The organism is Maribacter confluentis (assembly GCF_030505015.1).
GTDB lineage: Bacteria > Bacteroidota > Bacteroidia > Flavobacteriales > Flavobacteriaceae > Maribacter > Maribacter sedimenticola.
In genome coordinates, this window is record NZ_JAUKUC010000001.1 from 115,344 (window position 1) to 173,014 (window position 57,671).

The 57,671-nt window shown below is 37.3% G+C and carries 54 protein-coding genes (2 of these 54 cut by a window edge); 34 read left to right on the forward strand and 20 right to left on the reverse strand.

Annotation, left to right across the window (positions count from 1 at the left end; genetic code table 11):
* The 3 genes from Q2T41_RS00610 to Q2T41_RS00620 all read right to left on the reverse strand — a co-directional run.
* On the reverse strand, positions 1-495 hold the 5' portion of the coding sequence (locus Q2T41_RS00610; protein ID WP_379921833.1) for a YiaD family glycine zipper/OmpA-like lipoprotein. It extends 189 nt beyond the left edge of the window; the window shows 495 of its 684 coding nt (coding positions 1-495); it begins with the start codon at positions 493-495; its stop codon lies beyond the left edge, outside the window.
* Positions 496-514: 19 nt separating this feature from the next.
* A complete protein-coding gene (locus tag Q2T41_RS00615) occupies positions 515-1,012 on the reverse strand; it encodes a lipocalin family protein (protein WP_304434229.1) in 498 nt (165 codons plus the stop codon).
* 152 nt (positions 1,013-1,164) lie between these two features.
* Positions 1,165-3,141: an alpha-ketoacid dehydrogenase subunit alpha/beta gene (locus tag Q2T41_RS00620; RefSeq protein WP_304434231.1), complete on the reverse strand. Its 1,977-nt coding sequence runs from the start codon at positions 3,139-3,141 to the stop codon at positions 1,165-1,167.
* Positions 3,142-3,262: 121 nt separating this feature from the next.
* On the opposite strand from Q2T41_RS00620, the gene Q2T41_RS00625 reads away from it, so the two are divergent.
* The 6 genes from Q2T41_RS00625 (at position 3,263) to Q2T41_RS00650 (ending at position 9,375) form a co-directional block, all read left to right on the forward strand.
* Positions 3,263-4,213 carry an isopenicillin N synthase family dioxygenase gene (locus Q2T41_RS00625; RefSeq protein WP_304434232.1) on the forward strand — a complete coding sequence of 317 codons (951 nt, stop codon included), beginning with the start codon at positions 3,263-3,265 and terminating at the stop codon, positions 4,211-4,213.
* A 2-nt stretch (positions 4,214-4,215) separates the two neighbouring features.
* Complete coding sequence (locus Q2T41_RS00630; protein WP_304434234.1) at positions 4,216-4,545, forward strand: translation initiation factor; 330 nt, start codon at positions 4,216-4,218, stop codon at positions 4,543-4,545.
* Between the two features lie 108 nt (positions 4,546-4,653).
* Positions 4,654-5,586 carry a DUF1835 domain-containing protein gene (locus Q2T41_RS00635; protein ID WP_089260276.1) on the forward strand — a complete coding sequence of 311 codons (933 nt, stop codon included), beginning with the start codon at positions 4,654-4,656 and terminating at the stop codon, positions 5,584-5,586.
* 1 nt (position 5,587) lies between these two features.
* Positions 5,588-6,454, forward strand: a complete 867-nt coding sequence (locus Q2T41_RS00640) for a nucleoside phosphorylase (protein WP_304434236.1) — start codon at positions 5,588-5,590, stop codon at positions 6,452-6,454.
* Positions 6,455-6,500: 46 nt separating this feature from the next.
* Positions 6,501-8,543 (forward strand): polyphosphate kinase 1, encoded by a 2,043-nt coding sequence (ppk1, locus tag Q2T41_RS00645; protein ID WP_304434238.1) that lies wholly within the window; start codon positions 6,501-6,503, stop codon positions 8,541-8,543.
* Entirely contained in the window at positions 8,530-9,375 is an 846-nt protein-coding gene (locus Q2T41_RS00650; protein ID WP_304434240.1) for a substrate-binding domain-containing protein, read from the forward strand. Before ppk1 ends, Q2T41_RS00650 begins: the two co-directional genes overlap by 14 nt.
* Before the next feature lies 1 nt (position 9,376).
* Here the strand turns inward: Q2T41_RS00650 and Q2T41_RS00655 are convergent, their stop codons facing one another.
* Together Q2T41_RS00655 and Q2T41_RS00660 are read right to left on the reverse strand one after the other, a co-directional pair.
* Complete coding sequence (locus Q2T41_RS00655; RefSeq protein WP_304434242.1) at positions 9,377-9,805, reverse strand: response regulator; 429 nt, start codon at positions 9,803-9,805, stop codon at positions 9,377-9,379.
* 78 nt (positions 9,806-9,883) lie between these two features.
* A complete protein-coding gene (locus Q2T41_RS00660) occupies positions 9,884-10,552 on the reverse strand; it encodes a uracil-DNA glycosylase (protein WP_304434244.1) in 669 nt (222 codons plus the stop codon).
* 199 nt (positions 10,553-10,751) lie between these two features.
* Here Q2T41_RS00660 and Q2T41_RS00665 point away from each other — a divergent pair, with 199 nt between their 5' ends.
* Entirely contained in the window at positions 10,752-12,923 is a 2,172-nt protein-coding gene (locus Q2T41_RS00665) for an endonuclease MutS2 (RefSeq protein ID WP_304434245.1), read from the forward strand.
* Between the two features lie 309 nt (positions 12,924-13,232).
* On the opposite strand, the gene Q2T41_RS00670 is transcribed toward Q2T41_RS00665, so the two are convergent.
* Complete coding sequence (locus Q2T41_RS00670; RefSeq protein WP_304434247.1) at positions 13,233-14,795, reverse strand: thiol-activated cytolysin family protein; 1,563 nt, start codon at positions 14,793-14,795, stop codon at positions 13,233-13,235.
* A gap of 300 nt (positions 14,796-15,095) precedes the next feature.
* Here Q2T41_RS00670 and Q2T41_RS00675 point away from each other — a divergent pair, with 300 nt between their 5' ends.
* The 4 genes from Q2T41_RS00675 to Q2T41_RS00690 all read left to right on the forward strand — a co-directional run bounded on the left by Q2T41_RS00675 (position 15,096) and on the right by Q2T41_RS00690 (position 19,551).
* On the forward strand, positions 15,096-16,976 hold the full coding sequence (locus Q2T41_RS00675) for a DUF2225 domain-containing protein (protein ID WP_304434249.1): 1,881 nt from the start codon (positions 15,096-15,098) through the stop codon (positions 16,974-16,976).
* 33 nt (positions 16,977-17,009) lie between these two features.
* A complete protein-coding gene (locus Q2T41_RS00680) occupies positions 17,010-17,414 on the forward strand; it encodes a thiol-disulfide oxidoreductase DCC family protein (protein ID WP_304434251.1) in 405 nt (134 codons plus the stop codon).
* Positions 17,415-17,605: 191 nt separating this feature from the next.
* The gene (locus tag Q2T41_RS00685) at positions 17,606-18,646 is read left to right on the forward strand and encodes a DUF748 domain-containing protein (RefSeq protein ID WP_367186803.1); all 1,041 of its coding nucleotides are present in this window, start codon (positions 17,606-17,608) and stop codon (positions 18,644-18,646) included.
* Positions 18,647-18,753: 107 nt separating this feature from the next.
* Positions 18,754-19,551, forward strand: coding sequence for a DUF1206 domain-containing protein (locus tag Q2T41_RS00690; RefSeq protein ID WP_304434255.1), 798 nt, complete (start codon positions 18,754-18,756; stop codon positions 19,549-19,551).
* A 21-nt stretch (positions 19,552-19,572) separates the two neighbouring features.
* On the opposite strand, the gene Q2T41_RS00695 is transcribed toward Q2T41_RS00690, so the two are convergent.
* On the reverse strand, positions 19,573-20,874 hold the full coding sequence (locus tag Q2T41_RS00695) for a dicarboxylate/amino acid:cation symporter (RefSeq protein ID WP_304434258.1): 1,302 nt from the start codon (positions 20,872-20,874) through the stop codon (positions 19,573-19,575).
* Positions 20,875-20,935: 61 nt separating this feature from the next.
* Positions 20,936-22,000, reverse strand: a complete 1,065-nt coding sequence (aroC, locus tag Q2T41_RS00700) for a chorismate synthase (protein ID WP_304434260.1) — start codon at positions 21,998-22,000, stop codon at positions 20,936-20,938.
* Between the two features lie 227 nt (positions 22,001-22,227).
* Here aroC and Q2T41_RS00705 point away from each other — a divergent pair, with 227 nt between their 5' ends.
* Positions 22,228-23,073 carry a UDP-2,3-diacylglucosamine diphosphatase gene (locus Q2T41_RS00705; RefSeq protein WP_304434262.1) on the forward strand — a complete coding sequence of 282 codons (846 nt, stop codon included), beginning with the start codon at positions 22,228-22,230 and terminating at the stop codon, positions 23,071-23,073.
* Between the two features lie 7 nt (positions 23,074-23,080).
* On the opposite strand, the gene Q2T41_RS00710 is transcribed toward Q2T41_RS00705, so the two are convergent.
* Positions 23,081-25,999 (reverse strand): FAD-binding and (Fe-S)-binding domain-containing protein, encoded by a 2,919-nt coding sequence (locus Q2T41_RS00710; protein ID WP_304434264.1) that lies wholly within the window; start codon positions 25,997-25,999, stop codon positions 23,081-23,083.
* Between the two features lie 90 nt (positions 26,000-26,089).
* On the opposite strand from Q2T41_RS00710, the gene Q2T41_RS00715 reads away from it, so the two are divergent.
* Entirely contained in the window at positions 26,090-26,584 is a 495-nt protein-coding gene (locus Q2T41_RS00715; protein ID WP_089260608.1) for a hypothetical protein, read from the forward strand.
* Positions 26,585-26,684: 100 nt separating this feature from the next.
* Positions 26,685-27,803, forward strand: a complete 1,119-nt coding sequence (locus Q2T41_RS00720) for a redoxin domain-containing protein (protein WP_304434266.1) — start codon at positions 26,685-26,687, stop codon at positions 27,801-27,803.
* Positions 27,804-27,880: 77 nt separating this feature from the next.
* Here the strand turns inward: Q2T41_RS00720 and Q2T41_RS00725 are convergent, their stop codons facing one another.
* Both Q2T41_RS00725 and Q2T41_RS00730 read right to left on the reverse strand, forming a co-directional pair.
* Complete coding sequence (locus Q2T41_RS00725; RefSeq protein WP_304434268.1) at positions 27,881-29,542, reverse strand: LVIVD repeat-containing protein; 1,662 nt, start codon at positions 29,540-29,542, stop codon at positions 27,881-27,883.
* A gap of 125 nt (positions 29,543-29,667) precedes the next feature.
* On the reverse strand, positions 29,668-30,318 hold the full coding sequence (locus Q2T41_RS00730; protein WP_089260260.1) for a rhomboid family intramembrane serine protease: 651 nt from the start codon (positions 30,316-30,318) through the stop codon (positions 29,668-29,670).
* Between the two features lie 57 nt (positions 30,319-30,375).
* On the opposite strand from Q2T41_RS00730, the gene Q2T41_RS00735 reads away from it, so the two are divergent.
* A complete protein-coding gene (locus tag Q2T41_RS00735; RefSeq protein WP_304434270.1) occupies positions 30,376-31,272 on the forward strand; it encodes a lysophospholipid acyltransferase family protein in 897 nt (298 codons plus the stop codon).
* Positions 31,273-31,328: 56 nt separating this feature from the next.
* On the opposite strand, the gene glmM is transcribed toward Q2T41_RS00735, so the two are convergent.
* Positions 31,329-32,717, reverse strand: coding sequence for a phosphoglucosamine mutase (gene glmM, locus Q2T41_RS00740; RefSeq protein ID WP_304434272.1), 1,389 nt, complete (start codon positions 32,715-32,717; stop codon positions 31,329-31,331).
* A gap of 94 nt (positions 32,718-32,811) precedes the next feature.
* Here glmM and Q2T41_RS00745 point away from each other — a divergent pair, with 94 nt between their 5' ends.
* From Q2T41_RS00745 to Q2T41_RS00760, 4 genes are all read left to right on the forward strand, one after another.
* Positions 32,812-33,408: an acyl carrier protein phosphodiesterase gene (locus Q2T41_RS00745; protein ID WP_304434274.1), complete on the forward strand. Its 597-nt coding sequence runs from the start codon at positions 32,812-32,814 to the stop codon at positions 33,406-33,408.
* 56 nt (positions 33,409-33,464) lie between these two features.
* Entirely contained in the window at positions 33,465-35,156 is a 1,692-nt protein-coding gene (ggt, locus tag Q2T41_RS00750) for a gamma-glutamyltransferase (RefSeq protein WP_304434276.1), read from the forward strand.
* A 74-nt stretch (positions 35,157-35,230) separates the two neighbouring features.
* Positions 35,231-35,932 carry a hypothetical protein gene (locus Q2T41_RS00755; RefSeq protein ID WP_304434278.1) on the forward strand — a complete coding sequence of 234 codons (702 nt, stop codon included), beginning with the start codon at positions 35,231-35,233 and terminating at the stop codon, positions 35,930-35,932.
* 50 nt (positions 35,933-35,982) lie between these two features.
* Positions 35,983-36,408 carry a GNAT family N-acetyltransferase gene (locus Q2T41_RS00760; protein ID WP_304434280.1) on the forward strand — a complete coding sequence of 142 codons (426 nt, stop codon included), beginning with the start codon at positions 35,983-35,985 and terminating at the stop codon, positions 36,406-36,408.
* A 9-nt stretch (positions 36,409-36,417) separates the two neighbouring features.
* Here Q2T41_RS00760 and Q2T41_RS00765 read toward each other — a convergent pair whose 3' ends face one another.
* A complete protein-coding gene (locus tag Q2T41_RS00765; RefSeq protein WP_304434281.1) occupies positions 36,418-37,185 on the reverse strand; it encodes an XRE family transcriptional regulator in 768 nt (255 codons plus the stop codon).
* 138 nt (positions 37,186-37,323) lie between these two features.
* On the opposite strand from Q2T41_RS00765, the gene Q2T41_RS00770 reads away from it, so the two are divergent.
* The 6 genes from Q2T41_RS00770 (at position 37,324) to Q2T41_RS00795 (ending at position 41,975) form a co-directional block, all read left to right on the forward strand.
* Positions 37,324-38,583, forward strand: a complete 1,260-nt coding sequence (locus Q2T41_RS00770) for a putative DNA modification/repair radical SAM protein (RefSeq protein WP_304434283.1) — start codon at positions 37,324-37,326, stop codon at positions 38,581-38,583.
* A gap of 22 nt (positions 38,584-38,605) precedes the next feature.
* Positions 38,606-38,782 carry a hypothetical protein gene (locus Q2T41_RS00775; RefSeq protein ID WP_304434284.1) on the forward strand — a complete coding sequence of 59 codons (177 nt, stop codon included), beginning with the start codon at positions 38,606-38,608 and terminating at the stop codon, positions 38,780-38,782.
* A 9-nt stretch (positions 38,783-38,791) separates the two neighbouring features.
* On the forward strand, positions 38,792-39,568 hold the full coding sequence (locus Q2T41_RS00780; protein ID WP_144800628.1) for a TIGR03915 family putative DNA repair protein: 777 nt from the start codon (positions 38,792-38,794) through the stop codon (positions 39,566-39,568).
* 305 nt (positions 39,569-39,873) lie between these two features.
* Complete coding sequence (locus Q2T41_RS00785) at positions 39,874-41,034, forward strand: DUF3095 family protein (protein WP_304434287.1); 1,161 nt, start codon at positions 39,874-39,876, stop codon at positions 41,032-41,034.
* 53 nt (positions 41,035-41,087) lie between these two features.
* The gene (locus Q2T41_RS00790; protein WP_304434289.1) at positions 41,088-41,558 is read left to right on the forward strand and encodes an OsmC family protein; all 471 of its coding nucleotides are present in this window, start codon (positions 41,088-41,090) and stop codon (positions 41,556-41,558) included.
* 36 nt (positions 41,559-41,594) lie between these two features.
* On the forward strand, positions 41,595-41,975 hold the full coding sequence (locus Q2T41_RS00795; RefSeq protein WP_304434291.1) for a VOC family protein: 381 nt from the start codon (positions 41,595-41,597) through the stop codon (positions 41,973-41,975).
* A gap of 22 nt (positions 41,976-41,997) precedes the next feature.
* Here the strand turns inward: Q2T41_RS00795 and Q2T41_RS00800 are convergent, their stop codons facing one another.
* Positions 41,998-42,528: a DUF8685 domain-containing protein gene (locus tag Q2T41_RS00800; RefSeq protein ID WP_304434293.1), complete on the reverse strand. Its 531-nt coding sequence runs from the start codon at positions 42,526-42,528 to the stop codon at positions 41,998-42,000.
* A gap of 176 nt (positions 42,529-42,704) precedes the next feature.
* On the opposite strand from Q2T41_RS00800, the gene Q2T41_RS00805 reads away from it, so the two are divergent.
* Positions 42,705-43,745 (forward strand): ThuA domain-containing protein, encoded by a 1,041-nt coding sequence (locus tag Q2T41_RS00805; RefSeq protein ID WP_304434294.1) that lies wholly within the window; start codon positions 42,705-42,707, stop codon positions 43,743-43,745.
* A 16-nt stretch (positions 43,746-43,761) separates the two neighbouring features.
* Here the strand turns inward: Q2T41_RS00805 and Q2T41_RS00810 are convergent, their stop codons facing one another.
* Positions 43,762-44,238 (reverse strand): nuclear transport factor 2 family protein, encoded by a 477-nt coding sequence (locus tag Q2T41_RS00810; protein WP_304434296.1) that lies wholly within the window; start codon positions 44,236-44,238, stop codon positions 43,762-43,764.
* Between the two features lie 109 nt (positions 44,239-44,347).
* Here Q2T41_RS00810 and panB point away from each other — a divergent pair, with 109 nt between their 5' ends.
* The 4 genes from panB to Q2T41_RS00830 all read left to right on the forward strand — a co-directional run bounded on the left by panB (position 44,348) and on the right by Q2T41_RS00830 (position 47,024).
* The gene (gene panB / locus Q2T41_RS00815) at positions 44,348-45,166 is read left to right on the forward strand and encodes a 3-methyl-2-oxobutanoate hydroxymethyltransferase (RefSeq protein ID WP_304434298.1); all 819 of its coding nucleotides are present in this window, start codon (positions 44,348-44,350) and stop codon (positions 45,164-45,166) included.
* Between the two features lie 11 nt (positions 45,167-45,177).
* Positions 45,178-45,675 carry a signal peptidase II gene (gene lspA / locus Q2T41_RS00820; protein WP_304434300.1) on the forward strand — a complete coding sequence of 166 codons (498 nt, stop codon included), beginning with the start codon at positions 45,178-45,180 and terminating at the stop codon, positions 45,673-45,675.
* A gap of 69 nt (positions 45,676-45,744) precedes the next feature.
* Positions 45,745-46,443, forward strand: a complete 699-nt coding sequence (locus Q2T41_RS00825) for an RluA family pseudouridine synthase (RefSeq protein WP_304434301.1) — start codon at positions 45,745-45,747, stop codon at positions 46,441-46,443.
* Positions 46,434-47,024 (forward strand): DUF4252 domain-containing protein, encoded by a 591-nt coding sequence (locus Q2T41_RS00830; RefSeq protein WP_304434303.1) that lies wholly within the window; start codon positions 46,434-46,436, stop codon positions 47,022-47,024. Before Q2T41_RS00825 ends, Q2T41_RS00830 begins: the two co-directional genes overlap by 10 nt.
* A gap of 11 nt (positions 47,025-47,035) precedes the next feature.
* On the opposite strand, the gene Q2T41_RS00835 is transcribed toward Q2T41_RS00830, so the two are convergent.
* Both Q2T41_RS00835 and Q2T41_RS00840 read right to left on the reverse strand, forming a co-directional pair.
* On the reverse strand, positions 47,036-47,890 hold the full coding sequence (locus Q2T41_RS00835) for a DMT family transporter (protein ID WP_304434304.1): 855 nt from the start codon (positions 47,888-47,890) through the stop codon (positions 47,036-47,038).
* 13 nt (positions 47,891-47,903) lie between these two features.
* A complete protein-coding gene (locus Q2T41_RS00840) occupies positions 47,904-49,448 on the reverse strand; it encodes a hypothetical protein (protein WP_304434306.1) in 1,545 nt (514 codons plus the stop codon).
* 145 nt (positions 49,449-49,593) lie between these two features.
* Here Q2T41_RS00840 and Q2T41_RS00845 point away from each other — a divergent pair, with 145 nt between their 5' ends.
* On the forward strand, positions 49,594-50,766 hold the full coding sequence (locus Q2T41_RS00845) for a 2-isopropylmalate synthase (RefSeq protein ID WP_304434307.1): 1,173 nt from the start codon (positions 49,594-49,596) through the stop codon (positions 50,764-50,766).
* A gap of 2 nt (positions 50,767-50,768) precedes the next feature.
* A complete protein-coding gene (leuB, locus tag Q2T41_RS00850) occupies positions 50,769-51,887 on the forward strand; it encodes a 3-isopropylmalate dehydrogenase (protein ID WP_089260240.1) in 1,119 nt (372 codons plus the stop codon).
* A gap of 3 nt (positions 51,888-51,890) precedes the next feature.
* Here the strand turns inward: leuB and Q2T41_RS00855 are convergent, their stop codons facing one another.
* Complete coding sequence (locus Q2T41_RS00855) at positions 51,891-53,117, reverse strand: peroxiredoxin family protein (protein WP_304434310.1); 1,227 nt, start codon at positions 53,115-53,117, stop codon at positions 51,891-51,893.
* Positions 53,118-53,240: 123 nt separating this feature from the next.
* Between Q2T41_RS00855 and pheT the strand changes: the two genes are divergently transcribed.
* A complete protein-coding gene (gene pheT, locus Q2T41_RS00860; protein ID WP_304434312.1) occupies positions 53,241-55,670 on the forward strand; it encodes a phenylalanine--tRNA ligase subunit beta in 2,430 nt (809 codons plus the stop codon).
* Here the strand turns inward: pheT and Q2T41_RS00865 are convergent, their stop codons facing one another.
* Positions 55,671-56,246, reverse strand: coding sequence for a fasciclin domain-containing protein (locus Q2T41_RS00865; RefSeq protein ID WP_304434314.1), 576 nt, complete (start codon positions 56,244-56,246; stop codon positions 55,671-55,673).
* A 204-nt stretch (positions 56,247-56,450) separates the two neighbouring features.
* On the opposite strand from Q2T41_RS00865, the gene Q2T41_RS00870 reads away from it, so the two are divergent.
* A complete protein-coding gene (locus Q2T41_RS00870; RefSeq protein ID WP_304434316.1) occupies positions 56,451-57,173 on the forward strand; it encodes a hypothetical protein in 723 nt (240 codons plus the stop codon).
* Positions 57,174-57,182: 9 nt separating this feature from the next.
* On the opposite strand, the gene Q2T41_RS00875 is transcribed toward Q2T41_RS00870, so the two are convergent.
* Positions 57,183-57,671 carry the 3' portion of a hypothetical protein gene (locus tag Q2T41_RS00875; protein ID WP_304434318.1) on the reverse strand. The gene runs 117 nt beyond the window's last position, so the window shows 489 of its 606 coding nt (coding positions 118-606); the start codon falls outside the window, past its right edge — the gene reads right to left on this strand; it ends in the stop codon at positions 57,183-57,185.

A 57,671-nucleotide genomic window follows, 5' to 3' on the forward strand; every position in this document is an offset into this window, starting at 1 on the left:
TGCCCTTTGCTTGGACAGATTCATATTATATTCGTCCGCCCCGGCACTATCGGTATGTCCCTCGACCAAAATATTGGATTTTGGATATTCCTTAAAAATGTTCGCCAATTTATCCAAAGTTGCGGCCGATGTTCCTTGTACGTTAGATTTATTGGTATCAAAATATACCCCTGCATCTTCATTAAAGGTTACATTGATACCTTCTCCAACCCTTTTTACTTCCGCACCAGGTATTTCCTCCTCAATACGTTCTGCCTGACGATCCATTCTGTTACCAATATATCCACCAGCGGCTCCACCAATGGCAGCACCCAATATTGCACCAAGGGCCGTATTATTTCCACTACCTACGTTATTGCCCAACACTCCGCCAATTACGGCACCACCAGTGGCCCCTATAACTGCACCTTTTTGCGTTTTATTTGCATTTTTTACCGTACTACAGCTCATTACCATTGCCAGTGCAAGAATATAGCTGGTCTTACGTAATATCATTGTTTTCATATATTTAATTTTAATTATTAAGTAGGTTATTATTTTTACTGAATTCATAGACCACGTTCACAGGTGAACCGTCTACCATAACGTTGGATTTTAATACCATTGCATAATCTGTAAGGGTATCAATAGTCAATCGATATCCTGCACCGCCCGATATATCCTGATTTTTTTCATTGATGAATTTAAATTGTAGCTGACTGCTATAATTTTCCTCTCTTTCTACCACAGACCATCTAATATAGCGGTCACCGCCATTACACAGTGTTGACGGACTAATAGTATATCTTCCGGTACTATTATTATCACGAAAGAACCACTCGCTACCTTCTAAGCAGATATCCTCCACATCATTGAACAGTACAGCTTTTACATTACCGGTGTTTCCTTCAAAAGCAACATTATCCAAAGTCCAGGTACCGCTCAACAAGTTTCTTTTAGCTCGTGCATCCTTTGAGATGGAACAAGACGACACTAAAAGAACGATACTGACTAGCCAAACTAATTTCTTCATAAATAAATGTATTTAGGTTAAGGTTAAAACGTATATACGTTATGTCTTACTTTTTGGATGGGCAATCTTTATAAATTACCTCAAGACATTGCAAAGATGACTGATTACCCGCATATCTTTTGGCTCTAAAAAAAAAGATGTTAACGTGTATCCTAGTAAGCTATTAATTCTTGAAGTATAACGGCAAATCTGTCTTTTGGCAAATACTGTGCTTCCAAAGCGGCATTAAAAGGAATAGGAGTTTCCAAACTACCTACCCTTTTTATGGGGCCATCCATATATTCAAAGCAATGTTCCATGACCAAGGCGGAAATATCACTAGCAATACCACCAAACAAACTATCTTCCTGAAGAATGATCAGCTTACCTGTTTTCCGTACTGAACTGTATACGGCATCTATATCTAACGGTTGCAGGGTACGCAAATCAAGCACATCTGCTGAATCTATCCCTAATTTATCCAACGTTTCCAATGCCCAATGAACCCCTGCCCCATAGGTAACTACAGTAATGGATGCACCTTCCCTAATCAAACTTGCCTTGCCAAATGGTAGCGTATAGTAATCTACTGGTACTTCTTGATAGCTACTTCTGTACAACCCTTTATGCTCAAAGAACAACACCGGATTTGGGTCTTCAATGGCCGTGGCCAATAAACCCTTTGCATCATAGGGAAAAGCCGGATACACTACTTTAAGTCCCGGGGTCTTTGTAAACCAGGCCTCGTTGGTCTGTGAATGGAACGGACCGGCGGCTACCCCTCCACCACATGGCATACGGATTACTACATCCGCATGTTCCCCCCATCGATAATAACTTTTGGCCAAATAGTTGACAATGGGATTAAAACCCGTACTTGCAAAATCTGCAAATTGCATTTCCATGACCGCTTTCATACCGTTTATGGACAAGCCCATTGCCGCGGAAACTATAGCCGATTCACATATGGGCGTATTACGCACACGTTCCTTTCCAAAATCGTTGATAAAGCCTTCCGTTATCTTAAATACACCTCCATAGTCCGCCACATCCTGACCCATGATAACCAAATTGTCAAACCTTTGCATTGACTGCTTTAATCCTTGAGATATGGCGTCTACCAAGCGGATACTTTTTGTATGTATTGAGGGTTCAATTAATTTAAATTCAAATATTTTATATAGCTCACTTAATTCTTTACTTTCATTAGGTACAATTGCATCTTCATTAAATGCCATTTGCAAATGTGAGTCTATTTTGTCCTGTATATCTTTTTGAAATTCTTCAATAGACTCCTTGTTGACTATATCATGCTTCAGTAAAAATTGCTTAAAATTATCAAGCGGGTCTTTAACGGCCCAAGTATCCATTAATTCTTGTGGAACATATTTGGTTCCACTGGCTTCCTCATGCCCCCGCATACGAAAGGTTTTAAATTCCAATAATACGGGTCTAGGACGATTACGCATATCTTGGGCCAAAGTCCTAACCCTAGTATACACCTCAAGGATATTATTGCCATCTATTATATGGGACTCCATACCATAGCCAATACCCTTATCGGCCAAATTCTCACACTTAAACTGTTCATTGGTAGGCGTGGAAAGTCCGTATCCATTATTTTCAATACAGAACAAAACCGGTAAATCCCACACGGAAGCCACATTCAACGCTTCGTGAAAATCACCTTCGCTCGTGGCCCCTTCTCCCGTAAAAACCGCAGTTACCATTTTTTCATTACGCAGTTTATGGGCAAGGGCAATACCGTCTGCCACACCTAATTGCGGACCCAAATGTGATATCATCCCTATAATCCTATATTCTTGGGTTCCAAAATGAAAACTTCTGTCCCGCCCTTGTGTAAAACCACTGGCTTTACCCTGCCATTGTGCAAACAAGCGGTGCAAAGGAATATTCCTTGTCGTAAAAATACCAAGATTTCTATGCATGGGCAAAATGTACTCATCATCATTTAGTGCACTGGCCACACCTACAGAAATAGCTTCCTGACCTATACCACTGAACCATTTTGATATTTTACCCTGACGTAATAAAATCAACATTTTCTCTTCAATCATTCTGGGCAACAGCATTGATTTAAAGAGTTTTATCTGAATATCCTTATCAACCTTAAATTGTTTATAGTCCATCAACTGGTATTGTAAGTATTATAAAATATAAATGTAACAAAAATGCCTACAGCAACTAACATTTATAACACAGCTTATAAATCGGCAATTATTATTAATTTTACATAAATATCATAAAATTATGAGCTTGGTACCTAGTGTTGATTTATCTGATTTTCTTTCGGAGGACCCAAAAAGAAAACAAAAATTTATAAATGAGATCGGTAAGGCATTTGAAGAAATAGGCTTTGTTGCGCTGAGCGGTCATTTTCTATCGGACGAACTGGTTGATTCCTTGTATGACGAAATTAAAAAATTCTTTAATCTGCCCCAAGATGTTAAAGATTCATACGAAATAGAAGGTATTGGTGGCCAACGAGGTTACACATCCTTTGGAAAGGAACATGCAAAAGGCAGAAAGGAAGGAGACTTAAAGGAGTTTTGGCATTTTGGACAGTATGTGGAGAACGACCCTAAATTGGAAAAGGAATATCCGGACAATGTATTGGTCAAAGAGCTACCCAAATTTAATGAAGTTGGAAAAGAGACCTATAAAATGCTTGAAAAAACCGCAAAATATGTTTTGCGTGCCCTGGCCCTACACTTAGATTTGGATGAATATTATTTTGATGATTTCATTAAAAACGGAAATTCCATATTACGCCCCATTCATTATCCTCCTATTACCACGGAACCTAAAAATGCGGTAAGAGCGGCGGCACATGGTGATATCAATTTAATTACCCTTTTAATGGGGGCACATGGTAAAGGTCTACAAGTAAAGAACCATGAGGGCGAATGGGTAGATGCCATTGCAAAGCCGGACGAATTAATGATCAATGTAGGTGATATGCTTTCTAGATTGACCAATAACCGGTTGCTTTCTACCATACACCAAGTGGTAAACCCACCTAAGGAACTTTGGGGCACTTCTAGATATTCCGTACCATTCTTTATGCATCCGGTTAGCGAAATGTCATTGAACTGTTTAGATAATTGTGTTGATGAAAATCATCCAAAACTTTATTCCGACATTACTGCGGGCGAATTTTTACATGAGCGTTTGATTGAATTAGGATTGATAAAGAAGTAACAATGGACTTACAAGACCAGCTTAAAAATCTTTTTCCCGATCATGAATCCCAAGATATTCCTGTTGAAAAAGAACCACAGGACCATATCTGGTTACAGGATGAGCCCATAATTTGTAAATACGAAAAGCGTAAAGGCAAGCCAATTACCATTTTGGAAGGATATACCGGTGCAACGGAAGATTTTAAAAAATTGGCCAAGGATATCAAAAAAACGTTGAGCGTAGGCGGTAGTTTTAAGGATGACAAAATCATTATCCAGGGAGATTACCGGGTAAAGATCATGGACATTTTAAAAGAGAAAGGCTTTAAGGTAAAACGCGTAGGAGGATAATTTTTATAGTTTAATAGACTTGCAATTAATTTGTTTTCTGTTAAATTATTTTTTAGCATTGTTATAAGTCTTATTTTTAATGTTCACCAAACTAAATCATAATCTGGCATGAGTTCTGTTTTACATATTACCAATGGCGATATTTTTACGCAACGACTCCAAAAATTGAATTTAAAGGGAGATGTCATCACATGGCGCGAAATGCTATGTGAAGGAAAGACATTGCCCACTGTAGGCACCGAAACTTTCTGGAAAACCAGGTTTGAATTCCTTCATAAAAATTACAAGGTTTCAAAATCATGGTTCATCGAAAAAACCTTAAAGGAATATCGCTCATTATGTAGCCATAAACAACAGGATCAAATAGTATTATGGTTTGAATACGATCTTTTCTGCCAAGTAAATATGTTGGCCGTTATCAGTTGGTTGCTTACCCATCGTAAATATGCTGAAATATCTTTGGTATGCTGTGGTAAGGAAGATGAAACGGATAACATGTACAGTCTTACGGAACTCACCGATGATCAGCTACTTGGTCTATACAGAAATAAAAAAATATTAACGCAGGACGATACCGAATTTGCGGATTACGTCTGGCAATTATATTGTAGCAACAATCCTATACGATTGGAGAATCTGACCGATTTTAATGATTACCAGTTTGACTATTTAGGAGATGCCATTAAAACACATCTAAAAAGATTTCCCAGTATCGTAAATGGACTAAACGATATGGAAAACACCATTTTGAGATTGGCTATGGACGAAAAGCCAAAATCAAAAAAAGAATTCATGAACGTTCTCCTCAATAATCAAGGTAACCTTGGTTTTGCCGATACCCAATATGACCGTGCAATTACAAGGTTAAAACCATTGATCAGCAGTTTAAATCCGGTTAGGTTATCTAAAAAGGGAAAGGAAATTTTAGAGGGCAAAACAAGTTACTATTCCTGTATACAGGATAATGATGTTTACTTAGGCGGGGCATTGAAGTACAATTTCCTTTATAATACCAATGCCAATAGAATTCTAAAATTATAGCATGCAATTAAGGCCTGCTGAGCTGATCATCAATGATGACGGCAGTATATACCATTTAAATCTACTTCCAGAAGATATAGCGACCACTATCATAACGGTAGGTGATCCCGATCGTGTACATCAAGTCTCCAACTATTTTGATCGTATAGAACTAAAAAAAGGAAAACGAGAATTTGTTACGCATACCGGTATAAAGAACGGTAAGCGAATTTCCGTTATATCCACGGGTATAGGTACGGACAATATTGATATTGTGCTTAATGAACTGGATGCCTTGGTCAATATTGATTTTTCCACCCGCACCCTTAAATCTAAACATACCCCACTTAATATTATTAGAATCGGTACAAGTGGTGCCATTCAACCCAATATTCCCGTTGACTCTTTTTTAATCAGCGAATACGCCATTGGTTTTGATGGACTCTTACATTTTTATGAGCATAAAAACCTGGGTTATACGAATATTGAGGATGCTTTTATAACATACTGTGATTGGAATGCCAATAAAGCACGACCATATATACTAAAATATGCAGATAATCTAGCAAAATTATTTATTGATAATCGTATACGATTAGGATTTACAGCAACAAATACAGGCTTTTATGGCCCTCAATACCGCCAATTACGTCTTAAGCCCAGCCAAATGGAATTAATGCAAAAACTATCCTCATTTTCCTACCAAAACCTGCAAATTACCAACTTGGAAATGGAAACGTCCGGTATTTATGCCCTTGCCCATTTATTAGGCCATCATGCCGTTTCCTTAAACTGTATTCTGGCAAATAGAGAAACAGGGGAATTCTCCAAAACTCCTTCGGAATCCGTAGATGAGTTAATAAAATTTTGTTTAGGGCGTCTTAGTTAACGCATTTTTAAAAGTATCCTGACGTAGTCTTCTTATTTTTGTGCTTATGAAAAATAAAAATTTGAAGCATAGGGATATTAATTGGCTTTATTTTAATGAACGTGTATTACTTGAAGCAGCCAATAAGTCAACTCCCCTATTGGAAAGACTTAAATTTCTTGCAATTTTTTCTTCGAATTTAGATGAGTATTTTAAGGTAAGGGTTTCCGGTCTTCGCCAAATACGGCAGTTGGACAAGAAGTTGCGAAAGAAACTAATGCTCAAGGCAAATAGTACCTTAAAACATATTTTAAAAACTATAGAACAACAACAAATTACTTTTGGCAAGGTGATAGCGACTACCTTGAACGAGTTGGAAAAGCACCATATATTCTTAAGAAACCCAAGTGAATTCAATGATGAACAAAAAGTTTTCTTAACCAACCTATTCCATACTTCTATACAGCCTTATTGTAAGATCCATAGTACAACAAACAACGTATCGCTTATAGATGGTGCATTATATTTGGTCGTTCATCATAAGAACAACGAGTATAGCCTAGTGCAAATTCCTACCGATCAAGCAGATCGTTTTATAAAATTACCGGGCGACCATCACCAATATTGCTATTTGGATGATGTTGTTCGACTTAATATGGATAAACTATTTACCAATCAGGAAATTACACAGTGCTATTCCATAAAATTGTCTCGGGATGCGGAGTTATATTTAGAAGATGATTATACGGATGCCGCACTGGTAGAAAAAATATACAATTCCCTGAATAAAAGGGAAACCGGGCAAGCTACGCGCTTATTGTACGATAGTAATATGCCCAATAAATTATTGAATGTACTTAAAACCCATTTGAATTTAGGTGAGGCCGACTTATCCCCAGGAGGAACATACCACAACCTTTCCGATTTTTTTAGCTTTCCGAGGCCAAAGGGTACCGAACATTTGCAATACGAGCCAAAGCCTGCCTTACCACATCCAGTTCTATCAACATCTAAGAATGTTTTCGAAACAATAGCTAAAAAAGACCAATTAGTACATTTTCCCTATCAGGATTTCAATGTTATTGAAAAATTTTTGGAAAGCGCGGCAAACGATCCACAGGTAACTGCCATTAAAATGACAATTTATAGAATTGCAGAAAAATCGGCTTTGTCAAATGCATTGCTAAAAGCCTTGGACAATGGAAAAGAAGTTACTTTGTTCGTAGAGGCCCAAGCACGTTTTGATGAGGCAAATAATATTAAATGGGGCAGAATATTCCAAGAAAAAGGAGCCAAGGTAATATTTAGTATTCCACAGGTAAAAGTGCATTCTAAAATTGCTATGGTATTTAGAAAAGAGGATGATAAATTAAGACGGTATGCCTATATAGGTACTGGGAACTTTAATGCAAAGACCGCAACAATCTATTGTGACCATGGACTCTTTACGGCCCATAAAAAAATAACAAAGGACCTGAAACAGGTTTTTGAGGTCTTGGAGCGAAAATTAATCATACCCAAGTTAAAACGTCTTCTAGTTTCACCTTTTACCACGCGCATTACCTTTTTAAATCTTATACAAAACGAGATTGATGCCGCAAAAAGTGGAAAACATGCCGCCATTACCGCCAAAATGAACAGTTTGGAGGATGCCGATATGATTAATGCCCTATATAGGGCGGTCAATGCCGGAGTTAAGGTTAGGCTGATTGTCAGAGGCTTTTGTTGCTATCTAAAGGCTATTGGCGATCCTGATGCCCCAATGAAAGATTCTATTCTTATTACAAGTATCATAGATCGCTATTTGGAACACGGCAGGATCTATCTCTTTGAAAACGGTGGTAATGAACTCATGTATGTGGGCTCCGCAGATTGGATGACCAGAAATTTGGACCGCAGAATTGAGGTGCTTACCCCTATTCTTGACCCAGATATTTTTAGTGAATTAAAACATATTCTAACTTTACAACTTAACGATAACCAAAAGGCTCGAATATTGGATATTGAAAATTCCAATAAAAAAGTGACCGCCCAAGACCACCAGGAACTTGTAAGGTCACAATATGCCATTTATGGCTATCTTAAAAATAAATTAAATGAAAACCGTTAAAATTATAGGTGTACCGGAACATTTCAACCTTCCTTGGCATCTGGCCATAGACGAAGGAGCTTTTAGGGAAAGAGGTATTGATTTAGTGTGGACAGATGTGCCAGAGGGTACCGGCAGAATGTGCAGTTTACTAATGGATAACGAGGCGGACCTAGCCATAATCCTAACGGAAGGAATTGTAAAAAGTATTACTGAAGGAAACACGGCCAAAATCATACAAGAATTTATTGCCTCTCCCTTGCTGTGGGGTATTCATGTGGATACCAACAGTAGTTTCAAGAATTTAAAGGACCTTGAAAACACTACTGCGGCCATAAGCAGGTTTGGTAGCGGAAGTCATTTAATGGCCTATGTACATGCAAAACAAATGGGGTGGGATTTAGAAAACCTGAAATTTAACCTTGTAAACAACCTTGAGGGTGCGGTCCAGAGCCTTTCTACGGGAAATGCAGATTATTTTATGTGGGAACGTTTTACGACAAAGCCATTGGTAGATGGTGGTATTTTCAGGCATTTAGGAGATTGCCCCACGCCATGGCCCTGTTTTGTACTTGCAGGAACGACATCTTTTATCGCCGAAAACGAAAACCTTATTGCCCATATAAGGGAAATTATCAACACCTATACCGTAGAATTTAAACAAATACCCAGTATTGACCGTACATTGGCCCATAGGTATAAACAGAAATTAGAGGACATACAACAATGGCTACAATTAACCCAATGGAGTCAAAAGCAACTATCTGAACATACATTGTTTAAAGTACAGGATACCTTAAATGAATTAAATTTGATCGACCAAATAATTCCTGCCGATCATATTTTGACGTAATTTAAATCTCAGCTAAGCTAAAATGCTTTTGAATAAGCTGTTTAAAGGTATCGTCAGATAAAGGTTTCTGTGAGAAATCCGCTATATGTGGATTGGTTATGGCGCGATCTTTATCCTCTTGGTTGTCACTTATGGTAACAAGAACGATGGTAATCTGGTCTTTTAATTTTTTTGGGACCATTTCTTCATAGGCTTCCATAAATTGCCATCCGTCCATAACAGGCATTCTAAGATCTAGCATGACCATACAAGGTAATTCCAGTTCTTCTTGACCTTTACCTAAAATGAAATCCAATGCTTCTTGGCCGTTTAGGGCAGAATTTAAATTAACATCCAAATCAAGCTTATTGATGAAGATGGAATGAAGAAAGTTGCTTGCCTCATCATCATCCACTAATAAAATGCTGTTTAATCTGTCTAAATTTTTCATAGCGAGTTGTTGTTAGTTAATGTTATACCTATAAAATAGTGTCTTCTTAAAGTTATAAAAAAATTATTAATAAATAACTTACCAAATAATAGATTTATTGCCCATACCTGTCAATATTTTATTACAATGGGAAAAATGCTGATTTCCAAACCAATATCCCCTATTTGCGCTTAAGGGCGACGGATGTCCGGATTCTAGAATATGGTGGGCGTTCATATTAATTAATTTTTTCTTTTTCTTGGCAAAACCGCCCCATAACATAAAAACGATATCTTTTTTCTGACTAGATAGTTTTTTAATGACCGCATCGGTAAAAACTTCCCAACCTTTTCCTTGATGACTGCCCGGATCATGTTCCCTAACGGTCAATGTTGCATTTAGTAATAAAACCCCTTGTGCGGCCCATCGCTCCAAATTTCCACTTAAGGGGTATGGGTTTCCTATATCTGTTTCGACTTCCTTAAAAATATTTATCAAAGAGGGTGGATGTTTTACCCCATCATTTACTGAAAAACAGTATCCGTTAGCCTGATTGGGCCCATGATAGGGGTCTTGCCCTATAATGACTACCTTAACATCGGCAAAACTACTTTTTTCAAAGGCTGCAAAGATGTGTTCTATAGCCGGGTAACAGGTAAACTGCCGATATTCCTGTTCCACAAAGGTTATTAGTTGCCGGAAATATTCTTTTTCAAATTCTTCCTTTAATTCCTGTGTCCAAGTAGGATGCATATTTTTTATAATCATGATGTAAAGTATGTTTACCAGGTTACAAATTTATCTAATTGTCAATGTAATCAACATATGTAACCCAAGTAACATGGCCTCATTTGTTAATAGGAACTACACTACTTAAAATAACCGTAAGTAGGACCAAACAACGCTTGCTTCGTAAATTTCAGATATCGCTCTCAATCCTTACCTTTACCCTATATTAAATTAGCTCGTGGCCAATATACATTCCAAAACATTACAGGATTTAGAATTTCCTTCCATTTTACAGCAGATCTCAGCGCGTTGCCATACTGAATTGGGCAAGGAGGCAGCATTGAATATAACACCTTTCTTAACCGAGGAAGTTATTAAGATCGAATTAGGCAAAACGGCCGAATACCTTTCTTCCCTGGTGAGTGAAAACCGTATTCCAAATCATGGATTTGATAGTATCAATGCAGATTTAAGGTTGTTAAAAATTGAAAATACCATTTTAGAGCTACAGGGATTCAAGCGTATTTCGAGCATTTGCACCACGGTTGCCCAACATCAAAAATTCTTTAAGAAATTCAAGGAGTATTATCCATTGTTCCATGAATTTGCATTAAAACTGGAACTAACAACCGAAATACCGGTGTTTATCAAAAACGTAATTGACCGTTTTGGTGAGGTAAAAGACAATGCATCGGACAACCTTCAAATTATCAGAAGGCAAATCAACCAAGTCAGGGGTAAGATCAGCCAGAGCTTTGGCGCGGCACTTTCAACTTACCAATCATCCGATTACCTGGATGAAATTAGGGAGAGTGTGGTGGAAAACAGAAGGGTCCTTGCCGTAAAGGCCATGTACCGTAAAAAAATTAAGGGTGCGGTAATGGGCACTTCCAAAACCGGCAGTATCGTTTACATTGAACCGGAAGCGGTTTTAAAATATAGCCGGGAACTAAATAATCTGGAATACGAAGAAAAAGAAGAAGTACAACGGATACTAAAACAATTAACCAATCAAATCAGGCCATATAGAGCGCTTTTAAGCGATTATCAGGATTATTTGTCACAAGTGGACGTCATTGCCGCAAAAGCGAAGCACGCGGAAGATATCAACGCCCTAATGCCTACTATCAATACTAACAACAGACTCTATTTAAGGGATGCCTATCATCCGCTTTTATATTTAAGCAATAAGCGAAAGAACGAAAAAACATATCCCCAGACTATAGAGCTGCACCAGGAAAATAGGATCATCGTTATCTCAGGCCCCAATGCTGGAGGAAAAAGTATTACGCTGAAAACCATTGGCCTATTACAGGTTATGCTTCAAAGCGGTATGTTGATACCTGTACACGAACGTAGCGAAGTCTGCTTTTTCAAAAAAATATTGACGGATATTGGTGACAACCAAAGTATTGAAAATCACCTAAGTACATACAGTTACCGCTTAAAGAACATGAACCAATTTCTAAAACGCTGCGATGACAATACCTTGTTCTTGATCGATGAGTTTGGCACCGGAAGTGATCCGGAACTAGGGGGTGCCTTGGCTGAAGCATTTTTAGAAGTGTTTTATGAACGGGGTTCCTATGGCGTGATCACTACCCACTATGCCAATTTAAAAGCATTGGCCAATGAACTGCCCCATGTTACCAATGCCAATATGCTTTTTGATGGCAGGACACTTGAGCCCACTTTTCAACTTATCCTTGGGCAAGCAGGTAGTTCATTTACCTTTGAGGTAGCACAAAAGAACGGTATCCCCTATTCCCTGATCAACAAGGCCAAAAAGAAAATAGAGCGCGGTAAAGTAAGGTTTGATGCCACTATTGCCAAATTGCAAAAAGAACGCAGTAAAATGGCACAGACAGGCTCTAGGCTCAAAGAGGAGGAAAACAAGGTGCGAGAGGAAAGTGAGCGCTTGGAAAAGCTGAATGCCAAAATCAAGAGCAAATTGGAAAATTATCAAGAGTTATACGACCATGATCAACGTATGATTCAATTGGGAAACAAGGTTAATATTGCTGCGGACAAATATTTTTTGGACAATAAAAAGCGCCAGTTGGTATCTGAGTTATTACGAATTGTGGAAACGGAGAATAGCAAGCGCAAGAAAAAAACTGCAAATGAGGCCAAGGCAGAACGTGCAAAAAAAGCAAAAGTAGCCCAAGAAGTCCAAAAAGAGGTCAAGGTCATTCGTGAAAACAAAAAGGTTGCCAAGAAAAAGGCCATAACAAAAGAAAAAAACAAACCTAAACCAGTTTTCAAAATTGGTGATCGTGTTCGTATGTTAGATGGCAAGTCCGTAGGGTCAATTGATTCCTTGGAAAAAGGGAAGGCGATAGTCAACTATGGTATTTTTACGACCAATGTTAGTGTTGACCAATTGGAATTGGTAGAACGAAAGAAATAATACAGTAATAACTTTGTTTTCAATAAGTTAAATTAAATCGTATACGATTTAATTTATAGTTTGTGTTTACAATTAGTCATAATGAAGTACTTTTTTTTATATAAAGTATTGTAATCGACCAGATTTATGCATTGCGTTGGCAATGTGCGATTACGAGGTAGTACCATGTAGTAATTTAATGGTTTTTTGTATTGGATTTTAAAAGATTTAAGCTTTAGTAGTACTAACGATAAATAGCTTTTAAAAGCAACAGTCGGCATCAAGTTGCTGATCCTAACTTGAGCGGCCAACCGTCACCAATTTTTAAATTTACTTAATCCTCACCGCTTTAAAATGAGCCTTTATTTTTGCATTATAGCTAAGGGTAACATTCATTTCTTCATTAATTTTAAGAGTATCCAATTTTATACTTTCGAATTTGACGCCTAAACTTGGATTTCCAAATATTCCATTATAGTCTTTAAGCTCGCCAGAAAATTCAATTTGATCAATTGCCCTATTTGGACGATAAGGTTTAAAAACATGAATTGAACCTATACTATGGGTCTTATCATTCTGAACTTCAACATGATTACTTGCCGACTTGCTCCAAGTTAGCCCATCACCTAAATAACTGGAACCAACTTTCATTTTTATATAAAGTTCTCCGTTCACCTCTGTATCGGATGGCTGATCCCCTGTAATCTTATCTATGGTTACCTGATATTCTGGGTATGCAAGGTCACAATCTCTAATTTGATACTCTGTAGATAATACTACCTTAGCAACCGGAAAACCTTCTTTTACATAATTAAGCTTGTAGGCCAATGGGGCACCTGGGGAGTCCTTTGAATAATTTCCGCCCTCAGCTATGAAATTATATACTTCTCCCGGTCCATTAATAGCTTGTACCGCTCCATCTCCAGATCCACCAATAATAAGCGCTTGGATATTAGAGGAGTTGATAATATTTTGATATTCAACGTCAATTGTTCCATCTGTTGAGCCTACCGAGGCATCAAATGCGTTTTTGACATCGGTTTTACTAAAATTGGATTCTACCGTATATAAAACCATTCTTCCATACTGTACTGAACTAACATAAACGGGATTAGTACCCCCAAGAATAGCTATATTTGGTAGTTCTGTAAATAAATCTGATGGTGATTTACCCGGTGTATCAACATCTAAGGTGTAATACCTTTGTATAAATTTTAGAACAAAAGTATTTTTATATGATGAAGAACTAAAATCTAATGTATTGGACACCTTTTTACCCACTCCCCTATAATTAACTCCTACAGAAGCTTCTAGATGTTGTGCGGAATGAACTTCTTCAATTTCCAAGTTAATTGCTGCCGCAGTTGCCCCATTAACCTCCTGATTAAGCAAATCTGCTATTCCTTGTCTTACGTTGGATAGTTTATCAGGGTTTTCAATTTCTACCTTTACCTTTTTTATATTCTGTAAAGAAGCCGAAATTGTAATAGGAGCTCTTGACCCGCTTATACGTTGATATTCCCCAGTCGGTATTGTTTCTCCCTTAAGCAAAGCACCAGGATAAATAACATCTGTGGTTGGATCTAAAGTAAACATCTCATTAAATCCAGGAGCTCCTTTAAAGGTCTTAGTCGTACATTCCAATGTGGTATCTTCTTTATCACGTTCTGGATTACTACTTTCCGTCTCTACAACTGGAGATTCTACAGGCTGGTCAAAAACTTTTAAACTTGCAACCGTACCATTAAATTCCATAGCATCTTCTACATTGAATTTAGGTTCCCCAAGTGCTACGTCCGGCTCATCTTTGCTACAGCTAGTATTAACTGTAAGTACTAAGCCAAAGACCGTTACATAAAAATTTGCTCTAAAAAATGATTGATTTGTTCTCATAACTAATTGGTTTTTAGGATTCAACAGCTCTAAACTAGCGCAGAAAACAGGCCTTGCCTAATTAAGAACATGGACATAGTATGGACAAGTACCTATTCTGCATAGCACTTAGTATATGGACAACACCACAAATACATTTTAAAATTAAACTTATAAATATTTGATAATTAGTAACTTAATTTAATTTTGAAATTTTAATTTTGGCAAAAACATATGGACAAAGCATGGACGTAAGGTTTTTACCCCAAAAAACCCATAACTATATTTAGTATCTTGAAATGAATCATAGAACCTTGGCTCATGAAATCATTACCTTATATCTTATTACTTGTTACAATTTCCTTTACGCAACTACATTCTCAGGATAAAAAAAAAGTAGATAGTCTCCTAAAACGCTATAAAAACGCTACAGAAGTTGCTGAAAAAGTTTATTTACTTGACGATCTCGATGAAATTTATATTTACACCAAACCAGATAGTGCCAAAATATATATTGACCAGATGTTGAAAATCTCGAAAGAAAGCGAATTTAAACATGGTATACTTAGGGCAGAATTTTTATTAGGACATTATTATTCTACCATCGGTCAAATGGAAATAGGTGCCGAATATTACCGAAAAACATTAGAACGTTCTTTAAAAGATGACGATGACACTTTTTTGGCAACTGTTTTAAAAAACCTCTCCATTTATGAGTCTCACATTGGAAATTACCCAGAAGCCATAAGATTGATGGACTCTTCAGCAAGGATTCAGAAAGAATGGGGTGATTTTATCCGTTATGGTTCAGCCCAAAATGTTATTGGAAAGAACTATTATGAAATGGGTAATTATCCTAAAGCAATGGCAATGTACCAAGCAGCATTGAAAACTATGGACACCATTGCTATAAAAACCTATCATAAGGCAGATGTATTAAGTAATATTGGAAGTTTACACAATACTCAAGGAAATTATGATAAGGCGTTAAAATACTTTGATAAAGCTATGCAAGTGTATATAGAAACCAATGACAATCTATATCAAGCTACTACTTTGGTTGATATTGGCAATGTCTTCGATTCAAAAAAAGAATATTATCTAGCTATTGAAAAATATGAGGAAGCTTTGGAAATTAGTAATAATTATGATTTTCCTACGACAGAAGTCCTTTGTTTAGGAAATTTAGGGTGTATATATAGAAAACAAGGCAAATACGATGACGCCATTAAATATCTAAAACAGGCTCTTCAAATGAAAAATGCCGAATCTTCGGCAATAAACCAATCAGGATATTTTGCAGAATTAGGCTATGCGTACGTTCTAAAGGGCGATTTAAAAAATGCATTTAAATATTTAAATCAGTCCATAGCAATTGCTGAATCTAAAAACGTGAGTGTTGAGTTACAAAGTGCATTGCAATATAGAGCTTTGACTTATGAGAAGAATGGACAACTTGAGCTTGCCATAGAGGATCAAAAGCGCTCCCAAATGCTTAAGGATAGTATTTTTTCCTTGAAAAAGGCTAAACAAATTGATGAATTACAGACTATTTATGAGACCGAAAAGAAAGAGACTGCAATTGCCATTCAACTAGAGGAAATCAAAACATTGAATGAAAAGGCCAAAGTTGACAAGCTCACCAAAGGACTATATGCAGGAGGTATGTTTACTTTTTTAACGGTTTCCGGGCTACTATTATTCAGTTTTAAACAACGTATGAAAAAGAATCGCATTGCCCGTGAAAAACAGGAGGAAATATACAGACAGGAAATTGAACATAAAAAGAAGGAACTGGCTAGCCAAACCCTACATTTAGTTCAAAAGAACACATTTATCCAAGAACTTATGGAAAACTTGGAAAACATTAAGAACTCCCCGGAAAGGTTTAAAATGGAGTTCAGGAGAATCGTCATGTTATTGAAAAAGGAGAATGCATCGGACAAGGATTGGGAGGTGTTCAAAAGTTATTTTGCCGATGTACACAATGACTTTGACCAAAAGCTAAAGACTATTTATCCAGATATTTCTGAAAAAGAAATTAGGTTGGCTGCTTTTTTACGAATGAACTTAACTACCAAAGAAATAGCAGCCACACTTAATGTTCTTCCCGATAGCATTTTAAAATCTAAATATCGATTAAAGAAAAAATTAGCGTTAAAAAAAGAAACAGATTTAACTTCCTTTTTAAGCACTATCTAATTTAAATGTATTCTTTGTGATTATCTTTGTGAAGTGAATTTAACTAAAAAAATAATCCTGTTTGATGGTGTTTGCAACCTATGCAATAGCACGGTACAATTTGTTATTAAACATGATAAAGAAGACGCATTTAGATTTACTGCCTTGCAAGAACCTTTAGGGCAACAACTTTTAAATGAACGTCAAATTGATACTGAACTAATCGATTCTATAATTCTTATAGACCCAGGAGTTGCTTTTTACACCAAATCTGACGCTGCGTTGGAGATTGGAAAGCACTTAAAAGGATATCGAACTATTTCAAAATTATTGTTATTGATTCCAAATACGTTAAGAAATATCGTATACGATTTTATAGCACGAAATAGGTACCAATGGTATGGCAAAAGGGAAGAATGTATGATTCCAACGGATGAAATAAAGCAAAAGTTCATTTAACATTATTGATAAATTGGTGCACCTAAAATTTTACTGACCCAAAGAATAATAGTTTTGCCCCTATCCCCTTTATATCAACTACATACCAAAGATTTAAATTATATTATCGCCATTATTGAAACATAATGAGCAAAATTAAAAGACGGCGATACAAGAAAAAAAGATACCTACTACCTATAACACTTATTGTAGTGTTACTTATTTTTCGCATTGCCCTACCGTATATCGTTAAAGATTATGTCAATAAGGTTTTAGCGGATATTCCCGGATATTATGGACATGTTGAAGATATTAACCTTGCTTTAATCCGCGGTGCATATACTATACATGGAATGTATTTAAATAAAGTAAATGCAAATTCCGATGTTCCTTTTCTAGACTTTAAGAAAACCGATATTTCCATTGAATGGAAAGCATTGATTCACGGAAAAATAGTGAGTGAAATTATCATGACAGAGCCAACCGTGATCTATGTTTTTGAAGACCAACAACAAGATACGGCCCAAACCGATACCGAAGATTGGTCCAAGGCACTTACGGACTTAGTTCCTATGGACATCAATCAACTAACCGTGAAACAAGGTAAGTTTGCCTTTCTACAATTACAGGCAGACCCCAATATTGACCTGAACCTTTCCAACGTAAACCTTTCTGCGTCCAACCTTAGGAATGTGGTAGAAAGAACAAGGACATTACCTTCTACTATATACGCCACAGCAGTATCCATTGGTAACGGAAATGTTATTCTAAAAGGAGACATGAACTTGGTCAAGGAAATTCCGGATATGGACATCTCCTTTAGTTTGGAAAAAGCAAATGCCAAGGCTTTAAATGATTTCACGAATTTTTATGCAGGCATAGATTTCGACGAAGGCACTTTTGACCTTTTCGGAGAAATGGCCATTGCCGATGGATACTTAAAAGGTTCGTTTAAGCCTATTTTACGGAATGCCAAATTGATCGGCAAGGATGATGGTTTCTTGAAAACATTATGGGAAGGCTTTGTTGGCTTCTTTAAATTCTTGCTAAAGAATCATAGGCAAGATACATTGGCAACAAAAATACCTATAGAAGGAGATTTAAATAGCGCAAAGACAAAGATTATCCCTACCATTACCGGTATTTTAAAAAATGCTTGGATAAAAGCCTATAAAGGGGTAGTAGATGACGATTTAAATTTTAAGGATGCCACAGAGGGTGCTGACGCATTAGAGGAAAAAAAATCTAAATAAAACTGGGTTAAGGATGTTTACAACTTTCTATGCCGTTTTTAATATTCTACAATTGCAAAACATCAAATTGGCTAAAATAGCCAATGTAGCTTTATATATTTAATCCTATGAACCAAAAATTAAGGAAGATTGCCGTATTGGGCTATATTGCCAAAGGAACCGTTTATGGCATTACCGGTGTTTTAGCGCTTTTTTCCGCATTTAATATGGGAGGTCAAAAGGCTGGTAAATTAGAGGTTATCGACTATTTGGAGAACCAACCCTTTGGAACCGTGATTATTTTTATTTTGGGACTTGGTCTTCTCTGTTTTGCACTATGGAGATTTATCGTCAGCGTTTACGACCCTGAAGATTATGGAACGGACATCAAAGGCCTAGGAAAACGTGTGGGCTTTTTCGTTAGCGGCTTGGTATATGCTTCAATTGGAGTTTTTGCAATTTTGGACGCACTCAACATTACGTCCTTGATAGCTAAGGGTGGTGGAGGCGGTAATACAAGCTTACAAAACGGGACGTTGAGCGCATTGATATTTATCGTCGTTGGAGCGGGACTGGCATTAAAGGGAGTTTTTCAATTTTTAAAAATCCAAAATGGAGATATACTTAAAAAATTCAATCTCCAAAATATCAATTCGGTCATTAAAAGAAAGACCGTTAAACGTATAGGTTATGCCGGACTCATTTCTAGAGGTATCGTAACCTTGATCATTGCTTATTTCTTTCTTGCCGCTGGCTTTAATTTAAGAGGAAACTCTTCCAATACGGTCAAAGGTACTGCTCAAGCTTTTTCCTTTATCCAAGAACAAGTTTATGGACATTGGTTATTAGGCACCATTGCTATAGGTTTAATTTGCTATGGGCTATATATGTTTACCATGGCCGCTTATCGCCAATTTGACATTTAAAGCATAAGCACCTTAAAATCCCTACTTTTTATAATTGTCGTCCCAGTTTTTAACTTTGGGCGAATGCAATTTATCTACGGACTTGGCAACCATCATGGAAACAGTAGCATCACCGGAAACGTTGATTACGGTACGGCACATATCCAAAGGTCTGTCAACAGCAAATATTAATGCCAATCCTGCTTCTGGTATTCCTGCCTGTGCAAGAACAATGACCAACATTACCATTCCCGCACCCGGTACCGCGGCACTACCTATTGATGCCAAGGTAGCCGTTACGATTATACCCAATTGAGCGGTTAGGCTTAAATCCATACCAAAAGCCTGAGCTATAAAAACAGCAGCTATAGCTTGATAAAGGCTTGTACCATCCATATTAATGGTAGCACCAATAGGAAGAACGAAACTAGTAACTTCCTCATCAACGCCTAAATGCTCCTCTACCCGTTCCATGGTCACAGGCAATGTAGCTGCACTTGAACTTGTGGAAAAAGCCAACAATTGCGCTGGGGACATGCCTTTCATAAAGGTATTTGGCGATGTTTTCGTAAAAACCCAAACCATTAACAGGTACACCCCTAACATTAAAGCTAGTCCTAATACCACACACAGGGCGTACCAAGCCAAGGCCTTGAACAAATCCAAACTTGGTGATTCTACCACCAGTGCCGCTAATAAAGCAAATACTCCAAAAGGAGCTGCAAGCATTATCAAGTCAATTAACTTTAAGATCACTTCATTGAAGCCATCAAAAAATTTCTTTACCGGCGAAGCTTGTTCTTCAGGTATTAAAATTAGACCTATACCAAAAAATATAGCAAAAAAGATTACTTGAAGCATATTTCCGTTATCGGATGCCGCCTTAAAAATATTGCTTGGAACCAAATCTTCCAACGCCTGTAAAGGACCAGCTTCCTTTTGCTTGTCCGCCTTGGACTTTATTGCATCCGCATCTCCTTTGTAATTTTCTACCAATTCCGATCGGGTCTCCTCACTAATTGAAGCGCCAGGTTTTACAATATTTACTACCCCCAAACCAATGGATACGGCAATAACTGTGGTGATTATATATATAGCTATAGTTCTTCCACCCATTTGTGAAAGCTTGGAAATATCCTTAAGATCAGAGACTCCTTTGATCAATGATGCCAATATCAAAGGAACTGCAATAAGTTTTAATGAATTGATAAAAATATTACCGAATGGTTTTACCCAATCCGAAATAAATTTTGGTCCCCATTCCAACTGTACCATGGCCAATGCAAACAATACTCCGGCCAACATTCCCAATAGAATTTGCCAATGCAACTCTAGCTTCCTCATATATAATTTGGTTTTGGGAAGTAAGATAGTATTTTGCTTGTAAAAGTGCTAAAAAGGATACCTATAATTTAATGGCTCTGTTGATCAACGTAAAGTCTGCCAGCACCAAGGCAGTCATTGCCTCTACTATGGGAACGGCTCTTGGAACCACACAGGGATCGTGCCTTCCTTTTCCTTGGGCCTGTACTTTATTCCCTTGCCTATCTATGGTCTCGTACCCTTGTATGACCGTTGCCACAGGTTTAAATGCGACATTAAAATAAATATCCATGCCATTACTTATGCCACCTTGTATACCACCACTATAGTTGGTTTTTGTAGTACCATCAGTATTAAACTGATCGTTGTGTTCACTGCCTTTCATGATTACACCATCAAAACCACTACCATATTCAAAACCTTTAACGGCATTTATGGATAGCATTGCCTTACCAAGTTCGGCATGTAATTTATCAAATACCGGTTCACCTAAACCTATTGGTACATTCTTGGCAACACAGGTTATAACACCTCCAATAGTATCCCCTTCCTTTTTAATGGCTTTGATATAGTCTTCCATTTGTGAGGCCACTACTTGATCCGGACATCTCACTATATTATTTTCAATTTGGGAAAGGTCAAGCTCCCTATAATCTTTGTTCAATTTTAAATTTCCCACTTGGGATACAAAAGCCTGTATTTCAATACCCTTTAAAAATTGCTTTGCAATAGCACCGGCAACTACCCTACTTGCCGTTTCTCTTGCAGAACTTCTACCGCCACCCCTGTAATCCCTAAATCCGTATTTCTGGTCATACACATAATCCGCATGGGATGGCCTATAGGAGTCTTTGATATGACCATAATCCTTAGATTTTTGATTGGTATTGTGAATTGCAAAACCAATGGGCGTACCTGTAGTCTTCCCTTCAAAGATTCCGGAGAAAAATTCAACTTCATCCGGTTCCTTGCGCTGTGTTACGATAGCCGATTGACCGGGTTTACGCCTATCCAAATCTTTTTGAATTGCTGCGAGGTCCAATGTAATTCCAGACGGACATCCATCTATAACCCCACCTATGGCCTTGCCATGAGATTCTCCAAACGTACTAACTTTAAATAGGTTTCCAAAGCTATTTCCGGCCATGATAAATTATTTCAATTATTAATGGATAAACAATCTATAGACTATAAAAGTCCATGCTTCAAAGGTAAAAGTTAAATGTTTGATACAAAAATATTACAATCGCTTATTACCTAAACATAATAATCTTTTCCAGTAATAATTATTTAACCTTAGCATCATGTAAAAATGATGCTGCTACCAACTGATAACCATACCATTAGGTTTAATTTTGTACGAAAATTACGCCTTTGAAAAAACGCCGTCTAGAAATTGTCGTACTATCCGATATCCATTTGGGTTCATATACTTGTCACGCAGAAGAACTACTAACCTACCTTTCTAGTATAGACCCAAAGATTTTAGTGTTAAATGGTGATATACTAGATACCAAAAAAATGGAAAACAACTATTTTCCACCGGCACATCTAAAGGTCATTAAAAAAATATTCTCCCTAGCGGCCAAAGGTACTGAAGTACATTATATTACCGGTAATCATGATGAGCCACTTAGAAAATTTGACCCAATACATATGGGAGCCATTAAAGTATCCAATAAATTGATCTTAAAACTTAATGGGAAAAACACGCTTTTCTTTCATGGCGATATTTTTGATATTTCCCTTAGATACTCCCATTGGTTGCTTCATTTAGGAAGCATAGGTTTTACGACCCTTTTAAGGTTTTCCAAATTAAAATCTAGAATTTTCAAAAAAATAGGCAAAAGGAACAAGCCCTTTTTAAGTACGGAATACCAAAAAGTACGGGACCCGAACCTTATTGCAAAGTTTGAACACAATGTGGCCCACTTAGCCATTGACCAACATTTTGACCATGTTATTTGCGGACACAGCCATCATCCTAAAAAACAGGTTATAGAAACAAAAAAGGGCAGTTGCCTATATTTAAACTCCGGGGATTGGGTTACTCACAAGACCGCCTTGGAATATTCCTTTAAACGATGGAAACTATATCATTATGACAATGATAAACTAGCCTCTTTCTATATGGACGAGGAATTAAAATCCATGGATATCAACGAATTGATTGCCACCATCACTAATAAAGCCGACAAAAAAAAGCAACAAAAACAATAAACCTCAATTAAGATACCAACGCGTCGTTCAAAATACTGACCGGATGCTTTGCTATTCTTTTGGTACCATCAAAAATTTGGTGCCTGCAACTGGTTCCGTTTGCTGAAATTATGGTATCCGGTGACGATTTGGAAACAGCAGGAAACAATTTTAAGCCACCTATTTTCATACTGGTCCCGTAATGCTCTTTTTCGTATCCGAATGAACCTGCCATACCACAGCAACCGGAAGGGATAATACTTACTTTATAATTGACCGGTAAATTAAGAATGTCAAAAGTTACTTTTTGATTGCTCAATGCTTTTTGATGGCAGTGATTATGAATCTTTACATCTTTTGACTCCGTTGTAAAGTAAGATGCACTCAAGTTTCCGTTAGCAATTTCACTGGCCAAAAATTCTTCTATTAAGAAAGAATGATCGGCAATATGTTGCGCACCGATCCGATCGGTGGTCAACCGTTTATATTCATCCCTGAAAGATAGTATTGCAGATGGCTCCAGACCCAATATATGAATTGATTGATCTGCAAATTTTTTCAGCTCTACCATATTTTTGAGGGCAAGTTTTTTTGCCTGTTTCAAAAAGCCCTTAGATAAAAATGTACGGCCACTTTCAGCATAAAATAGTTGAACTTCATATCCTAATTTAATTAAAAGCGTAATTGCATCCTTCCCAACTTCAATATCCAAATACCTGGTAAATTCATCTATATATAAGACTACTTTATTTCTATTTATAGGATATTGATTAGCAATATTTTGAAGATGCTTATCAAAATTAAAACTATAAACTTTTGGCAGACTTCTTTCTGGGGCCACACCACTGGATTTTTTCAATAAACCTCCAAAAAACTTGGATTCATATACCGAATTTGTCAAGCCGGAAACTTTACTTGCCAACCCGTTTAATTTGGTATTATATGCAAACAATTTTCCTCTTAAAGGATAGCCGTTGGCCTCTTGGTATTGATATAAAAATTCCGCCTTCAACGTAGCAACATCCACATTACTTGGACATTCACTGGCACAAGCTTTACAACTTAAGCACAAGTCAAAAGCCTCCTTGATTTCTTGACTGTCAAAATTGTTTTGTGCCGTACTTTTCGGATTTGTCAAAAATTCCCTTAATGTATTTGCTCTGCCCCTAGTGGTATCTTTTTCATTTTTTGTGGCATGGTAACTTGGACACATACCCCCGTTCATATGATGGGTTTTTCTGCAGTCCCCACTACCATTACATTTCTCCGCAGCTTTAAGGATACCCTCACTATCGGAAAAATCCATAAGTGTTTCTATATTGGGTTCCTCACGGTCCACTTCATAACGGAATGATTGGTCCATAGGATAAGCATCTACTATTTTTCCCGGGTTCAGTATACCTTTGGGATCAAAATATGATTTTACCCTCCTGAGCAGTTCATAATTTTTTTTGCCAATCATGAGCGGAATGAATTCTGCCCTTACGATACCATCACCATGCTCCCCACTAAACGAACCCCTATACTTCTTGGTAAGCTTGGCAACATCTGTTGTAATGTTCCTGAACAAATCAACATCCGTAGACTTTTTAAGATTTAGAATCGGACGCAAATGAAGTTCACCGGCACCGGCATGTGCATAGTACACCGCGTTCTGCTTATACCCTTTCATGATTACGGAAAATTCTGCTATAAAGTCCTTTAGATCAGGCAGAGCAACGGCCGTATCCTCTATACAGGCTACCGCTTTCATATCTCCAACAATATTGCCCAAAAGCCCCAAACCGGCTTTACGTAGCTCAATGGCTTTACTAATTTGACTGCCGACCAATACAGGATTTGCATAGCTTAGTCCGGACTTTTCCACGGTCTTGATCAAAGCATCTACCGCTTTATTTAGCTCTATTTCGGAATGGGCAGAAACTTGCAACATTAATAATGCTTCCGGATCACCTTCTACGAAAAAACGATTTGCAAGTTGCGCACGGTTATTTTTTGTACAATCCAAAATAACCTTATCCATCATTTCACATAGTTGCAATGGGTGCTCCATTACCGGTACTACATCCATTAAGCAATCTTCTAACGAGGTATAATGGGTTACGACCATGGCAGATAATGCCGGTGGCAATTCATCCAATTGAACGGTAATTTCAGTTGTAAATGCCAAGGTACCTTCACTTCCACATAGCAGTTCCGCCATATTAAAATAATCCAGAGGACCACCAAATACGTTGGATTTTAAAAGTTCGTCTACTGCATAACCCGTATTTCTCCTATGAATTTCAGGTTTGGGAAACTGTGCAATTATTTCATTGGATACTTCCTTGTCAATTAGTTCATTATAAATCTTTTTATAAAGTGAAGCTTCAAACGAAATACCTTGCATTTTTTCCTGAAATTCGGTAGAAGAAAGCCTACCAAATTCAGCCTCGCTACCATCGGCCAAAATTGTTTTTAGTGAAACAACCTTATCCCTGGTCACCCCATATTGTATAGAAGTAGTACCTGAGGAATTATTACCTACCATACCACCGATCATACACCTGTTGGAGGTTGAAGTGTTAGGTCCAAAAAATAAACCATACGGTTTTAAATGTTGGTTGAGCTCATCCCGTATTACCCCTGGTTGTACCGTAACCTGCTTTTTTGCCTCATCTACTTTGATAATTTTTGTGAAATATTTAGACACATCTACCACCAAACCATCACCAACACATTGTCCAGCCAAGGACGTTCCGGCCGTTCTGGGTATTATTCCAATACTTTCATGATTTGCAAATTCAATAATACGTTTGATATCCTCTACGGATTTAGGGAAGGCAGCTCCTAATGGAATTTTTCTATAAACCGAAGCATCCGTTGCATATAAACTTTTTGTAAGGTCGTCGTATAAGACCTCACCTTCCAAATCTTGTTGTAACTTTGACAGGAAATTATTTTTCAAGATAGCACAATTTTGAGTGCTAAATTAAGTTTTATTGTGTGAGCCACATTATAAAAAAGCTCATTTTTCATCACAAAAAACATGAACTATATGAAGATTTTAAAAGGAATTACCGTACTTATTTTTATGGCCACCTGTTCGCTTTCATCGGCTCAGGACATAGCCAATCATGCATTAGGACTACGTTTGGGGGACAGTGACGGCTTTGGTGCCGAAATTAGCTACCAGAAATCATTAGGCCTTAACAATAGGTTGGAAGTTGACCTTGGATGGAGGGACAGTAGAAACTTCAACGCTTTTAAATTGGCTGGACTTTACCAATGGGTAAGAACCATTGAGGGTGATTTTAATTGGTATTATGGTGTTGGTGGCGGCCTAGGAAGTGTTGACTTTCCAGGACTACCAAATGATGATTATGGCGGATTGTTCGTATTTGCCGCGGGCGACATTGGTATTGAATATAATTTTGATATTCCGTTGATTCTCTCCTTGGACTTTAGACCTGAACTAGGTGTTTCCGGTTATAACGGATTTTCAGATAATTTTGATTTTGATATTGGACTTGGTATCAGATATCAATTCTAAGACAAGATACCTTAATTCAAAGACCTTTGGCGCAACCGTCAAAGGTCTTTTTTTATATCCTTTATATAAGTACATTTGCAACCTAACCTAAGTGTATTATATGAAAAATAGTATTGTTATTCTACTGGCCATTGGCTTATTGTTCAGTTGCAACTCCAACCCAGAGGGTTTTACATTAAACGGTAATTTAAGGGGGGAATTAAAAGATGGTACAAGTGTATTCCTTAAAAAAATTGGCGATAACAACCAACCCGTAGAAGTAGATACGGCAACTACTACAAATGGCGAATTTACGTTTACCGGAGTTGCCAATACGCCAGAACTACATTACATATTTGTTGAACAGGTACCGGGCTACACAGCCGTAATCCTTGAGAACGGAACTATTGAATTTAACGCCCAAAAAGATAGCATGGGTTTTGCCGAAATAAAAGGCACGTTCCAAAATGAAAGTTTTGCCGATTACATGGATCAATCCAGGGCAATCTCTTTGCAAGCAAGATCTATTCAGGAAGATATGAAATCTGCCACGGGAGAAGCAGCGTTGGCACTGCAGGATGAAATGACAGAACTACAGGAAGAGTACAAGGATTTTGAATTGAATTATGCAAAGGCCAATCCAAAGGCTTTGATTTCTGCACTTGTCTTGGACAGGGCCATTAGTACCAAAGCGGTTGAATTTGAGGAAGCGGAAACTATTTTCAATACGTTTACGGAAGAAATTAGAAGTTCTCAACCCGGCAAAAAAATTCAGCAAAACTTAGAAAAGCTTAAAAAATCTGCAGAAGCCAGTAAAAACACCAGTATAGGCGCAAAAGCACCGGATTTTTCAGGTCCAAACCCAGATGGCGAAATCATTGCCTTAAAGGATGTAATGGGCAAGGTTACATTAATAGATTTTTGGGCAGCATGGTGCAAACCTTGTAGGGACGAAAATCCAAACGTTGTTGCCGTATATAATAAATACCACGACAAGGGCCTAAACGTCATAGGCGTTTCGTTAGATAGAACTGAAGAGGCTTGGAAGAAGGCAATTGCCGATGACGGCCTAGATTGGAACCATATATCCAATATTGCTTATTTTAATGATCAAATTGCCCAACTATACAATGTAAAAGCTATACCAGCGGCATTTCTCCTAGACGAAAATGGCGTTATTGTTGCAAAGAATTTAAGAGGACCCGCCCTTGAACAAAAGGTGGCGGAGCTTCTAAATTAAGATTCCAAACCAATATGAAACGAAAAATCCCCTAGCACCATCTGTTGCTAGGGGATTTTCTATTTTTAATAGGTCATTTAAAATCTATTGAAGTAGTCATTAAAAGTACCGGATATCGTCGTATCTCCATTCTTTATAACATTACCTACTACAGCGGCTATGGATGACTCTCCCAAAAACTCCACGGTAGCACCATCCTCAAGAATTAAATCGCCATAAATAATTATATTTCCCTCAATACGCAACGTAGAACCTGCACCAACCACTACATCACGAGATCTATATTGTCTACCTATTGTAATGGCTCCATTCATTTCAAAAACACTGTTGTCATCAATATCTATACCATTGCTAACTGTCCAAGTACCACAAAGCAACAATGAACCGTCCACAGCAATAGAATTGAATCTTTTGGAGCCTGAGTATGCTTCCTGTTCCCCATTTGACACACTATAGTTTGATGTACCGTTATACGAAGGCAAATCTTCGCAACGCTCCACAAGACTTTCGCTAGGCCTGTTCAATTTTATAATCTGAAATCCGGACCTACCGGATGCGGCAAATACATAATCCCCTTTTGATGCAACATAGTTAATGGAACCTGTCAACTCTATAACACCAACTCCTGTAGTATTATCCGCCCTGGTCTCTGAAAGGCTTAAACCACCGGCGCCATTGGCCATTAACAAAACATCCTCGTTCACGGCAACACCATTGGTAACGATATCTCCCGGCTCTGCATTTTCCGGATTGGTCAGTATGGGCATATGCTCAACAAAACTACCGGTAGTAGCATTATAGATACCCGCTCCTTTATTTCCTTCGGATACAATGATATTCTCACCAGAAAAATCCAATGTGCGCTTAGCATCTATCCCAAAATCAGAATCTATAGCGATTGAATTTTTTACCGACAAGCTTTGATCTAAGACACTTACCCCTTGGGCGGCATCCAATACAGCTATATCGCCACCATTGACCGCAATAGATCTTAAATCTGAAAATGCGGCTTCATTTAAGGCTGTCATGTCACTCTTATCATAGGCAACGACAAATCCTTCCTGCCCACTGGTAACATATACTGCGTTGCCCACAACCTGTATATCCGTAGCATTATCACCTTCCTGAAAGCCAAATGTTATATCCGAGGTATTTAACCTTCCGTTATTTACTGCAATTTTGGCAACCAATGAATTTGATGTGGCCGTTACGGACTGTTCCGCATCTACACCACCAGCTACATATACATAACCACCGTCATATGCAATGGAATTTAGATCCGCATTGGTAAAATACACTCTAGAGGTCAAACTAGGATTATAAGGATCACTGATATCAATAACATCTATGGTACCTACAAAGTCCTCACCCACCGTATTATAGGAAACATAACCATAATCTCCGTCCAATGCCACGTGGGTAGCCGCCAAATTCTCGCCGTTTTCAAACGTTGGTGGCGATATCTGGGCAATTAGGGTAAGCGGATAATCTCCTGCCGGCTCAGCTTTTCCGGTCATATTACCGTACCTTTTGGCACTTGTTGCAGGATCTTCATAAATATCAAGTACACCTGCACGGTCAAAATTTACGCTGTTGTCCAGTTTTTGCTGATCTGTTTCTTTGATTAAATTATCCTCGGGGTTTTCGAAAATGGTAGTCTTATCACTACAACTCGCAATCATAAACACTGCGAATATGGCCAAGAACCATATTTTTCTAATAGATAAAGTTGATCTCATTTCAAATTTGGGTTTTTGCAATAACGACGAACCTTGCTGATTGTTGCCGTTTATTACATAAATCCGATGAAATGCATGAAATTTTAGCTAAAAAACTGGTTTTAAATCTTCCGTGACCAAAAAAACTATATTTTGCCCATTTTTTCCAAGACAAACAGAAGTATTATAGGCAAGGCCAACAACCCCACCATTAACGTATCGGTCTGCAAAAGACTGGGCATGAACAACAAGGTACAGGCATAGCCGCCAATTGCACCTCCAAAATGGGCGGTATGTCCAATATTACCCAAACGTTTTTTCATACCATATATAGAGTATAACAAATATCCAATACCCACTACATAAGCAGGCACAGGAATGGGAATAAACATGATACCCAATTGCATGGAGGGCTGTAGTAAAATAGCCGCATATAGAATACCCGTAACCGCACCACTGGCACCTACTGCAGAATAATACGGTTCGTCTTTATGAAAGTTCAAGGCCAGCAAACTGCCCGCCAAAAGGCTTACAACATATATGATAAAGAACTTTACCGTTCCAAACCAGTTGATGACCACACCGGCAAAAAAATACAAAGTCAACATGTTGAACAACAAATGAGAAACATCCACATGTAAAAATCCAGAAGTAGCCATGCGATCTTTTTGACCTGCGTTAATGGCCCCTATGCTAAATTTATATCGTTCAAAAAAAACGGTATCATTAAATCCCTTTAACGATACCAATACGTTTGCTGCAATAATCGCTATTGTTGCCAAATGAAGGTTGTACATTCTATGCCATTTAATTAGCCTCAAATATAACTATATTTGCCCATAATTTTTCCGTGAATGCAACTATTGGCCTTTGTTCTGACCTATCCCCTCTTATGGTTCATTTCCATATTACCACATTCTTTGTTCTATGCCTTTTCTGACGTTGCCTTCTTTTTTGTCTATCATATTTTTGGGTATCGGCGAAAAGTGGTACAGGAAAATTTAAATCTTGTTTTCCCCAATAAGAGTAAAGCGGAAATAGCCCAAATAGAAAGGGAATTTTACCATCATCTTTGTGATACATTTCTAGAAATGGTAAAGACCATGAACCTGAGTAAGGAGCAGGTAGCCAAAAAATACCACATTGTAAATCCTGAGGTATTACGGGAAATTGAAAAAGAACGCAGTATTATTATTCTTTGTGCCCATTACGCCAATTGGGAATGGAACGTGAGCATTAACAATTATGTTCAATCCAAAGGATATGCCGTCTACCAAAAAATAAACAATAGTTATTTTGATGCATTTATAAGAAAAGTAAGGGCCAGATGGAACACTACCTTGATTACACAAAGACAAACGGCAAAAACGGTCATAGAAAATTACAGGAATAATGTTAGGGCAACTTATGGCATGGTGAGCGATCAATCCCCACAAGCACATAGAGCTCAATACTGGTCAAAATTCATGAACATTAAGGTGCCCATCTTCAATGGTGGTGAAACTTTGGCACGCAAGACCGGATTGGCCGTGGTTTTTTTAAAGGTAAGCAAGGTAAAGCGAGGACATTACCAGGCAGAATTCATTCCTATTGCTCGAAATGCCAAAAAAACCGAAGAACATGAAATCACCAATGCTTTTCTACGATTAACGGAAGCCCAGATTATAGAAAAGCCAGAACATTATTTATGGACCCATAAACGTTGGAAGCACAGAAACAAAAAACCTGCCTCCTTTGCAGAAACAGGTTAATTTCATCTCAATATAATTTTATGGCATTATTAGCCTTGGGCTATTTTACACCTTAATTATATACCGGCAATTTCCTTGATTTCCCCAATAATCTTATTGGCAAGACCATCTGCTTCTTCCTGGCTTTTGGCTTCGGTATATATTCTAATAATCGGTTCTGTATTTGATTTACGCAGATGAACCCAATTTTCGGCAAAATCTATCTTAACCCCATCTATCGTAGACAATTCCTCATTTGCATATTTACTTGCCATAGATTCTAAAATTCCATCAACGTCCAGTCCTGGCGTAAGCTCAATCTTCTTCTTGCTCATAAAGTAACTGGGATAACTGGCCCTAAGTTCAGCCACGGTTCCTCCCCTTTCCGCCATCAACATTAAGAACAATGCCGTACCGACTAAAGAATCCCTACCGTAATGGCTTTCTGGATATATGATTCCCCCGTTACCTTCACCGCCAATAATGGCGTTATTGGCCTTCATTTTGGTAACTACATTTACTTCACCAACTGCTGCGGCCTCATAGGTACCACCATGTTTGTGCGTAATATCCCTTAAAGCACGTGATGAGGATAGATTGGATACGGTATTTCCTTTTGTTTTGCCCAATACATAATCCGCACAGGCCACCAAGGTATATTCCTCCCCAAACATCTCTCCATCATTACTTATAAAAGCAAGGCGGTCTACATCTGGATCCACAACGATACCAAAATCCGCATTCTCTTTGACTACCAGGTCACAAATATCCGTAAGATGTTCCTTTAACGGTTCTGGATTATGTGGAAAATGACCGGTAGGGTCACAATACAGTTCTACTACTTCTACTCCAAACTCTTTAAGCAATATAGGAATAGCAATACCCCCGGTAGAATTAACGCCATCTACCACAACCTTGAACTTAGCTTTTTTTACCACTTCGGCATCCACCAAAGAAAGATTTAATACTTCATCTATATGAATGTCTATATAACTATCATTTTTTATAATCTCGCCCAAATCATCAACTTCTGAAAAATCAAAATCTTCTTTTTCAGCAATTGCCAAAATTTTTGCCCCTTGCTCGGCATTTAAAAACTCGCCTTTTTCGTTCAATAATTTTAAAGCGTTCCATTGCTTTGGATTGTGACTGGCCGTTAAGATTATACCGCCATCTGCCTTTTCTAAAGGTACCGCAATTTCTACGGTGGGTGTGGTTGAGAGATCTAAATCTATAACATCTATACCCAAGCCAACTAAAGTTGAAACCACCAAATTCTGTATCATTTCTCCAGACAAACGTGCATCACGACCTATGACGACCCGTAAATCATCTTTCTTTGAATATTCCTTTAACCATATTCCATAAGATGCAGCAAACTTTACAGCATCAATTGGTGTTAAATTATTACCTGGCTTTCCACCAATGGTTCCCCTAATTCCTGAAATGGATTTTATAAGTGTCATATATTCTTAATAAGTTTTTGCAAATATAAACGGTTCATTTGTACCGCTATTGTCCTTCTTTGTAAATTCGATTTATATTGCATAAAATAGGTGAATGAACTTTTTAGCCCATATTTATCTGTCATTTGACGATGATGAAATAACCTTAGGAAATTTTATTGCCGATAGTATTAGAGGCAATAAGTACCAGCATTTACCTAAAAGGATACAAAAGGGGATTAAATTACATAGACATATAGACACTTTTACCGATACTCACCCCATACCGAAAATAAGCAGTAAACGTCTCCATGAGAATTATGGACATTACAGCAGGGTCATCGTGGATATCTTCTATGATCATTTTTTGGCCAAAAATTGGAAAACCTATTCCGATGTTCCTTTGGATGTCTATGTAGATCGATTTTATGATCTTCTTGAAGATAATTTCGAGGTGTTACCGGATGGTGTAAAACGTATGATGCCATATATGATCGCCGATAACTGGATCTACAACTATTCCAATATGGATGGGATAGCAAAAGTCTTGAATGGAATGAACCGCAGAACTAAAAATAGGTCCAAAATGAATTTTGCGATTACGGACCTGGAGGAACATTACCACGCTTTTGAGCACGAGTTTACAGAATTTTTTACCGAACTCATCAACTATTCCAAACTAAAATACAAATCGATAAATGAAAAAATATAAACATTTGATATATATATATTTATAATATATAATATAAACCTATAATACCACCAAAAATGAGACCACTAAAAACTGTGTTTGCGTTGATAACGCTAATTATTTGCTGTCAGTGCAAACAGAATCCGGCGGTTCCAACAGGAACGGTTACGAAAAATGCCATGGTAGTTTCCGCCCGGCAAGAAGCTTCCAAAATTGGGAGCGATATTATGGAAAAAGGCGGTAATGCATTTGATGCCATGATCGGCACACAATTGGCACTTGCCGTAGCTTACCCCAGGGCCGGAAATATTGGTGGTGGAGGATTTATGGTCTATAGACAGGCTAATGGCAATATTGGCTCATTGGACTTTAGGGAAAAGGCCCCCAAATCCGCCCATAAGGATATGTACTTGGATTCGTTGGGCAATGTTATTCCGGACATGAGCACATTGGGCGCAACCTCCGTAGGGGTTCCAGGTTCGGTCGCAGGTATCATTGAAGTACATAAGAAATTTGGGAAAATGCCCTTAAAGGAAATTTTTGAACCCGTTATTGCCTTAGCGCAAAATGGAGTTAAAGTAACTGCCAAACAAGCTGAAATACTTAAGAATTATCAGGAGGTATTCATTGAAGTCAATAGCGACAGTACCAAATTTGCCCAAATTTATAAAGAAGGCGATATCATAACATATCCAAATTTGGCACGGACACTGCGCACCATTTCCGAACAAGGCAGGGACGGTTTTTACAAAGGTGAAATCGCTAAAAAATTATCAGATTTTGTACAAGCAAACGGCGGTTTTATAACCATGGACGACCTTGCCAATTACAATGCGGTTTGGAGAACGCCCGTGGTGTTCAACTATAAGGATTTAAAAATTATCTCCATGGGACCTCCTAGTAGCGGTGGCGTTACCATGAACCAAATATTTAAAATGATAGAACCTTATGATATTGCCTCATTTGGACATAATAGCGAAAAGGCGATACAATTGTTTACCGAAGCTTCTAGGCGTGCCTATGCGGATAGAAACTATTTTTTAGGAGATCCTGATTTTGTTGATATCCCAACATCTTCTCTTCTAGACAAAACTTATCTAAAAAACCGTATGGAGGATTTTTCTTGGGATAAAGCAACAAAGTCGGAAACTATTGCCCATGGTAACGTTGAAATTGTTGAAAGTATGGAAACCACACATTACTCCATTGTAGACAAGGAGGGCAATGCCGTATCGGTTACAACTACGTTAAACGGCAATTTTGGCTCCAAACTATACTGTGATGAACTTGGATTTTTCCTAAATAACGAAATGGACGATTTTAGTTCTAAAGCTGGAGTTCCCAATATGTTTGGATTGGTAGGTGCAGAAGCCAATAGCATTGAACCAGAAAAAAGAATGTTAAGCAGCATGACCCCCACCATTGTTGAAAAGAATGGAGAATTGTGGATGGTGGTAGGTACCCCTGGGGGATCTACGATTATTACCGCGGTAGCACAGACTATTTTAAACGGATATGAATTTAATATGAGTATGCAAGATGCTGTGAACGCGCCACGCTTTCATCATCAATGGTTGCCCGATGCGGTTATATTTGAGCCCAATGGATTTTCAACACCATTAAAAGAAAAATTAAAATCAAAAGGATATTTAATAAACGAAGAGCGCACCCCTATCATTGGAAAGGTTGATGCAATACGCATTCTTAAAAACGGTAAACTTGAAGGAGGAGCCGATCCACGCGGAGACGATACTGCAGTTGGGTTTTAGGCTAATCTAAATACATTTTGAAAAAGATTTTATTTTCATCCTTTTTATCTTAAAATCAATTAATTAAACAACATATGCTAAATAAATTATTTAAACTATTAATCATAGTATTATTAGTGTTGGGCCTGGGGTTTGGACTGCTATATTATACATATAACAAACCTTTGCCACAAGGTGTTTCCGGACCTGAAGCAGATGCATTGGCGTATAGAATGTTAGATGCTTTACACTTTGAAAAGTATAACAATTCCCAAGTTTTGGAGTGGGCATTTAGGGATGAACACATATACTCCTGGAACAAAACCAAGGCAACGGTTCAAATAAAGTGGGATTCTTACAATATAGACCTTGACCTTATAAGTCCTTCCTCAAGTATTGCTTATAAAGATGACGTTCGGCTATCTTATGAAGAAAGTCAAGACCTTATTGAAAAAGCAATTGGCTATTTCAATAATGATTCCTTTTGGTTAGTTGCCCCGTTTAAAGTATTCGATGCTGGTACAGAACGCTATTTGGTAGATTTAGAAGACGGTTCCGAAGGTCTTTTAGTAACTTACAAAAAAGGCGGCGACACCCCTGGAGACTCCTATTTATGGATTTTGGAGCCTAGTGGAAAACCAAAAAGTTTTCAAATGTGGGTGAATGTTATTCCTATTGGAGGCTTGGAAGCTTCCTGGAACGATTGGAAAGAAACAGAAACCGGTGCACTACTACCTACCTCCCATTCCATAGGACCTTTTACCATTTCTATGGGAACGGTCAATGCTTTGCCTTAAATACGACTCATTACAAAATTGTTCATTATTAAATCTTATAATACCCAATTATGACCATACAACTATTAACCAAAGAACAAGTTAATACCGATCTGCAACAGCAATTATCCCAGTTATACCTAGAACTGAAAGCCGAATTAGATCAATTGGATTTAAATTCAATTTTTAGTGCATACGGAACTACGGACATCGTTATCTGCATGGATAACAATGAGTTAATAGGTATTGCAATGATGGCCAAATACAAAGTAATATCAGGACATAAAGGTATGATCGAGGATGTAGTTGTCGCAAAAACCCACAGGGGCAAGGGCATTGGCAGAAAGCTAATGGAGAAGCTTTTAGACCATGCCAAATCTGAACAACTTAATGATGTTTTATTATTTAGCGGCCACCATAGAACAGCAGCCATTTCGCTATATAAAAGCTTAGGGTTTACATTAAAAGAAAGCGGACTGTATATTAAAAAGATTTAAAGTATCACTTTAATTTACCTTTTTAACATGCTGTAATTGATTCTTTAACTCTTGCATAGACTCTTGTAGTTGTCTCAACAATCCATTATCCGTGGTAGCATCTACATTAAACGTAATCTTACTACTTACCTCCCAAATTTCCTGAATTTGGAAAGGTTTGATATCATAAGGCGGATATGTCTCGTTCAATGAAACCAATGTTACATTATTGGAATTTGGACGTTTTTCTATTTTCTTCACCATTATGGAATCCTGTAATACCACCACGTACATTTTATTGGCACTAACATAATCAATATGTTCTATTGCCCTTGCCAAAACCCACTCACCAGGGTGCAGATTGGGAAGCATACTATCTCCTTCAACTTGAAAGCCCCTATAGGTAGCATTTCTAAATTCGGGAATTGGCAAATCAAATGCCGGCAATTGTTGGTACCAGCTAGTATCGGATATATTTTGGGGATATCCCGCCGCAGCTTTAGCATTTACCAATACCATATTTTCTTGGTTGGAAGTATCCACTGTAACCACTTTTGGAATAACACTGGTCTTGGAGGTTTCCAGATATTGTTCATCACTTTCCCCAAAAAGCCAAAGGGGATTTATCTTGAATTGTTTTAGCAACTCAAGTACTACCTTGCCCGACAATTTGGTACGCCCTCTTTCTATATCTGCCGTAGTATTGGATACGCCCAATAACGACGCAAAATCTGCTTGTGTATAGCCCAAATCCCTTCTAAGATCCGTAAATCGTTTTAATGTAAGCTCGTTCTCCATAATCAAATCTGTTTAACTAAGTGGTTCTCCGCCATTCTTCTTCAAATATAGTCAATATGGATTATATCCAAAATTTTATTTGGATTATTTCCATAATTAGGAATATATCCATAAATTTGGAATAATTACTAAAATGCTATGGACTTCAATAGAATAAAAGAAAAACTAAATATTTTGGCAGATGCGGCCAAATATGATGTTTCCTGCTCCAGTAGTGGTAGCAATAGAACCAACAAGAACAATGGCCTAGGAAACACGGGAAATGGAATTTGCCATTCATATACAGAAGATGGCAGGTGTGTATCGCTATTAAAAATACTTCTGACCAATCATTGTATTTTTGATTGTGCTTACTGTGTAACGAGGAAAAGTAACGATATACAGCGGGCCGCCTTTAAAATTCAGGAGGTTGTAGACCTGACTATCAATTTCTATAGAAGAAATTATATTGAGGGATTATTTCTAAGCTCCGGTATTTTTAAAAGTGCGGACCATACCATGGAACGCCTCATTGCCGTTGCCAAAAAACTGAGGGAAGAGGAAAACTTCAATGGATATATTCATTTAAAATCCATACCCGGTGCAAGTGATGAACTTATGTACGAGGCCGGATTATATGCTGACCGCTTGTCGGTGAATATAGAAATCCCCACAATATCCGGTCTCAAACTTCTGGCTCCTGACAAAAATCATGCAGATTTCATAAAACCGATGCTTAAGGTCAAAAATGAAATCATTCGCTATAAAGATGAGAAAAAAATTATTAAACATACCGCTAAATATGCCCCTGCCGGGCAAAGTACCCAAATGATCGTAGGTGCCACAGGAGAAAGCGATAAGGATATAATGTACTCCGCAACCCATTTTTACAAGAATTACAATATGAAAAGAGTGTATTACTCCGGGTATGTTCCTATTTCTATGGATAGCAGATTACCATCCCTTGGAACGGAGGTTCCCATGCTACGGGAAAATAGATTATACCAAACAGATTGGTTGTTGCGATTTTATGGTTTTAGCGTAAATGAAATTTTGGATGCAGACAATCCAAATCTAGATATGGATATTGACCCTAAATTGATGTGGGCATTAAGGAATCTAAATTTCTTTCCCGTAGATATCAATAAAGCGGACAAACATATGCTTGCGCGAATACCGGGTGTTGGAATGGGCTCGGTAAATAAAATACTTAACGGTAGAAAATTTAGGAAATTAGACTGGGACCATTTAAAAAAAATGGGGGTAGCACTTAATAGGGCCAAATTTTTTATCATTTGCAATTCTACGGACTGGGAACGCAGAGACCTTGATGCCGCACGTATTAGAAGTATGATAATGCAAAATTCACAAAGCAAATTCAAAAATCAATATACCAATCAATTATCCTTATTTAACTAAAGTAACACTTAAAATGATTTAAATGATATCCAATCAAAATTATACACTAAAGTTTACTGACAATACGAGACCGTTAAACACATGGGACTATTGCCGTTCCCATGTTTTGGCCTTTGGTTACCAATTGGTATTATTAAGAAGTAACCTTAAGAAAAGAGCAGCTATTTTAAGGCAACTATTTACACTATTTAATATTTAAATCATAAATATGGAAACTACAAAAACCCTTGTTTACGATGGTAGTTTTAACGGTTTTCTTACGGCTGTATTTATAGCCTATGAACAAAAACTATCTTATGCGGATATTCAACGTCAGGGTCAAAACCAAGGCGGTCTTTTTGCTGAAACAGAAACAATCTTTACAAATGTGGAAAAGGCACAGCGAGTATGGAACGGTATTCGCAAGAAAAGTAATGCTGCTATCAAGAATATATATTTTACGTTTTTAAGTGAAAATAGGAATATTGAAGCCCTGCTTTATCACTACATCAGAAAATTAATGGGAAGTAAAATTAATAGCGCAACTAATTTCAGTGATGATTGTATCTTAAAAATCAATCAAATTGCACACAAAGTGGGTCGTGAAAAACATCGTATGGAGGCCTTTATAAGATTTCAATTAACAAAAGACGGTGTCTATTTTGCCAATATTGAACCTGATTTTGATGTTTTACCATTGATTTCCAAACACTTTAGAAATCGTTATGCAGACCAGCAATGGATAATTTATGATGTTAAACGTAAGTACGGATTGTTCTATGACCTAAAATCGGTTGAAGTCATATCATTAGATCTTACTGAGATACACACCAATAGTCTTGAAAAGAGTACTGCTTTTACTGATGAAGAATACGAATATCAAAATCTTTGGACCAATTATTTTAAAAGCACGAATATTAAATCCCGTATTAACACAAAATTGCATACCCAACACGTACCAAAACGGTACTGGAAATACCTTTCAGAAAAAAAAGAGGCGGTGTAACTTGTCGGTTCATTCAGTATTAACAAGTCTCATATATTATTAGGCTATTCCATATTGTTAAAAATTAATTGAAAGTTTAAATTAGGGTTTAGAAATTCGTTTACCCCTCTTACCAATCATGATCTTCATTGTGGACATATTATTCATTCTTAATTCATATTTTTAAAAAGAGTTAGTTTAATCCTCTAAATATTATAAGATAGCAGGTATTTTTTTAAACCTATTACTTAAATATTATTTAGTTTTAACCTATCTGAATCAACAGAAGCTCTTATTACTCCAACGTCATTGTTCAAAACACCTTAATGAGGGATATTTACTTTTATTCCAAACTAAAAAAATCGACCAGGGCACTGAGCGAAATTATTGGTATTGAAACTGAATTCTCAACGATTCCAAACTCCTGGCATGTTGTTGTTGTGGATGTGGAAAATTCAACACAAGCGGTTGAAGAGGGAAAACACCATCAAATAAACCTTACTGCAACCGGCGCTATCATATCTGTTTTAAATACAGTCAGGAAAAAAAAGAAGAATATAGAAATACCTTATTTCTTTGGTGGAGACGGAGCTACTTTTTTACTTCCGGATATGCTGTTGTTGGAAATAATCACTGTTCTTAAAAATTATAGTCTCCATATTAAAAAAAATACCAATCTTTTACTAAGGGTCGGCCATATATCCACAGAAGAGTTGGTGTCCGAAAAAACATGTATTAAAATCCTAAAACATCAACTAACACCACAATTGACCATTCCTATAGTTTTAGGAAACGGTTTAAAAAAAGCAGAGGCAATCATTAAACGAACATTTGTAGCACAAACCAATACCAACTTTAAAAAAAATCTTTTAAACCTTGAAGGTATGCAATGCAGGTGGGAACAAATCAGCCCTGTTCAATTACAAAAAAAAGTAGTGTGTCTATTATTGGATGTAGCAGATGAAAATCAGCAGAGCGCAATTTATAAGGATGTGCTTACACAGATGAACCTCCTCTTTGGTACATTCAACAAAAGACAACCCATACGTTCCAATAGTTTAAAATTGGACTTTAGGTTAGGTAAAATTTTAGAGGAAATGAAAATTAGTATTTCCAACAAAAGTCTCATTTACGTATTTAAACACTGGATACAGACACTATTTGGAAAAGTATATTTTAATTTTTCAAAAGAAGGAAAACGGTATTTAACCCAAATTGGCCAACTTTCGCACACTTTTATGTTAGACGGAACCATCAACACCATCTTTACGGCAGAGCAGTCAAAAATAAATGAATTTATTTCCTATCTAGATCAGTTAGAGGCTGCACAAAAAATTATATACGGAATTCATGTTACACATGCATCCGTAATGTCTTGCTATGTTTTGGACAGGAAGACCAAACATGCCCATTTTGTGGATGGTACAGAAGGTGGCTATACATCAGCTGCCAAAATGTTTAAAACCAAACTTGCTACCTTAAAATAAAAATGATTTAAATTCATACATCTAATTTTAAAGTGAAACATATAGCATTAAAAATGAAACAACACAACTATCAGACACAGGTAATATGGACGGGCAATCAAGGGCAAGGGACATTAAAGTATGCATCATATAGCAGAGATCATGAAATCATGGTTGCAGAAAAATATGATGCCATTCAAGGTTCATCTGACCCTTCTTTTTTAGGTGATAATTCCAAATATAATCCTGAAGACCTATTTCTATCTTCCTTGTCCTCCTGTCATATGCTATGGTTTTTACATCTTTGTAGCGTACATAAGATTGTGGTCACCAGTTATGTAGACAACGCTGAAGGAACAATGGAAGAATCAGTTGATGGTAGCGGTAAATTTACTATGGTAACCCTTAACCCTATCGTTACCATTACCGATGGAACATTAACAGCATTGGCCAATTCACTTCACGAAAAGGCAAACCGTATGTGTTTCATTGCAAATTCATGCAATTTTACAGTACATCATCAATCCACTACATTGGTTGGATAAGCCATACAATTATCCATAAGTCTAAAAAGTGTACCAATGAACCTGAACCAGATTACCGTTCCTTCGCTGAACCTAAATGAATCTTTTGAATTTTATTTAAAACTAGGGCTAAAGCCAATTGTAAAGTCCCTACCCCATTACGCCCGCTTTGAATGTCCGGAAGGCGGTTCTACTTTTTCCATTCATCTTGTTGAAAAATTACCGACAGGAGATGGCGTTTACGTCTATTTTGAATGTAAAGATCTAGATTCATATGTTCAAGAGCTGCAAAACAAAGGCATAGAATTTGATCAATTACCAATAGATCAAAGATGGCAATGGAGAGAAGCCCAATTAAAGGATAGGGACGGTAACCAAATTATTTTATTTCATGCTGGAGAGAATAGACTAAATCCACCATGGCGAATAAAAGATTGAACCACCCAACATTTCAACAATTCTAATTGGCTGACTTGGCTCCCGTAAATTGATCGCTTTTATTTTTAAACAGCACATTAAACGTTGTTAAGCTACCATAAATACGTGTTATATATTGCTGAAGGTCCACTTTCTCCTGATCATCTAGATTTTTACTGGAATTTATTTTCTGTTCCATAACCCTAATGCGATCACGTACCATAACGATCTTATGAAAAAATGTATCTATAGGAATTTCTTTATTGGTAAGAGAGGTATCGCCCGGCTCTAGAACAACATTACCTCCTTTCCATTTATCGGCTATAGCTACCCGTTGGGTAACATCGCTCCATTTTTGCAATATGGAGACCAATGTTGTTTCCACATCTAAAAAGCTTACCGTATCTACCTCTGCCTCTACGGCCTCGACCACATCAAACGTTTCATCTATAGCAATGGTTTCCAGTCCATTTTCCATAAAGGTAACCCAGTATTGCTTGGAGGATACATTGGTAATTACACCTTTACCAAATGTTTCATGTATAATCCTTGACCCTATTCCTAATAACTTCATTGTTTATTTTATTTTTAACGCTAAAATATATGCTGTTTTACAAATCGACAACATATTCCTATTATTTCATTCAAGGATATTAAAACAGGAGTTTTTGTAATCTAAACTACTTCATGTACATTTAAAGTCAAGATATGCATATGTACTAAAGCATATGCAACTTAAATAGCAAAACCATGAAAAAACTAATGGCATTACCATTATTCTGTTTGTTGATGATTTCTTGCGGCGAGAAAAAAAAGGAAGTCCAAGAAGAACCGCCTGCTAAACTTAAAGCATTGATCATTGATGGTCAGAACAATCATTATATATGGCCCAAAACTACCATGATGATCAAGGACTATTTGGAACAAACAGAACTCTTTACCGTAGAAATAGAACGTATGGATTCCGTTTGGTTAGGCATTAAATACAACCAATCCAGACCGGAAGCCTATACCATGTTCATTGAAGATTATCCATTAAATGATAAGGAATACGCCATATCCGATGCACCGATTACTACATCTGACTTCACAATAAATTTTAGCGATTACGATTTAATCGTATCCAATTTGGGCGAAAGATCACCACTATGGCCCGCAGATACAAGAAAAGCCTTTGAAGACTATATGGCCAAAGGCGGTGGATTGGTAGTATTACACGCCGCTAACAATGCCTGGGGCGAATGGGAAGAATACAACAAAATGATAGGTTTGGGTGCCTGGGGAGGGCGTGATGAAAGTTCAGGCCCATATGTTTACTATAACGAAGCTGGCGAATTGATCAAGGACAATGGTAAAGGTGTGTGTGGGTCCCATGGTGCCGAATATGAATTTCAATTGACCACAAGGGCTCCAGAACATCCAATTATGAAAGGTTTGCCTAAGAAATGGCTGCACACCCAAGACGAACTCTACGAGCGTATGAGAGGTCCGTTTGAAAATGCTACAATTCTTGCCACCGCATTTGCAGATGTGGAGAAAAACGCTCCACCATGGGACCCGAACGTAAAAGGATTAGGACAACATGTAGCGCAACTCATGGCCATAAACTATGGCAAGGGAAGGGTTTTTCATTCTACATTGGGTCATTTTGATTATAGTATGGAATGTGTAGGCTTCATTACTACCCTACAGCGTGGAGCAGAGTGGGCTGCTACAGGAAAGGTAACACAAAAGATTCCAGAAAATTTTCCAACGGAGGATATGGTACAATCCATTGACTGGAGAAAGTAATTAATACAAATTTATCTTATTTCGGGGTTGAAGCTTTACAGTCTTCGACCCTTCTTGTATCTATTAAGTATATAATTTTCCATGTATTGTTTTCTTTAAACAATTGAAATGAGTTAACGCCGCAATGATGAAATTCATTATTAAACCAAAATTCATACTTGGTCCAAGCGTTGGCCATTGCCCCATCTATTTTAATGTTATAATCCAAAATACGCTCTTCAAATTTTAATGTATCCGGTATTTTTGTTATTGAGCCTACTAGTGTATCATATGCTTCATTAAGAAGAACGGGTTGTCCATCTTTTGATGTCTTTATGGTCTGTAGCCGTATAGTTTCGTGAACCATTTCATATAATGCCAAAGAATCTTTTTTATGAAAAGCCTTAAAAAAATCTTCAATAGTTTGCTTTACCGCCGCTTCCTCTTGGTTTTGGGCAGTAAGAGCTATAGTGAACAACCCTATTAAAAAACAAAGGACATATTTCTTAATCATGGTAATCATGTTTATGCGTAAAATAAGAATATAAATTGATTTTCTTTTCAAAATCGGTCTAGTCGTTAAAACTCCTTACTTTTATGGTGCTAAAAATCAAAAACTAACTATGTCAACAGCAAAAAAGGAATATAAAAGAATCACTGTAAAATCATTGGTGGACATGAAACAGCACGGGGAAAAAATATCCATGCTGACCGCTTATGATTACTCTATGGCCAAAATCGTTGATGCGGCCAAGGTCGATGTGATTTTAGTTGGTGATTCTGCCAGTAACGTTATGGCCGGCCACGAGACTACACTACCTATTACATTGGACCAAATGATTTATCATGCATCTTCCGTTATCAGGGCGGTACATAGAGCGCTTGTGGTGGTAGATTTACCATTTGGAAGCTATCAAAGCGACCCAAAGGAAGCATTGCGTTCTGCTATACGGATAATGAAGGAAAGTGGTGCCCATGCAGTAAAATTAGAGGGCGGTGCAGAAATCAAGGAATCCGTTAAACGTATACTAGCCGCCGGAATACCGGTTATGGGACATTTGGGTTTAACTCCACAGTCCATATACAAATTTGGCACTTATACCGTAAGGGCCAAGGAAGAAGAAGAAGCGGATCAGCTTATGGAAGACGCAAAGCTTTTGGAGAAGTTAGGTTGTTTTGGTTTGGTACTTGAAAAAATTCCGGCAGAACTTACCAAAAAAGTATCCGAAAGTCTAACTATACCAACAATTGGTATTGGAGGGGGCAAATATGCAGATGGACAAGTATTGGTAGTCCATGATCTATTGGGTATGACCCATGAGTTCAATCCTCGTTTCTTAAGGAGGTATATGAACCTTTATGAAGAAATGGGCAAAGCCATATCCAATTACGTGGATGATGTTAAACAATTGGATTTCCCAAATGACGATGAGCAATACTAGAACCCTTATGAATGAAAGGCGCTACCCACTTTTCTAAAATTTGGATTTCATCTATTGTATTACTGACCTTAGCAAGCGATCAATTGGTTAAAGTTTTAACAAGGTTAGAAATAGTACCACAATCGTACAATTCCGTAATAAAGGATTATTTTATAGTGACAAATGTTGAAAATACTGGCGCAATGTTAGGTTTTGGTCAAGATTTTCCTCCATTGGTCAAGCGCATTTTTTTTCAGGCCATACCATTATTGGTATTGGGAATTCTTTTATATAGAATTCTAACAAAATCCTCCTTTAAACCTTTATCCCTTACTGCTTATGCATTGGTTATTGGTGGTGGTCTAGGTAATTTAATTGATCGGATAGTATATGGCTCAGTGACAGATTCCTTTCAACTAAGATTTGCTTTTTTGCGCACAGGAATTTTTAACCTAGCGGATGTTGCCGTAACCATAGGCATTGTACTTTTATTATATGAAATGGTCAAGAGTAAAACTTTATCATTATAAAAAACAGTTAACTTTTTAATTTCCACGTGCATTATTCAATTTATTATAATTTTTTTAGCCCAAAATAATTTGTCAAACAAACAACATTCTACAATAGAAAATTTACAGGTCCTTTATGAGGACAATCACCTTATTGTAATCAATAAACGCGCTGGAGATATTGTTCAAGGAGACAAAACTGGAGACCAGCCATTAAGCGAGACCGTAAAGGCTTTCTTGAAAAAAAAATATCAAAAACCGGGTAATGTATATTTAGGTGTTGTTCATCGTTTAGATAGGCCTACTTCCGGTATTGTGGTATTTGCGAAAACCTCAAAAGCTTTACCCCGACTTAACAAGATGTTTGCGGAAAAAGAAGCAAAAAAAACGTATTGGGCCATAGTTAAGAACAAACCCAAGAATAATGAAAAAAGATTGGTACATTGGTTAAAACGCAACACCAATCAGAATAAATCATACGCCCACCAAAAGGAGGTAAACGACAGTAAAAAAGCAATTCTTACGTATCAACTCTTAAAGAGTTTGCAAAACTATTTCTTATTGGAAATTGATTTGGAAACCGGAAGGCATCATCAAATAAGAAGTCAGCTTACCGCCATAGGATGCCCCATAAAAGGAGATCTAAAATATGGTTTTAATCGGAGCAATGCAGACGGAAGCATCCATTTACACGCCCGCAAGCTCTTATTCATGCATCCCGTCAAAAAAGAACAAATGGAAATTGTGGCCCCACCTCCTAATGACCCTATATGGAACGCATGTCTTTAATTTCACTATTTTTAAAGCAATCTAAACTTATTATTTTTATTATTATTATTATGAGCCGATTTCCAATTTTCATTTTCCTTCTTGCTATTTTATCTTCTTGTGGCGGATATAATTCTATTGATAATTTTTACAATGACCATAAAAACGATGATCAGGTAACAGCAATACGGGTTCCCCAATTCATGTTGGCAATGATCAGTGAAATTTCTCCAGAAATGAAAGCTTTGGTAGGTAATACAAAAGACCTGCGATTTATGCAATTTCCAAGTGCCACCCCTGCTAGATCACAATATTTAAATGCGCAAATGAACGGTATTACGGGTTCTTCCTTTATAGAAGTCTTTAGGAAAAACGATGAGCTTAAGCGTAATGTGGTTTCCATACGTGAAAAAAGAAATTCAGTAAAGGAAATCCTTATTTATAATAACGATAACCTGTCCGGTTCCTTTTTATATTTCAATGGTGATTTTGACCCTGTAAAGGTTAGGGAAATGGCTAAAAATGAACAATTCACCAAATTCGGAGAAAATATAATCAGTCAATTTGGTCCCACTACAAGAGGCACACAACCCTATAATTAAATCTTGCTACTTTAAGATTTGGTTCTAATACTTTCAATCACAACAGAACTTAAAATAAGTATACCGCCAACTATTGTATTGACCTGTGGTATTTCTGCAAGAAACAGTGCCCCAATTAGTATTCCATAAATTGGCTGTATACTACTCAAAATACTTACCGTGGTAATGGTAAAATGTTTAAAGGTCATTAAAAACAAGGTATGGCCAATAGCAGTTGTCAATATTGCCAAGGCAATTAATGCCTGCCATTGAGTTACCACCTGTACCAAAGGCACCGTACCCAGAAAAGGCAGTAAAACAACCCCTGTTATCGCTGTTTGATATACCATAATAACAGATCCATTATATTCCGATACCTTTTTTTTCAACAAGATATTTCTAATAGCATAGACCAATGCGGATAATACTCCAAACCCAACTGCAATGGAATTGGAATTTTTAAGATCCAACGAAGGACTTAGCATATACATACCTACCAAAACCAAAACTGCCAAGAGAAAATGTATCCGCTGAAATTTTGTACCAAGCACTAATGGTTCCAAAAAAGCGGTAATAACAGGATAAGTGAACAAGGATAACATACCTATGGCCACACTAGATAATTGCAAGGCATAGAAATAGGTTAACCAATGCACACACATAAGCACTCCCGTTAGCCCAATTAATTTCCAATCGCTACGTTTTATCTTAAAAGAATATTTTTTGTACCAGCAGAATGCTACCAGTGCAAAACATGCTAGAATGGCCCTAGCCCCTATAGTTACGGTTACGGGCAATTGAACATATCTGCCCAATGCGCCAGAAGTGGCAATAAAGAACATGGCCAGATTAATTTCAAATAAATGCTGTAGATGTAATCTCTTCATAACAGAAATTACCTTAACGACTATGCGCCATCGCTTTTTCGCGAATTATTTGCGACACCGGCTTATTTTGTAAATGACTTTCCAACCATGATAGGATATCTAAATACAAAAAGGCCCTTTTCTCATAAGGATGATTTTCATACTTTTTTAATTCTGTATATAATTTTTGAAACTCTGCCTTTAACTCGTTAGGGTAAATGCTACCTAAGCCCCTCAGAAATTTTATCATCTCCTTTTGCACGGCATGCATATCGTTCATTTTTAAAAGAAACTTATAGGTACTTTTTAACTGAATTTCCAAGTGATAATCCATACCAGCTTCATAATGCGCCACAAGGCTTAAAACACGTGCAAAACACATAAGATCTTCACGCATCTTCAAATTTTTATTATCAATGATCTTTTTAAGATATTGAATACAGGTTTTGTTATCCCCTATACCAAAATACAAACAGGCTATTTTATAATAGAGAACCATAACATGGTGCACATCTATACGATCCCTGTGCTTATTGATTCCGTATTCAATAATCTTTACCAAATACAACCCTTTTTCAAAAGTACCCTCTAAAAAATGCAGGTTTAACTTATTGGCATTGATGTACATAAACACCAAAGAATTTATATTATCATTATCAGGAAATTCCTTTTCCTTTATGGTTCGTTCCAAACGCTCAAGAACTTCCTTAAATTGTGAACTGTACTGGACATAAAACAATGATTCCAATAAATAATGGTTACCCTTTAAAAAGAAAACAGGGTTCAGGTAAATCATGTCCTTATGGTCATAAAAAAGATCAACCCACTTACTGGAATATTTAAAGCACGACAGGAAATCCTGAGTCAAAAAACTATACCATAAATATGCTTTGTACAACCACAATTTTTCACGAAACCCTAAATCCTCAATATTGTACAAGGGCAAATGATCATTAAAATACGCTTTCACTTTTTGGTAATCCTCATCGCTGCGCACATAACCTACTTTCAGCATCATTCCATATAACTGAAGGGAAAGATTGGATAATTTGCTGGTCATTACATTATGACCGGACAATTCCTTGGCCTGTACGGCCAATTCATTAGCCCTATCCGGTATACTGCGCGTAATATATTGGGTTTCAATGATTTTTTCCAGCTCTACGATCTCATAGGCTATATTCTTTTCCTCGTTTTCAATGGCAATCGTTTTTACCTTGTCAAGAATTTTAAGACTTTGCTTATACAGTCCTTTTTGGTATAAAATGGTGGCAAAATCCAATTGCTCACGTATTTGCACCCTAATATTCTGATTTACGGGATTTAAGCGTAAGCTCACTAAAATTTGCTTATAAAGATGTGCTTTTAAGTTTGATAACTGTGCTTTCTTAACTATCCCACTTTCTAGTATTATTTTCTCATCATATTGCTTAATTTTATCCAATAAATTGAAAAGCGCCAGAAATTTTGCATCGGTATTTACCCCTAATCTGCCAACATAAAGCTTGAACTGTCGCTTCTCAGATTTTGAAAGAGATTTCACTAAAACAAACAAAGCATCTTTATGGGCATTTGTCATCGTAAAAAAAAGTATTTAAATAATTGCAATTCAGCATTTTATATACCTAAAAATCTGTCTTAACGTTGTAAACGTGATAACAAAATTTATGAATTTTGTGTATTAGGTTATATATTCGTTTGACGAGTAAAATTACATAAATATAATGAGTAAAGATATAGTACAAATATTTGACACGACATTAAGAGATGGAGAACAGGTCCCTGGCTGCAAGTTGGACATGGACCAAAAATTGGTCATCGCTGAGCGTCTAGATTTATTGGGCGTTAATATCATCGAAGCCGGTTTCCCTGTTTCAAGTCCGGGTGATTTTAAATCTGTCGAAGCCATAGCAAAACTCGTTAAAAATGCTACCGTTTGCGGATTGACCAGAGCGGTAAGGAAAGATATTGAAGTGGCCGCAGAGGCGTTAAAACATGCCAAGACACCAAGAATACATACAGGTATAGGTACATCTGACTCACATATTAAATATAAGTTCAATTCTAGCAGGGATGCCATTATAGAACGCGCTGTAGCAGCGGTCAGTTATGCCAAGACTTTTGTAGAGGATGTTGAGTTTTACGCTGAAGATGCAGGAAGAACGGACAATGAATTTTTGGCACGTGTTTGCGAAGCCGTTATAAAAGCAGGCGCTACAGTACTTAACATACCAGATACAACAGGTTACTGCCTTCCGGAGGAATATGGCGGCAAAATCAAATATTTAAAGGAAAACGTAAAGGGAATAGAAAAGGCAATACTTTCATGTCATTGCCATAACGACCTGGGCCTAGCTACGGCAAACTCCATAGCGGGCGTTATGAACGGTGCCAGGCAGATAGAATGTACCATTAATGGTATTGGGGAGCGTGCAGGCAATACTTCCTTAGAAGAAGTAGTGATGATTATGCGCCAGCATCCGGACCTAAACCTAGATACCACCATAAACAGCAAGCTTCTTTATGATACCAGTAAAATGGTTTCCAATAAAATGGGAATGATGGTTCAGCCCAACAAAGCTATCGTAGGGGCCAATGCATTTGCACATAGTTCCGGTATTCATCAGGATGGTGTTATCAAAAACAGGGAAACTTATGAAATCATGGATCCCTCTGATGTAGGTGTAACGGAATCATCCATTGTGCTTACCGCACGGAGCGGAAGAGCCGCTTTGGCCTATAGAGCCAAGATTGTAGGTTATGAACTGACCAAAACCCAATTGGATACCGTGTATGAAGAATTTTTGGCCTATGCAGATTCAAGAAAAGAGGTCAAGGACGAGGATATTCACCAAATTGTTGAAACCTCAAAAATAGATTTACAACGTATTAGTTAATTATGCATTTAAATATCGCGGTATTGGAAGGTGATGGTATTGGGCCCGAAGTCGTAGCCCAATCCATTAAATGCCTACGTTCTGTTGAAGAAACCTTTGGCCATAGCTTTACTTTTAAAAAAGGGTTAATAGGCGCAACTGCGATAAAAAAAACAGGCACCCCACTACCCGATGAAACATTGGAAATCTGTAAAAATACCGATGCCACCCTATTTGGTGCTTTGGGCTTGCCAGAATTTGATGATAATCCTAAAGCCAAGGTTTGGCCGGAACAAGGTCTGTTAAAATTACGAAAGGAGCTTGGCCTTTTTGCAAATATTAGACCCGTAAAGGTATTTCCCTCTCTCGTAAAGCAATCTCCGCTGCCCAAAAAAAGTGTAAAGGATACGGACCTGGTCATTTTTAGGGAATTATCAGGAGGCATATATTATGGGGACAAAGCCGTAGGCAACGACCAAAGTTCAGCCACGGATACCTGTACATATACCGAAGCGGAAATTAGTAGAATAGCACATTTAGCCTTTAAATCAGCACGTTCAAGAAAGAAGAAAGTTACCTTGGTAGACAAGGCCAATGTATTGGAAACTTCAAGATTGTGGCGCAGGGTGGTCCATTCTATTTCGGAGAGCTACCCAGATGTTACTTTAGATTGCCTTTTTATTGACAATGCCGCAGTGCAGATGATCTTGAATCCATCTCAATTCGATGTTATACTTACGGACAACATGTTTGGCGACATCCTTTCCGATCAAGGAAGTGTAATTGCCGGATCCATAGGTTTGTTACCGTCAGCCTCCGTAGGACTGGAATACGCTATGTTTGAGCCTATTCACGGTTCATATCCAGATGCAAAAGGTAAGAATATTGCCAACCCTGTCGCATCTATTTTAAGTATGGCCATGTTATTGCAACATTTTAAGATGGATGAAGAATCGGATGCTGTAGTGGCTGCCGTTTTGAAATCGTTTTCTAAAAAAATCGTTACTCCGGATATTATGGGAAGTTCCAAATATGGAACAAATTACGTAGGTGATTTCATAGCGGACAACATCATGGAACTGGATGGCACCTTTACCATGAACGATGAAAATATAGGTTTAGGCAAATCTACCATCATTTAACCATTACTCTTGTAGCAATTGCTCAATAAACCCGTTAAATTCCTTTTTAAATTCCAAAAATTTATCACCCGTTGCTGGACCGTTGAATCCGGTATGAATTTTTCTTACATCACCTTTTTTATCAATAAAGATGGTAGTTGGGTAGGATAATACATGATTAAGCATAGGTAGTTTTTTCTGGGCCTCTGCCTTATCATAAGAACCATATTGCGCTAATAAAATAGGATACTTTACCCCTATCCTATCCGTAAGACGCTCAATTGCCTTAATAGCCTTCTCCTTTGTCTTGGCTGATTCAAATGCCAAACCTATGATTGCAACATCCTCATTGGAGTTTTGCTCAAGGTAATTCACCAAAAACTTTGTCTCATCCAAGCAATTGGGGCACCATGTTCCCATTAACTGTACAATGACCACCTTATCCTTAAATTGGTCATCTGCCAAAGAAACCGTAACCCCGTTAATATTTGGAAATTCAAACGCCAATTGATCATATCCCTCTTTTATAAAAGTTAATGAATCTGGACTTGGTAAATCAAAACCTTCATTTCTACTCGCAATAAATGGTTCCTTAAAATGATTCCCGGAATAAAATATGCCGTTCATACTAGAATCCGTAACCTTTGCGGTAAACAAGAAGGCATGAGCCCCATCAAATGCGGAAAGTTTTAACGAGTCCCCGTCTACGACACCGTCCAAATATCTATAATCCCCAGTGGTAGTTCTAAAAGTACCTGTAACCTTATTATCTTCTTGCAAGAATATACCTTTACCCAGATAACCATCATCCGTATGGGGACTAAAATAAGTTTCCCATATGCCGGATACATTTTTTTTGCTGGAATTTTTTATTGAAAAACGCTCTTCTTCTCCATATACGGCCTTAAACGGTACTATTCTGTCCAAACTTTCCTTTACGAAAGAACCAGTTATTAAAGAATTGGTAAACGTCCCTGCCAAATATCCCTCAAACACAGGGGTCTGCATTATAATTGAATCTCCAAAAATCTTTATTTCATCTACTTCAATCACTTCATCCGCATTAAGGATTTTCATGATATATTCCCCATTCTCACCCTTATTCACTTTTAGATTAAACGGTAGTAGTTGGTTGTCCATTACTTCCAATTCTACACGCCAGATTCCTTCGTTCAAACTTGTATCCTGTACTTGCTCCTTACAGGATATTATCAACATACAAAAGATCAAGATTCTTACACCTATTTTCATCACAATACATTTACGGCCCGAAATAACGATATATAACCCACAATTAAAAATTAAAAGAAACACTTATCTCCATATTGAATGTCTACGGGCATTGTTTTATCTTTGCGCCCTTAAATGATTTGAATGAAAATATCATACAACTGGTTAAAACAGTTCATTAAAATAGATTGGGAATCTGATGAAACCGCTGAACTATTGACCGATTTAGGACTTGAGGTTGAAGGTGTCGAAAAATTTGAATCTGTTAAAGGAGGACTAAAAGGAGTGGTCGTAGGCCATGTCCTTAGCTGTGAAAAACATACCAACGCGGACAAGTTGAATGTTACCATGGTAGATATAGGCTTGGAAGCTCCCCTACAAATAGTTTGTGGCGCAAGTAATGTCGCGGCAGGGCAAAAAGTACCTGTTGCTACCATAGGTACTACTCTATATACCGCAGAAGGAGAAGCCTGGACTATAAAAAAGGGAAAAATACGAGGAGAGGAAAGCCACGGTATGATTTGCGCCGAAGACGAATTAGGATTGGGCACAAGCCATGAAGGCATTATGGTATTGGATAAAAATTTAAAGGTAGGTACGCCTTGTGCGGAGCTATTTGATATTGAGCTGGATGAAATTTTTGAAATTGGACTAACTCCCAATCGTGCAGATGCCATGAGCCATTTTGGAGTGGCAAGAGATCTAAAGGCCGGTCTAAAACAAAAAGAAATTACCAAGGAACTGATTACACCTTCTACCAGTCATTTTAACATTAACGATCGTTCGTTAAAAATTGACGTAGATGTAAAGGATTCTTCTTTGGCCCCTAGATACTGTGGGGTTACGCTAAGCAATTTAATTGTACAGCCCTCTCCTACTTGGCTACAAAATAGGCTTAAATCCATAGGATTGACACCTAAGAACAATGTCGTAGATGCTACCAATTATGTATTGCACGAATTAGGTCAGCCCTTACATGCTTTTGATGCCGCAAAAATAAAAGGACATAAAATTGTTGTTCAGACCATGCCCAAAGGCACCAAGTTTACAACGTTAGATGGTGTAGAAAGAACCTTGCATGAAGATGATCTAATGATATGTGATTCCAAAAATCCACTTTGCCTGGCAGGTATTTTTGGTGGATTGGATTCCGGTGTTACCGAGAGTACAACCTCTATATTTTTAGAAAGTGCTTATTTTAATCCGGTGGCTATCCGGAAATCTGCAAAGAGACATGGATTAAATACGGATGCATCGTTTAGGTTTGAACGCGGTATTGATATTGAAAATGTGGAATACAGCCTTAAACGAGCAGCTTTGCTCATAAAGGATATTGCCGGCGGCGAAATAACATCAGATATTATTGACCTGTACCCCAATAAAGTCACCAATTTTGAAGTATTCCTGGCCTTTGAAAAAATAAATAAATTAATAGGGCAAGAAATTCCGCAGGATACCATTAAATCCATTTTGGCATCACTTGATATTAAAGTAAAGAACGTTACCGAAGCTGGTATGGGGCTTGAAGTACCTTCCTACAGAGTGGATGTTCAGCGCCAAGTTGATGTCATCGAAGAAATTTTACGGGTATACGGATATAACAATATTGCTTTTGGTAATAAATTAAATGCCTCTATAGCTACCACTTCTCCTACAGAGGACCATATTATTCAAAATACAATAGGCAACCTTTTGGCATCTAAGGGCTATTATGAAATACTTACCAATAGCCTTACCAATCCAAATTATGCCGAGCTGTTGCAAACAAATGACAGCCAAACGGAATCCGTACAGATCATTAACCCCCTGAGTGGAGATTTATCAGTACTTAGACGAGCTTCCTTATTTTCTGCCCTAGAAACGGCCAATTATAATATCAATAGAAAAAGAGGAAATCTTAAATTATTTGAATTTGGTAAAACGTATTTATCCAAAGAAAATAAACGCATAGAAAATAAATACCTCAGTATTCTTTTGTGCGGAAACACCTTACCAGAAAGTTGGACCAGCAAACCTGTTGCAACCAATTTTTTTGAATTAAAAACAATTGTAGAAACTATTCTTACCCGTTTGGGACTTAGTGATCTAAAAAGTTTGCCAACGGAATCCAATTTATTCTCAGAAGGCCTTTCTTTATTTTATAAGAAAAACAATTTAGTTTCTTTTGGGTTGGTCAAAAAAACCATTCTTAAGCAATTTGATATTAAACAGGATATTTTATTTGCCGATTTTAATTGGGACGTAATTCTGAAACAGTTGAGCAATACTCCAGTGCTATACAAAGAGATTCCTAAATACCCAGAAGTTAAGAGGGATTTTGCTTTGTTACTCGATCAGAAAACTACGTATAAAGAGCTTTATGAATTGGCTGAGAGCATAGAGCGCAAATACTTAAAGGATATTTCTCTTTTTGATGTCTATGAAGGTGCTAATTTACCGGAGGGCAAAAAATCCTATGCAGTCAGTTTCACCCTCCAAGATGATAAAAGTACACTGACGGATAAGCAGATAGAGAAAATAATGAGCAAGCTTCAAAAAAATTACGAACAAAAACTAGGAGCAAGTTTACGGTAATCAATAAATCCGTACAGGTAGAAAGACGGCATCAATCTCATGAATAACCCCATTAGATTGGGTGGAATCTGCCCGCACAATTGTAGCTTTGTTCCCAGCATTATCGGTGAGGACAATATCAATGCCATTCATTGTAGCCGTTATCTTTTCTCCCAAGATCGTGGTAAACCTTGCTACACCATTACCCCTACACATGGCCCTAAGAATTGAAGATGCAGAAAAATTCCCCGCAATGATATGGTATGAAAGTACATCTCTTAAAACTTTATTGTTTTTAGGGTCCAATAATTTATCCGCCGTTAACTTGGGTAATTTTTTAAAAGCTGTATTTGATGGTGCAAACACCGTAAATTCCCCATCATAGGCCAAAACCTTATCCAAATGGGTAGACTTTAATATGGAGGAAAGTGTAGAATAGTTTTCAAAGCTTGCCGTACGCTCCTCTATGGTCTTTTTTGACACTATTAATTTAGAAGGCAATTGCTCCATGGGGAGCTTGATCAAGGATGTTTGCGCGTTTGCATAAATACCTAACATTAGGGTGCACAATGACATGCACAATGTCAATCTTTTCATATAGTAAGTTCAATTAGGGCTCAAATAATAAAAATCGATGAAATGCACGATTTATCCGTCAATATACAACATAGGCAATGTTATACCTATACAAAATAAGTCAAATCATCAATTTAACAAAATATTAACATTTTTTAAGATTAAACAAAATTTCATCAATCTCATTAATTGGCTAACTTTGAGAGGATTGCTAAAGAAAAAGATATGTTATTTCCTAAAACAGACCTTGAAAAAAAATTACACAAAGCCAAGTCTAAGCGTATACAATCAGAAGAACACCTACTTAATAACGTTTTAGAAATTTTCGCTCAAGTAGATGAAGATTTTGACCGTATTGAGACCAACGTATCCTCATCCTCAAAAATGTTACAAAATGATTTTAAGTTAAATGAATTGAAACTTGAAAACATTTATCACATTGAGGATATAAAAAAGATTTGTATAGATTACCGCTTACGCTTTTTGGATACCAAATATTTTAAAGGAAAACTACCGGTTGAAGCCCTCTCCAAAATAAAACAATTGGAAAATTTACATCAAACGGAAATTAAAGGGTTTAAAATTATAGCTCCATCCAAACTATTTAAATTGGAAGACAAGGATGATCCTTTACTTTTTGCCCCAATAGGCAATGGCTATTTTTATTTAATTCATAAATGGGGCAATGACCTACACCCCATGAGAAAGTTATTGATGTGGCCGTTTAAAAACATAGTGAATTTAGCGGTTCTTATACTAATGATCAGTTATGTAGCCACATTGATGATTCCCAATGGTCTTTTCTCAAAATCCAGTACTAATGCCCAATTTTGGATCATGTATTTTTTTGTGTTCAAGTGTATTGCTGCAGTAGTTATTTTTTATGGCTTTGCCCTGGGTAAAAATTTTAATCCGGCCATTTGGAACAGCAAATATTTTAATAGTTAATATTCATTGCTATTTTACAAAAATGCTTTGCGGAACACCTTCTAAATCTATATAATCAATTAGCTTAAAATCTGGAGTTATACCGACTCTTAAAATTCCCCCATGTTGCAATTGGTTCTTATTCTGATAGCCTATCAGGATAAAACCATTGGCATCATCGTAACCAATTGCGGTCGTAGCTCCGATATTATATTTTACATCCATCTCTGACTCCGTTAAAAAATTTTCGAATAGATAAACTACCGTACTGTTTCGTTCAAAATTATATATGGCGGGTACGGTATTGACCACAGCGGACGATTCCGTCTTTTGATAATAGATTTGGCCGGAACTATCCATGTACACATCTTTTGCCGTTAAAAACCCCGGTTCGGTACCTTTGCCGTACATGGTGTAGGTCTTATCCAAACTTACAGGATCTAAGGTGGTGTGCAACTCTCGGTAAGCCACAATGACCTGATTACTGTGATTTCTTAACAGTTTGGCTGCATCGTTCCC

Coding starts and splice junctions, on each gene's coding strand:
- Q2T41_RS00810 (WP_304434296.1), bottom strand. CDS start 44,238: ATGATTAAGAAATATGTCCTTTGTTTTTTAATAGGGTTGTTCACTATA.
- Q2T41_RS00835 (WP_304434304.1), bottom strand. CDS start 47,890: ATGAAGAGATTACATCTACAGCATTTATTTGAAATTAATCTGGCCATG.
- Q2T41_RS00720 (WP_304434266.1), top strand. CDS start 26,685: ATGAAAAATAGTATTGTTATTCTACTGGCCATTGGCTTATTGTTCAGT.
- Q2T41_RS00840 (WP_304434306.1), bottom strand. CDS start 49,448: ATGACAAATGCCCATAAAGATGCTTTGTTTGTTTTAGTGAAATCTCTT.
- Q2T41_RS00800 (WP_304434293.1), bottom strand. CDS start 42,528: ATGAAGTTATTAGGAATAGGGTCAAGGATTATACATGAAACATTTGGT.
- glmM (WP_304434272.1), bottom strand. CDS start 32,717: ATGACACTTATAAAATCCATTTCAGGAATTAGGGGAACCATTGGTGGA.
- Q2T41_RS00695 (WP_304434258.1), bottom strand. CDS start 20,874: ATGAGGAAGCTAGAGTTGCATTGGCAAATTCTATTGGGAATGTTGGCC.
- Q2T41_RS00620 (WP_304434231.1), bottom strand. CDS start 3,141: ATGGACTATAAACAATTTAAGGTTGATAAGGATATTCAGATAAAACTC.
- Q2T41_RS00765 (WP_304434281.1), bottom strand. CDS start 37,185: ATGGAGAACGAGCTTACATTAAAACGATTTACGGATCTTAGAAGGGAT.
- Q2T41_RS00830 (WP_304434303.1), top strand. CDS start 46,434: ATGTCTTTAATTTCACTATTTTTAAAGCAATCTAAACTTATTATTTTT.
- Q2T41_RS00675 (WP_304434249.1), top strand. CDS start 15,096: ATGAAATCATTACCTTATATCTTATTACTTGTTACAATTTCCTTTACG.
- Q2T41_RS00670 (WP_304434247.1), bottom strand. CDS start 14,795: ATGAGAACAAATCAATCATTTTTTAGAGCAAATTTTTATGTAACGGTC.
- Q2T41_RS00660 (WP_304434244.1), bottom strand. CDS start 10,552: ATGATTATAAAAAATATGCATCCTACTTGGACACAGGAATTAAAGGAA.
- Q2T41_RS00760 (WP_304434280.1), top strand. CDS start 35,983: ATGACCATACAACTATTAACCAAAGAACAAGTTAATACCGATCTGCAA.
- Q2T41_RS00870 (WP_304434316.1), top strand. CDS start 56,451: ATGTTATTTCCTAAAACAGACCTTGAAAAAAAATTACACAAAGCCAAG.
- Q2T41_RS00805 (WP_304434294.1), top strand. CDS start 42,705: ATGAAAAAACTAATGGCATTACCATTATTCTGTTTGTTGATGATTTCT.
- Q2T41_RS00630 (WP_304434234.1), top strand. CDS start 4,216: ATGGACTTACAAGACCAGCTTAAAAATCTTTTTCCCGATCATGAATCC.
- Q2T41_RS00725 (WP_304434268.1), bottom strand. CDS start 29,542: ATGAGATCAACTTTATCTATTAGAAAAATATGGTTCTTGGCCATATTC.
- Q2T41_RS00790 (WP_304434289.1), top strand. CDS start 41,088: ATGAAACAACACAACTATCAGACACAGGTAATATGGACGGGCAATCAA.
- pheT (WP_304434312.1), top strand. CDS start 53,241: ATGAAAATATCATACAACTGGTTAAAACAGTTCATTAAAATAGATTGG.
- Q2T41_RS00655 (WP_304434242.1), bottom strand. CDS start 9,805: ATGAAAAATTTAGACAGATTAAACAGCATTTTATTAGTGGATGATGAT.
- Q2T41_RS00650 (WP_304434240.1), top strand. CDS start 8,530: ATGAAAACCGTTAAAATTATAGGTGTACCGGAACATTTCAACCTTCCT.
- Q2T41_RS00745 (WP_304434274.1), top strand. CDS start 32,812: ATGAACTTTTTAGCCCATATTTATCTGTCATTTGACGATGATGAAATA.
- lspA (WP_304434300.1), top strand. CDS start 45,178: ATGAAAGGCGCTACCCACTTTTCTAAAATTTGGATTTCATCTATTGTA.
- Q2T41_RS00795 (WP_304434291.1), top strand. CDS start 41,595: ATGAACCTGAACCAGATTACCGTTCCTTCGCTGAACCTAAATGAATCT.
- Q2T41_RS00755 (WP_304434278.1), top strand. CDS start 35,231: ATGCTAAATAAATTATTTAAACTATTAATCATAGTATTATTAGTGTTG.
- Q2T41_RS00635 (WP_089260276.1), top strand. CDS start 4,654: ATGAGTTCTGTTTTACATATTACCAATGGCGATATTTTTACGCAACGA.
- Q2T41_RS00735 (WP_304434270.1), top strand. CDS start 30,376: ATGCAACTATTGGCCTTTGTTCTGACCTATCCCCTCTTATGGTTCATT.
- Q2T41_RS00785 (WP_304434287.1), top strand. CDS start 39,874: ATGAGGGATATTTACTTTTATTCCAAACTAAAAAAATCGACCAGGGCA.
- Q2T41_RS00780 (WP_144800628.1), top strand. CDS start 38,792: ATGGAAACTACAAAAACCCTTGTTTACGATGGTAGTTTTAACGGTTTT.
- Q2T41_RS00625 (WP_304434232.1), top strand. CDS start 3,263: ATGAGCTTGGTACCTAGTGTTGATTTATCTGATTTTCTTTCGGAGGAC.
- Q2T41_RS00690 (WP_304434255.1), top strand. CDS start 18,754: ATGAACCAAAAATTAAGGAAGATTGCCGTATTGGGCTATATTGCCAAA.
- Q2T41_RS00865 (WP_304434314.1), bottom strand. CDS start 56,246: ATGAAAAGATTGACATTGTGCATGTCATTGTGCACCCTAATGTTAGGT.
- leuB (WP_089260240.1), top strand. CDS start 50,769: ATGCATTTAAATATCGCGGTATTGGAAGGTGATGGTATTGGGCCCGAA.
- aroC (WP_304434260.1), bottom strand. CDS start 22,000: ATGGCCGGAAATAGCTTTGGAAACCTATTTAAAGTTAGTACGTTTGGA.
- ggt (WP_304434276.1), top strand. CDS start 33,465: ATGAGACCACTAAAAACTGTGTTTGCGTTGATAACGCTAATTATTTGC.
- Q2T41_RS00845 (WP_304434307.1), top strand. CDS start 49,594: ATGAGTAAAGATATAGTACAAATATTTGACACGACATTAAGAGATGGA.
- Q2T41_RS00730 (WP_089260260.1), bottom strand. CDS start 30,318: ATGTACAACCTTCATTTGGCAACAATAGCGATTATTGCAGCAAACGTA.
- ppk1 (WP_304434238.1), top strand. CDS start 6,501: ATGAAAAATAAAAATTTGAAGCATAGGGATATTAATTGGCTTTATTTT.
- panB (WP_304434298.1), top strand. CDS start 44,348: ATGTCAACAGCAAAAAAGGAATATAAAAGAATCACTGTAAAATCATTG.
- Q2T41_RS00855 (WP_304434310.1), bottom strand. CDS start 53,117: ATGAAAATAGGTGTAAGAATCTTGATCTTTTGTATGTTGATAATATCC.
- Q2T41_RS00770 (WP_304434283.1), top strand. CDS start 37,324: ATGGACTTCAATAGAATAAAAGAAAAACTAAATATTTTGGCAGATGCG.
- Q2T41_RS00615 (WP_304434229.1), bottom strand. CDS start 1,012: ATGAAGAAATTAGTTTGGCTAGTCAGTATCGTTCTTTTAGTGTCGTCT.
- Q2T41_RS00775 (WP_304434284.1), top strand. CDS start 38,606: ATGATATCCAATCAAAATTATACACTAAAGTTTACTGACAATACGAGA.
- Q2T41_RS00715 (WP_089260608.1), top strand. CDS start 26,090: ATGAAGATTTTAAAAGGAATTACCGTACTTATTTTTATGGCCACCTGT.
- Q2T41_RS00640 (WP_304434236.1), top strand. CDS start 5,588: ATGCAATTAAGGCCTGCTGAGCTGATCATCAATGATGACGGCAGTATA.